The 56,702-nt window shown below is 61.2% G+C and carries 54 protein-coding genes and 1 pseudogene (2 of these 55 only partly in view); 32 read left to right on the top strand and 23 right to left on the bottom strand.

What is annotated here, in order from left to right; genetic code table 11:
* The 6 genes from ASC90_RS26110 to ASC90_RS26085 form a co-directional block, all read left to right on the top strand.
* Window positions 1-1,261, top strand: the 3' portion of a protein-coding gene (locus ASC90_RS26110) for an aldehyde dehydrogenase family protein (protein ID WP_056547166.1). 173 nt of this gene lie to the left of the window's left edge; only the last 1,261 of its 1,434 coding nucleotides appear in the window; its start codon lies beyond the left edge, outside the window; it ends in the stop codon at window positions 1,259-1,261.
* A 60-nt stretch (window positions 1,262-1,321) separates the two neighbouring features.
* Entirely contained in the window at window positions 1,322-3,061 is a 1,740-nt protein-coding gene (gene araD, locus ASC90_RS26105) for an L-arabinonate dehydratase (RefSeq protein WP_056547163.1), read from the top strand.
* A gap of 184 nt (window positions 3,062-3,245) precedes the next feature.
* Entirely contained in the window at window positions 3,246-3,719 is a 474-nt protein-coding gene (locus ASC90_RS26100; protein ID WP_056547160.1) for a VOC family protein, read from the top strand.
* A 137-nt stretch (window positions 3,720-3,856) separates the two neighbouring features.
* Window positions 3,857-4,099 carry a hypothetical protein gene (locus ASC90_RS26095; protein ID WP_056547158.1) on the top strand — a complete coding sequence of 81 codons (243 nt, stop codon included), beginning with the start codon at window positions 3,857-3,859 and terminating at the stop codon, window positions 4,097-4,099.
* 44 nt (window positions 4,100-4,143) lie between these two features.
* A complete protein-coding gene (locus tag ASC90_RS26090) occupies window positions 4,144-5,031 on the top strand; it encodes a transglutaminase family protein (protein ID WP_056547154.1) in 888 nt (295 codons plus the stop codon).
* 80 nt (window positions 5,032-5,111) lie between these two features.
* Complete coding sequence (locus ASC90_RS26085) at window positions 5,112-5,984, top strand: transglutaminase family protein (protein ID WP_056547151.1); 873 nt, start codon at window positions 5,112-5,114, stop codon at window positions 5,982-5,984.
* A gap of 44 nt (window positions 5,985-6,028) precedes the next feature.
* Here the strand turns inward: ASC90_RS26085 and ASC90_RS26080 are convergent, their stop codons facing one another.
* The 5 genes from ASC90_RS26080 to ASC90_RS26060 all read right to left on the bottom strand — a co-directional run bounded on the left by ASC90_RS26080 (window position 6,029) and on the right by ASC90_RS26060 (window position 11,941).
* Window positions 6,029-6,853, bottom strand: coding sequence for a transglutaminase family protein (locus ASC90_RS26080; protein ID WP_056547149.1), 825 nt, complete (start codon window positions 6,851-6,853; stop codon window positions 6,029-6,031).
* Between the two features lie 12 nt (window positions 6,854-6,865).
* Entirely contained in the window at window positions 6,866-7,807 is a 942-nt protein-coding gene (locus ASC90_RS26075) for an alpha-E domain-containing protein (RefSeq protein ID WP_056547146.1), read from the bottom strand.
* The gene (locus ASC90_RS26070; RefSeq protein ID WP_056547143.1) at window positions 7,807-9,216 is read right to left on the bottom strand and encodes a circularly permuted type 2 ATP-grasp protein; all 1,410 of its coding nucleotides are present in this window, start codon (window positions 9,214-9,216) and stop codon (window positions 7,807-7,809) included. Before ASC90_RS26070 ends, ASC90_RS26075 begins: the two co-directional genes overlap by 1 nt.
* 362 nt (window positions 9,217-9,578) lie before the next feature.
* Window positions 9,579-11,219, bottom strand: coding sequence for a DEAD/DEAH box helicase (locus tag ASC90_RS26065; protein WP_056547140.1), 1,641 nt, complete (start codon window positions 11,217-11,219; stop codon window positions 9,579-9,581).
* Window positions 11,220-11,557: 338 nt separating this feature from the next.
* A complete protein-coding gene (locus tag ASC90_RS26060; RefSeq protein ID WP_056547137.1) occupies window positions 11,558-11,941 on the bottom strand; it encodes a hypothetical protein in 384 nt (127 codons plus the stop codon).
* A 267-nt stretch (window positions 11,942-12,208) separates the two neighbouring features.
* Between ASC90_RS26060 and ASC90_RS26055 the strand changes: the two genes are divergently transcribed.
* Window positions 12,209-14,686, top strand: a complete 2,478-nt coding sequence (locus tag ASC90_RS26055; RefSeq protein ID WP_056547134.1) for a response regulator — start codon at window positions 12,209-12,211, stop codon at window positions 14,684-14,686.
* On the opposite strand, the gene mnmD is transcribed toward ASC90_RS26055, so the two are convergent.
* Window positions 14,676-15,392, bottom strand: coding sequence for a tRNA (5-methylaminomethyl-2-thiouridine)(34)-methyltransferase MnmD (gene mnmD, locus ASC90_RS26050; RefSeq protein ID WP_056547129.1), 717 nt, complete (start codon window positions 15,390-15,392; stop codon window positions 14,676-14,678). The two genes, ASC90_RS26055 and mnmD, sit on opposite strands and share 11 nt — an antisense overlap.
* On the opposite strand from mnmD, the gene ASC90_RS26045 reads away from it, so the two are divergent.
* The 8 genes from ASC90_RS26045 (at window position 15,391) to uraH (ending at window position 20,503) form a co-directional block, all read left to right on the top strand.
* Window positions 15,391-16,569, top strand: a complete 1,179-nt coding sequence (locus tag ASC90_RS26045; protein WP_056547126.1) for an FAD-binding oxidoreductase — start codon at window positions 15,391-15,393, stop codon at window positions 16,567-16,569. The two genes, mnmD and ASC90_RS26045, sit on opposite strands and share 2 nt — an antisense overlap.
* A gap of 112 nt (window positions 16,570-16,681) precedes the next feature.
* On the top strand, window positions 16,682-17,404 hold the full coding sequence (locus ASC90_RS26040) for a DUF1045 domain-containing protein (RefSeq protein ID WP_056547123.1): 723 nt from the start codon (window positions 16,682-16,684) through the stop codon (window positions 17,402-17,404).
* 99 nt (window positions 17,405-17,503) lie between these two features.
* Window positions 17,504-18,427: an allantoinase PuuE gene (puuE, locus tag ASC90_RS26035; protein WP_056547121.1), complete on the top strand. Its 924-nt coding sequence runs from the start codon at window positions 17,504-17,506 to the stop codon at window positions 18,425-18,427.
* Complete coding sequence (gene uraD / locus ASC90_RS26030) at window positions 18,427-18,924, top strand: 2-oxo-4-hydroxy-4-carboxy-5-ureidoimidazoline decarboxylase (RefSeq protein WP_056547118.1); 498 nt, start codon at window positions 18,427-18,429, stop codon at window positions 18,922-18,924. The genes puuE and uraD overlap by 1 nt, the downstream gene beginning before the upstream one ends.
* A gap of 70 nt (window positions 18,925-18,994) precedes the next feature.
* Window positions 18,995-19,288, top strand: a complete 294-nt coding sequence (locus tag ASC90_RS26025) for a nucleotidyltransferase family protein (RefSeq protein WP_056547112.1) — start codon at window positions 18,995-18,997, stop codon at window positions 19,286-19,288.
* Window positions 19,285-19,647 carry a HepT-like ribonuclease domain-containing protein gene (locus tag ASC90_RS26020; protein ID WP_056547109.1) on the top strand — a complete coding sequence of 121 codons (363 nt, stop codon included), beginning with the start codon at window positions 19,285-19,287 and terminating at the stop codon, window positions 19,645-19,647. Before ASC90_RS26025 ends, ASC90_RS26020 begins: the two co-directional genes overlap by 4 nt.
* 2 nt (window positions 19,648-19,649) lie before the next feature.
* Window positions 19,650-20,150, top strand: coding sequence for an ureidoglycolate lyase (locus tag ASC90_RS26015; RefSeq protein WP_056547106.1), 501 nt, complete (start codon window positions 19,650-19,652; stop codon window positions 20,148-20,150).
* The gene (uraH, locus tag ASC90_RS26010) at window positions 20,147-20,503 is read left to right on the top strand and encodes a hydroxyisourate hydrolase (RefSeq protein WP_056547103.1); all 357 of its coding nucleotides are present in this window, start codon (window positions 20,147-20,149) and stop codon (window positions 20,501-20,503) included. Before ASC90_RS26015 ends, uraH begins: the two co-directional genes overlap by 4 nt.
* Before the next feature lie 38 nt (window positions 20,504-20,541).
* Here uraH and ASC90_RS26005 read toward each other — a convergent pair whose 3' ends face one another.
* The 5 genes from ASC90_RS26005 to ASC90_RS25985 form a co-directional block, all read right to left on the bottom strand.
* Window positions 20,542-21,684, bottom strand: a complete 1,143-nt coding sequence (locus ASC90_RS26005; RefSeq protein WP_056547100.1) for an alpha-hydroxy acid oxidase — start codon at window positions 21,682-21,684, stop codon at window positions 20,542-20,544.
* A 204-nt stretch (window positions 21,685-21,888) separates the two neighbouring features.
* On the bottom strand, window positions 21,889-23,196 hold the full coding sequence (guaD, locus tag ASC90_RS26000) for a guanine deaminase (RefSeq protein WP_056547097.1): 1,308 nt from the start codon (window positions 23,194-23,196) through the stop codon (window positions 21,889-21,891).
* Between the two features lie 116 nt (window positions 23,197-23,312).
* Window positions 23,313-23,744 (bottom strand): hypothetical protein, encoded by a 432-nt coding sequence (locus tag ASC90_RS25995; protein ID WP_056547093.1) that lies wholly within the window; start codon window positions 23,742-23,744, stop codon window positions 23,313-23,315.
* Window positions 23,741-24,985 (bottom strand): urate hydroxylase PuuD, encoded by a 1,245-nt coding sequence (locus ASC90_RS25990; RefSeq protein WP_056547092.1) that lies wholly within the window; start codon window positions 24,983-24,985, stop codon window positions 23,741-23,743. Before ASC90_RS25990 ends, ASC90_RS25995 begins: the two co-directional genes overlap by 4 nt.
* 70 nt (window positions 24,986-25,055) lie before the next feature.
* A complete protein-coding gene (locus ASC90_RS25985) occupies window positions 25,056-25,568 on the bottom strand; it encodes a hypothetical protein (protein WP_056547089.1) in 513 nt (170 codons plus the stop codon).
* A gap of 181 nt (window positions 25,569-25,749) precedes the next feature.
* On the opposite strand from ASC90_RS25985, the gene ASC90_RS25980 reads away from it, so the two are divergent.
* Window positions 25,750-26,082 (top strand): hypothetical protein, encoded by a 333-nt coding sequence (locus ASC90_RS25980; protein WP_056547292.1) that lies wholly within the window; start codon window positions 25,750-25,752, stop codon window positions 26,080-26,082.
* On the opposite strand, the gene ASC90_RS25975 is transcribed toward ASC90_RS25980, so the two are convergent.
* A complete protein-coding gene (locus ASC90_RS25975) occupies window positions 26,058-26,984 on the bottom strand; it encodes a LysR substrate-binding domain-containing protein (protein ID WP_056547086.1) in 927 nt (308 codons plus the stop codon). The two genes, ASC90_RS25980 and ASC90_RS25975, sit on opposite strands and share 25 nt — an antisense overlap.
* Window positions 26,985-27,100: 116 nt before the next feature.
* Between ASC90_RS25975 and ASC90_RS29025 the strand changes: the two genes are divergently transcribed.
* Window positions 27,101-27,304: a hypothetical protein gene (locus tag ASC90_RS29025; protein ID WP_156393145.1), complete on the top strand. Its 204-nt coding sequence runs from the start codon at window positions 27,101-27,103 to the stop codon at window positions 27,302-27,304.
* Here ASC90_RS29025 and xdhC read toward each other — a convergent pair.
* From xdhC to ASC90_RS25955, 4 genes are read right to left on the bottom strand one after another with little or no spacing between them, the layout of a single operon-like run.
* Window positions 27,280-28,131, bottom strand: a complete 852-nt coding sequence (gene xdhC / locus ASC90_RS25970) for a xanthine dehydrogenase accessory protein XdhC (RefSeq protein ID WP_056547083.1) — start codon at window positions 28,129-28,131, stop codon at window positions 27,280-27,282. The two genes, ASC90_RS29025 and xdhC, sit on opposite strands and share 25 nt — an antisense overlap.
* Window positions 28,132-28,133: 2 nt before the next feature.
* A complete protein-coding gene (gene xdhB, locus ASC90_RS25965) occupies window positions 28,134-30,473 on the bottom strand; it encodes a xanthine dehydrogenase molybdopterin binding subunit (RefSeq protein WP_056547080.1) in 2,340 nt (779 codons plus the stop codon).
* The gene (xdhA, locus tag ASC90_RS25960; RefSeq protein ID WP_056547077.1) at window positions 30,474-31,940 is read right to left on the bottom strand and encodes a xanthine dehydrogenase small subunit; all 1,467 of its coding nucleotides are present in this window, start codon (window positions 31,938-31,940) and stop codon (window positions 30,474-30,476) included.
* 33 nt (window positions 31,941-31,973) lie between these two features.
* On the bottom strand, window positions 31,974-32,750 hold the full coding sequence (locus ASC90_RS25955) for a 3-hydroxybutyrate dehydrogenase (protein ID WP_056547074.1): 777 nt from the start codon (window positions 32,748-32,750) through the stop codon (window positions 31,974-31,976).
* A 170-nt stretch (window positions 32,751-32,920) separates the two neighbouring features.
* On the opposite strand from ASC90_RS25955, the gene glpK reads away from it, so the two are divergent.
* The gene (glpK, locus tag ASC90_RS25950; protein ID WP_056547071.1) at window positions 32,921-34,414 is read left to right on the top strand and encodes a glycerol kinase GlpK; all 1,494 of its coding nucleotides are present in this window, start codon (window positions 32,921-32,923) and stop codon (window positions 34,412-34,414) included.
* A 33-nt stretch (window positions 34,415-34,447) separates the two neighbouring features.
* Window positions 34,448-34,855: an OsmC family protein gene (locus tag ASC90_RS25945; RefSeq protein WP_056547068.1), complete on the top strand. Its 408-nt coding sequence runs from the start codon at window positions 34,448-34,450 to the stop codon at window positions 34,853-34,855.
* A gap of 30 nt (window positions 34,856-34,885) precedes the next feature.
* Here ASC90_RS25945 and ASC90_RS25940 read toward each other — a convergent pair whose 3' ends face one another.
* Window positions 34,886-35,848 carry a hypothetical protein gene (locus tag ASC90_RS25940; protein WP_056547065.1) on the bottom strand — a complete coding sequence of 321 codons (963 nt, stop codon included), beginning with the start codon at window positions 35,846-35,848 and terminating at the stop codon, window positions 34,886-34,888.
* A gap of 240 nt (window positions 35,849-36,088) precedes the next feature.
* Here ASC90_RS25940 and ASC90_RS25935 point away from each other — a divergent pair, with 240 nt between their 5' ends.
* Window positions 36,089-37,942, top strand: coding sequence for an ABC transporter ATP-binding protein (locus ASC90_RS25935; protein ID WP_056547063.1), 1,854 nt, complete (start codon window positions 36,089-36,091; stop codon window positions 37,940-37,942).
* Between the two features lie 85 nt (window positions 37,943-38,027).
* On the opposite strand, the gene ASC90_RS25930 is transcribed toward ASC90_RS25935, so the two are convergent.
* On the bottom strand, window positions 38,028-38,369 hold the full coding sequence (locus tag ASC90_RS25930; RefSeq protein ID WP_056547060.1) for a YciI family protein: 342 nt from the start codon (window positions 38,367-38,369) through the stop codon (window positions 38,028-38,030).
* A gap of 266 nt (window positions 38,370-38,635) precedes the next feature.
* On the opposite strand from ASC90_RS25930, the gene ASC90_RS25925 reads away from it, so the two are divergent.
* From ASC90_RS25925 to map, 4 genes are all read left to right on the top strand, one after another.
* Window positions 38,636-39,028, top strand: a complete 393-nt coding sequence (locus tag ASC90_RS25925; protein ID WP_056547057.1) for a YciI family protein — start codon at window positions 38,636-38,638, stop codon at window positions 39,026-39,028.
* Window positions 39,025-40,284 (top strand): RNA polymerase sigma factor, encoded by a 1,260-nt coding sequence (locus ASC90_RS25920; RefSeq protein ID WP_056547055.1) that lies wholly within the window; start codon window positions 39,025-39,027, stop codon window positions 40,282-40,284. The genes ASC90_RS25925 and ASC90_RS25920 overlap by 4 nt, the downstream gene beginning before the upstream one ends.
* Window positions 40,285-40,382: 98 nt before the next feature.
* The gene (locus tag ASC90_RS25915; protein ID WP_056547290.1) at window positions 40,383-41,444 is read left to right on the top strand and encodes an LLM class flavin-dependent oxidoreductase; all 1,062 of its coding nucleotides are present in this window, start codon (window positions 40,383-40,385) and stop codon (window positions 41,442-41,444) included.
* A 105-nt stretch (window positions 41,445-41,549) separates the two neighbouring features.
* Entirely contained in the window at window positions 41,550-42,308 is a 759-nt protein-coding gene (map, locus tag ASC90_RS25910; protein WP_056547052.1) for a type I methionyl aminopeptidase, read from the top strand.
* A gap of 3 nt (window positions 42,309-42,311) precedes the next feature.
* On the opposite strand, the gene ASC90_RS25905 is transcribed toward map, so the two are convergent.
* Entirely contained in the window at window positions 42,312-42,884 is a 573-nt protein-coding gene (locus ASC90_RS25905; RefSeq protein WP_056547049.1) for a PadR family transcriptional regulator, read from the bottom strand.
* A gap of 150 nt (window positions 42,885-43,034) precedes the next feature.
* On the opposite strand from ASC90_RS25905, the gene ASC90_RS25900 reads away from it, so the two are divergent.
* A complete protein-coding gene (locus tag ASC90_RS25900) occupies window positions 43,035-44,219 on the top strand; it encodes a YbfB/YjiJ family MFS transporter (protein WP_056547287.1) in 1,185 nt (394 codons plus the stop codon).
* Window positions 44,220-44,363: 144 nt separating this feature from the next.
* Window positions 44,364-45,629, top strand: coding sequence for a peptide antibiotic transporter SbmA (gene sbmA, locus ASC90_RS25895; RefSeq protein WP_056547046.1), 1,266 nt, complete (start codon window positions 44,364-44,366; stop codon window positions 45,627-45,629).
* A gap of 530 nt (window positions 45,630-46,159) precedes the next feature.
* On the opposite strand, the gene ASC90_RS25890 is transcribed toward sbmA, so the two are convergent.
* Window positions 46,160-47,155: a hypothetical protein gene (locus ASC90_RS25890; RefSeq protein ID WP_056547042.1), complete on the bottom strand. Its 996-nt coding sequence runs from the start codon at window positions 47,153-47,155 to the stop codon at window positions 46,160-46,162.
* A 117-nt stretch (window positions 47,156-47,272) separates the two neighbouring features.
* Here ASC90_RS25890 and ASC90_RS25885 point away from each other — a divergent pair, with 117 nt between their 5' ends.
* The 3 genes from ASC90_RS25885 (at window position 47,273) to der (ending at window position 50,103) form a co-directional block, all read left to right on the top strand.
* Window positions 47,273-47,857, top strand: a complete 585-nt coding sequence (locus tag ASC90_RS25885; protein ID WP_056547040.1) for an NnrU family protein — start codon at window positions 47,273-47,275, stop codon at window positions 47,855-47,857.
* Window positions 47,858-47,961: 104 nt separating this feature from the next.
* Window positions 47,962-48,645 carry a tetratricopeptide repeat protein gene (locus tag ASC90_RS25880; RefSeq protein ID WP_056547037.1) on the top strand — a complete coding sequence of 228 codons (684 nt, stop codon included), beginning with the start codon at window positions 47,962-47,964 and terminating at the stop codon, window positions 48,643-48,645.
* A 15-nt stretch (window positions 48,646-48,660) separates the two neighbouring features.
* Window positions 48,661-50,103 (top strand): ribosome biogenesis GTPase Der, encoded by a 1,443-nt coding sequence (der, locus tag ASC90_RS25875; RefSeq protein ID WP_056547033.1) that lies wholly within the window; start codon window positions 48,661-48,663, stop codon window positions 50,101-50,103.
* Between the two features lie 108 nt (window positions 50,104-50,211).
* Here the strand turns inward: der and ASC90_RS25870 are convergent, their stop codons facing one another.
* Window positions 50,212-50,445, bottom strand: a complete 234-nt coding sequence (locus ASC90_RS25870) for a hypothetical protein (RefSeq protein ID WP_056547030.1) — start codon at window positions 50,443-50,445, stop codon at window positions 50,212-50,214.
* Between the two features lie 331 nt (window positions 50,446-50,776).
* Here ASC90_RS25870 and ASC90_RS25865 point away from each other — a divergent pair, with 331 nt between their 5' ends.
* Window positions 50,777-51,997, top strand: a complete 1,221-nt coding sequence (locus tag ASC90_RS25865) for an MFS transporter (RefSeq protein ID WP_056547026.1) — start codon at window positions 50,777-50,779, stop codon at window positions 51,995-51,997.
* A gap of 63 nt (window positions 51,998-52,060) precedes the next feature.
* Here the strand turns inward: ASC90_RS25865 and ASC90_RS25860 are convergent.
* Window positions 52,061-53,161, bottom strand: a pseudogene (locus ASC90_RS25860) (glycosyltransferase family 1 protein); the annotation flags it as partial.
* 245 nt (window positions 53,162-53,406) lie between these two features.
* The gene (locus ASC90_RS25855; RefSeq protein WP_056547020.1) at window positions 53,407-54,327 is read right to left on the bottom strand and encodes a sugar kinase; all 921 of its coding nucleotides are present in this window, start codon (window positions 54,325-54,327) and stop codon (window positions 53,407-53,409) included.
* Window positions 54,328-54,525: 198 nt separating this feature from the next.
* Here ASC90_RS25855 and ASC90_RS25850 point away from each other — a divergent pair, with 198 nt between their 5' ends.
* Window positions 54,526-56,190: an alpha-glucosidase family protein gene (locus ASC90_RS25850; RefSeq protein WP_056547016.1), complete on the top strand. Its 1,665-nt coding sequence runs from the start codon at window positions 54,526-54,528 to the stop codon at window positions 56,188-56,190.
* 129 nt (window positions 56,191-56,319) lie between these two features.
* A protein-coding gene (locus ASC90_RS25845; protein WP_056547284.1) for a nucleoside deaminase crosses the window boundary here: on the top strand, window positions 56,320-56,702 show its 5' portion. Its footprint extends 91 nt past the window's final position; the window shows 383 of its 474 coding nt (coding positions 1-383); it begins with the start codon at window positions 56,320-56,322; its stop codon lies beyond the right edge, outside the window.

Genomic DNA, 56,702 nt, shown 5'->3' with positions numbered 1-56,702 from the left:
GGGCATCTGGGAGCGTCACGTTATCCTGAAGAAGACGGGCGACGAGATCATGGCCCGCAAGGACGAACTGGGTGCGCTGCTCGCGCGCGAGGAAGGCAAGACGCTTCCCGAGGCGATCGGCGAAACGATCCGTGCCTCGCAGATCTTTGAATTCTTCGCTGGCGAAGTGCTGCGTCTTGCCGGCGAAATCATCCCGTCGGTACGCCCGAACATCGGTGTCGAGATCACGCGCGACCCGCTCGGCGTCATCGGCATCATCACGCCCTGGAACTTCCCGATCGCAATTCCTGCGTGGAAGATCGCGCCGGCGCTTTGCTATGGTAACACCATCGTCTTCAAGCCGGCCGAACTGGTTCCGGGTTGCTCTTGGGCAATTGTCGACATCCTGCACCGCGCCGGTCTGCCGAAAGGTGTCTTGAACCTCGTCATGGGCAAGGGCTCGGTGGTCGGTCAGGTGATGCTCGACAGCCCGGATGTTTCCGGCATCACCTTCACCGGTTCCACCGGCACCGGCAAGCGTGTCGCTGCTGCCTCGCTCGAGCATAACCGCAAGTTCCAGCTGGAAATGGGCGGCAAGAACCCGATGGTTGTTCTCGACGACGCCGACCTCACAGTCGCCGTCGAAGCGGCGGCCAATTCCGGTTTCTTCTCGACCGGCCAGCGCTGCACGGCATCGTCGCGCCTAATCGTCACCGAAGGCATCCACGACAAGTTCGTCGCTGCACTCACCGAGAAGCTGAAGACGATTGTCGTCGACAACGCCATGAAGCCCGGCACACATGTCGGTCCGGTGGTCGACGAGCGGCAGCTGAAGACCGATACCGACTACATCGAGATCGGCAGACAAGAGGGCGCCAAGCTCGCCTTCGGCGGCGAGCTGATCACTCGCGACACCCCCGGTTTCTACCTGCAGCCGACGCTGTTTACCGAAGCCACCAACCAGATGCGCATCAGCCGCGAGGAAATCTTCGGACCCGTCGTCTCCGTCATCCGTGTCAAGGATTACGAAGAGGCGCTGGCGACGGCAAACGACACGCCGTTCGGCCTGTCGTCCGGCATCGCGACGACCAGCCTCAAGCATGCGACGCACTTCAAGCGCAATGCCGAAGCCGGGATGGTGATGGTCAACCTGCCGACGGCAGGCGTCGATTTCCACGTTCCGTTCGGCGGCCGCAAGGGCTCATCCTATGGTCCTCGCGAGCAGGGCAAGTACGCCGCTGAATTCTACACAACGGTCAAGACCAGCTACACGCTGGCGTAATGGCACGATTGGCGTTCCGGCCGCGCGAGGCGGCTCGGCGCCTACTGAAGGACAGAGATAATGTTTAAGAAAGCGGAATGGCCGCGCAAGCTTAGGTCGCAGGAATGGTACGGCGGCACCAGCCGTGACGTGATCTACCACCGTGGCTGGATGAAGAACCAGGGATACCCGCACGACCTGTTCGACGGACGCCCTGTCATCGGCATCCTCAATACATGGTCCGACATGACGCCGTGCAACGGCCATCTGCGCGAGCTCGCCGAGAAGGTGAAGGCAGGCGTATGGGAGGCCGGCGGCTTCCCGATGGAAGTGCCGGTATTCTCGGCATCGGAAAACACCTTCCGCCCGACCGCGATGATGTACCGCAATCTGGCTGCTCTCTCGATCGAAGAGACGATCCGCGGGCAGCCGATGGACGGCTGCGTGCTGCTCGTCGGCTGCGACAAGACCACGCCGTCGCTAATCATGGCGGCTGCCTCGGTCGACCTGCCGTCGATCGTCGTCACCGGCGGTCCTATGCTGAACGGCTATTTCCGCGGCGAGCGCGTCGGCTCGGGCACGCATCTGTGGAAATTCTCGGAAATGGTGAAGGCCGGCGAGATGACGCAGGCCGAATTCCTCGAAGCGGAAGCCTCGATGAGCCGTTCGTCGGGCACCTGCAACACCATGGGTACCGCGTCCACCATGGCCTCGATGGCCGAAGCTCTCGGCATGGCACTGTCCGGCAATGCCGCGATCCCGGGCGTCGATTCCCGCCGCAAAGTGATGGCGCAGCTGACCGGCCGCCGGATCGTACAGATGGTAAAAGACGACCTGAAGCCATCAGACATCATGACCAAGCAGGCCTTCGAGAACGCCATCCGCACCAATGCGGCGATCGGCGGTTCGACCAACGCCGTCATCCATCTGCTCGCCATGGCCGGCCGCGTCGGCATCGATTTGACGCTCGACGACTGGGACCGTTGCGGCCGCGACGTGCCGACCATCGTCAACCTGATGCCGTCGGGCAAGTACCTGATGGAAGAGTTCTTCTATGCCGGCGGCCTGCCGGTCGTCATCAAGCGCCTCGGCGAGTCCGGCCTTTTGCATAAGGATGCGCTGACGGTCTCCGGTGAAACCATCTGGGACGAGGTCAAGGACGTCGTCAACTGGAACGAGGACGTCATCCTGCCGGCTGAAAAGGCACTGACGCAGTCGGGCGGCATCGTCGTCGTGCGCGGCAACCTCGCGCCAAAGGGCGCGGTGCTGAAGCCGTCCGCCGCTTCGCCGCATCTGCTGACGCATCGTGGTCGCGCCGTGGTGTTCGAGGATATCGACGACTACAAGGCCAAGATCAACGACGACAGTCTCGACATCGACGAGACCTGCATCATGGTCATGAAGAACTGTGGGCCGAAGGGTTATCCTGGGATGGCCGAAGTCGGCAACATGGGTCTGCCGCCGAAGGTGCTGAAGAAGGGCATTACCGACATGGTGCGCATCTCCGACGCCCGCATGTCCGGTACCGCCTACGGTACCGTCGTGCTGCACACCTCACCGGAAGCCGCTGTCGGTGGCCCGCTTGCGGTGGTGAAGAACGGCGACATGATCGAGCTCGACGTACCGAACCGTCGCCTGCATCTCGACATTTCCGATGCTGAACTGGCGCGTCGTCTTGCCGAATGGCAGCCGAACCACGACCTGCCAACCTCGGGCTACGCCTTCCTGCACCAGCAGCACGTCGAAGGGGCCGATACCGGCGCCGACCTCGACTTCCTCAAGGGATGTCGCGGAAACGCGGTGGGCAAGGACAGCCACTAAGGGTTGGTCGTCACAAGAGTTTACGAGAGGCGGGGCGGGAGCTCCGCCTTTTTGATTCTCGGTGCCGTGGTCTGGTGAGAGCACAACTTCGGACCTTGATTGGCCATTTCGGAAGCGGGGGGCTGGAGAAAGATTGCCTGTCCCTTATCTCATCGCGAAATGGACAAGCTGGAGGAGCATGTAGATGGCCAAGAACACGATCTGCGTATGGTACGAGAAGGACGCCGAGGCGGCCGCGCGATTTTATGCCGAGACCTTTCCCGACAGTTACGTCGGTGCCGTAGTCCGTGCGCCCGGAGACTACCCGTCTGGTCAGCAGGGCGATGTTCTCGTGGTCGAGTTCACCGTTGCGGGTGTCGCCTGCATAGGACTCAACGGCGGCCCCGCGTTCAAACATAGCGAGGCCTTCTCGTTCCAGATCGCCACCGATGATCAGCAAGAGACCGATCGTTACTGGAACGCCATTGTCGGCAATGGCGGCGAGGAAAGTGCATGCGGGTGGTGCAAGGACAGGTGGGGCATCTCCTGGCAGATCACGCCGCGAGTGCTAACCGAAGCGATGGCCGTCGGCGGAGCCGAGGCCAAGCGTGCCTTCGAGGCGATGATGACGATGGGTAAGATCGACGTTGCCGCGATCGAGGCGGCGCGGCGGGGCTGAGGGACTGCGTTGCGGGGCGAGGGAAGTCCCCACCTGCGCGCAGTGCCTGACCGAAGCGCCATGACGCTCGCGTGTTCTCAGGGCACCATGTCGGAACGAAACCGCCACCCTCTTCGTTATTCCGTCAGGAGAGCGCCATGCCCGGATTTCGAAAACTGATAGTGCTGAGCGCGTTCAATCGCGATGACGATGGCGCACTCATACCGGCATTCGAGCCACGGTGCATGAAGGGTGAGGAGACAGCAGTCTACGTCGCCCAGACTCTCGTCAACGACTATGCCGGGGTAGTCGTCTGGTGCCGCGAGGGAAATGTAACCATCGGCGAGCAGGGGCCGTCGGTCATTTTATTTCAATCGGGACAAGTGCCGGAATTCGACTAGACTGGTGGTGCAGGTCAATTCGGCCCGCGACGGACGAGGGCAGAATGACCGTTTATTCCGTCAGACATATTACTCACTACACCTACAAGCGGCGGGTGACATTCGGCCAGCACCGTGTGCTGTTTCGGCCGCGCGACAGCTTCGACCAGCGCCTTCTGGATGCGACGATGACAATCGAGCCCGCGCCGGCGCAGGTCCGGTGGATTCATGACGTGTTCGGGAACTGTATCGCCTTGGTCGATATGAATGGCCCATCCGACCATCTTCGGTTCGAAACCAACATCCGTGTCGACCATACCCCGGAGGTGCCTGTCCATTTCGAGATCGACAGCGATGCGCTTACCTATCCCTTCTCCTATGACGAGGAGGAAATACCCGATCTCGCCTGCACCATCACCCGGTACTATGACGACCCGGCCGGCGAGGTTGCCCAATGGGCGCAGCAATTCGTCGGCTCAGGCGTTTCCGATCGGACCGGCCATGTGTTGATGACGCTCTGCTTCGCAATCCACCAGAGTTTCGTCTACAGCAGGCGCCTGGAGCGGGGCACGCAGACCCCCATAGAGACGCTGCGTCGGCGGCAAGGCACATGCCGCGATTTTGCCTTGCTGATGATGGAGGCGGCGCGCTCGCTCGGCTTCGCCGCGCGTTTCGTGACAGGATATGTCTATGTGCGGGACCGGGATGGCTCCAGGACGCTGGGTGGAGGTTCGACGCACGCGTGGTGCCAGCTTTATCTTCCAGGCGCCGGCTGGGTCGAATTCGACCCGACCAACGGGATTGTCGGCAATCGTGATCTGATCCGCGTGGGTGTGGCGCGCGATCCGCGCCAGGCAATCCCGCTCTGGGGCAGCTACGATGGAGAGGCCGAGGATTTCGACGACATGGTCGTGCAAGTCAATGTCACCACCGAGCCGTCGGCTTCCCGATAGCGGGTGCCGCATGGAACTCATCGGTTTCGCTGACGTTCCTGATAACCCGCCGATCGGCGTTGCGCTGCAAAGGAAGCATCATGAAGATCCACGCCGGTTTCACGATAGGTTATCAATGCGTACAACCAACGCCGATGCTGCTTGTCCTCAATATTCATCCCTCCCGACGGGGCGACCTGCTGACCGATCAGGTGCTCACCTTCAACCAGCCGATCGATGCATGGGGGTACACGGACAATTTCGGCAATGCGTGCACGCGGATAGTCGCGCCGGCGGGGCTCACGACGATTTCGACCGAATTCGATATCTATGACGCCGGTCAGCCGGATGTCGTGCCTTTGAACGCCGTGCAGCATGATATCAAGGATCTTCCCGACGAGGTCCTGGTGTTCCTTCTCGGCAGTCGCTACTGCGATACCGACCGGCTTGCTGATTTCGCCTGGAAACATTTCTCCAGCACTCAACAAGGCTGGCCCCGCGTGCAGGCCATCGCTGATTTCGTGCATGGCCATATCAGGTTCGATTACCTGAAGGCCGATCTGCTGCGAACCGCGCACGGGGGCTATACGGACAGAACCGGCGTCTGCCGCGATTTCGCGCATCTGGCGATCGCGCTGTGCCGTTGCATGAACATACCGGCCCGCTACTGCACGGGCTATCTCGGGGATATCGGAGTGCCGCGCGATCCAGCGCCGATGGATTTCAGCGCGTGGTTCGAGGTCTATCTCGGCGGGCACTGGCATACCGTGGATGCCCGCCACAATATGCCGCGCATCGGGCGCATCCTGATGGCGACGGGCCGCGACGCCACGGACGTTGCCCTGTCCACCGCTTTCGGTCCGGCGACGCTCGCTCAGTTCGATGTGGTTACCGACGAGATTGCCAATGACGTCGTGAATATGCAGGCGCAGTTCGGCTCCGGGTCCACATTTTCCCCTGTTCCGTCGCCTTGACGGATTTTTGAGCGAATTGGTCGAGATATCTCGCCTGAAAAGCCCTAATTCTGGCTCTGGCTCTGCGTCTGGCCGGTGCTTTCGACCGTGACGTTGACGGCAAGATTCTCGCCGGGCATGCCGATCCGCATGCCGGAAACCGGTGCCGCGTCGCGGTAACAAAGGCCGGAAGCCACACGCACGTAACGGTCGTCCGGGCAGACATTGTTGGCGGGGTCGAAACCCACCCAGCCGAGGCCGGGGACATGAGCCTCTCCCCAGGCGTGGGTCGCCGCCTGCTCCGCCTTGCCCTCGGTCATCAGGTATCCGGAAATATAGCGCGCCGGTATCGACAAAGCGCGTGCGGCGGTCACGAAGATATGCGCGTGGTCCTGGCACACACCACTCTTTTTTTCGAGCGCCTGCTCGGCGGTCGTGTCGGTGTTGCTGGTGCCCGGTCGATAGTCCACCGCCTCGTGGATGGCAGCCATCAGTGCATGCAGGCGCGCCAGATCGTTGTCGCCGTTGATACCCTTGCTCAATTCCCTGGTCAGCTTGCCGGGTTTCGTTCGTTGCGTGTCGCGCAGGAAAAGCCATAGCGGGCAAAAACCAGCATGAGGGCCGATGACGCCGTTGCGGTCTTCCGTTTCGACCTCGCCTTCCGCAACGATGCGTGTCACCTTTTGTTCTCCCTGGAGAGACATGAGAGTGACGTGATTGCCGAACTGATCGTCGTATTCGACCTCGGGCTTTGCACCCTCGACATGGAGCGACCAGTTCAGGATCGTTTGGCCGCCAACCGTTGGGGGCGTCAGCCGCAATCGCTGCAGCGAGAAAGCCGAGGGTTCGTCGTAGCGGTATTCCGTGACGTGGCTAATCTTCAGTTTCATGTCTGCATCCGCCTATACGTAGAACCGGTAGCCATCGGAAATCTCCTGACCAAGCTGGTTGTTGCGCGAAACGAAGTCCTCGAGGAACTCATGCAGCCCCTGATCCATGATGTCTTTGATCGCTCGCGTCTTCAACGATTGACGGATCGCCTCCGCCGTCTTGTGCGCCGGCAGCTGCTCGCCGTAGTCCTTGGCGAGGTAGCCGAGTTCGCTGTTGATCTTCTCGTAGCAATAGGCGAGCGAACGCGGCATCTGGCCGTTGAGTATCAGGAAGTCGGCAATGTTCATGGCGCGATACTCGCCGTCATAGGCCCAGCTGTAGGAGCGGTGGGCGGAGACGGAGCGCAGGATCGATTCCCATTGGACATTGTCGATAGACGTGCCGACAGCCGATACGGCCGGCAGCAGCACGTAATATTTCACGTCGAGAATGCGGCTGGTGTTGTCCGCGCGCTCGATGAAGGTACCGATGCGGGCGAAATTGTATAGTTCGTTGCGCAGCATCGAACCATGCAGGGCGCCGCGGATCAGCCCGGCGCGGTGTTTGATGACATCGATCGCCTCCGGCATTTCAGCGGGCTTCAACCGCTTCGACAACAGCGTCTTCAGCTCGATCCAGAACTCGTTGGTCGCTTCCCAGGTCTCCCGCGTCAGCGCCGTACGCACCATGCGGGCGTTGTTGCGGCCATAGTCGACACAGGACATGACGCTCGAAGGGTTGGAGCGGTCGCGCAGAAGGTAGTCGATAGCGTCGGCGCTCGTCAGCTTTCCGTGACCTTCGTCAAACGCCTCGCGAACGCCTGCACTTTGCAGTACGCCATCCCAGTTGTCATCGGCCCCGGCGCTTCTCGTCAGCGACATGCGCAGTCCGGCATCGACGAGGCGCGCGATGTTCTCGGCGCGTTCGATGTAGCGGAACATCCAGTAGAGTCCGTTTGCAGTTCTTCCGAGCATCAGTCCTCCAATACCCAGGTGTCTTTTGTGCCGCCGCCCTGGCTTGAGTTGACCACGAGCGAGCCTTGTTTCAGCGCGACGCGCGTCAGTCCTCCGGGAATGATCTGGACCTTGTCGGAAACCAGCACGTAGGGGCGGAGATCGACATGGCGGGGCGCGATACCCTTGTTGACGAGGATCGGGACGGTAGAGAGCGAGAGCGTCGGTTGGGCGATATAGTTGCTCGGCCGTGCCTTCAGCTTCTCGGCAAATTCGGCGCGCTCCTTCTTGGAGGCCGTCGGGCCGACCAGCATGCCGTAGCCGCCGGAGCCGTGGACTTCCTTGACGACCAGCTCTTCGAGGTGTTCGAGCACGTATTTCAGGCTGGACGCTTCCGAGCAACGCCAGGTCGGGACATTTTCCAGAATTGCCTTCCGGCCGGTATAGAACTCGACGATCTCGGGCATGTAGGAATAGATCGCCTTGTCGTCGCAGATACCGGTGCCCGGCGCATTGGCGATGGTGATATTGCCCGAGCGGTAGACATCCATGATCCCGGGTATGCCGAGGGCCGAATCCTGGCGGAAGGTGAGGGGATCGAGGAAGTCGTCGTCGACGCGGCGGTAGAGCACGTCGATCGCCTCGTAGCCGCGCGTCGTGCGCATCTTCACCTTGCCGTCGATGACGCGCAGGTCCGAGCCCTCGACGAGCTCGACGCCCATGGTGTCGGCGAGGAACGAATGCTCGTAATAGGCCGAGTTGTAGATACCGGGCGTCAGTACCGCGACGCGTGGCTTGCCCTTGCAGCCCGGAGGTGCCAGCGACGCCAGGCTCTGGCGCAGCAGATAGGGATAGTCCTCGACCGGCCGAACCTTGTTCTCGTGGAACAGCTCGGGGAACATATGCATCATCGTTTCCCGGTTTTCCAGCATGTAGCTGACACCGGACGGTGTGCGGGCATTGTCCTCCAGCACGTAAAACTGGTCCTCGCCGGTGCGCACGATGTCAGTGCCGACGATGTGGGTGTAGACGCCGCCCGGTGGCCGGAAGCCGATCATCTCGGGCAGAAACGTATCGTTGCGCTCGATCAGTTCGCGCGGGATCCGGCCGGCGCGGATGATTTCCTGCTTGTGGTAGATATCATCGAGAAAGGCGTTGAGGGCGATGACCCGTTGTTCGATGCCCTGGGCGAGCTTGCGCCATTCGCGGCCTGAGATGATGCGCGGGATAATATCGAAGGGGATAAGCTTTTCAGAAGAATCGGCGTGGCCGTAGACCGCGAAGGTGATGCCGGTTTTCCGGAAGATGTTCTCCGCATCGCGGGACTTGGCAATCAGATGAGCCCGGTCTTGGCTATTGTACCACTCAAAGTATTTCTCGTAAGGCGTTCGCGGACTTTCGTCCCCGGTGATCATTTCATCAAATGCCAAAGGTGTGGCTCCCCTTTTTTCTTCATTTGAATACAACGCAAATGGCAATGCAAGAACCATGCTCATTTGCGTGGCAAGATTCGTAATTACGTCTGGTTGCCAAAAACAGCCGAAAAACTGGGCATTTATCGAGATCGCGCATCACAGGCCCGGTCGCCAATCGTTTCCGCCAGCCCATAGCTTAGGCATCTGGTTTGTTTTTGGCAGCCAGGCGATTCAATTTAGAGCGTTCGTCGTTTCCACGAGTGGCATCGAACACCCGCGAAACATGACAGTCATCGACCGCTGGTTGTCAGACGGCCGCAGGCAACGAAAAACGGCGGGATTTCTCCCGCCGTCCGTTCATTGCTAAAGCGCGAAGATTATGCGCGTTCGCGACGCTGGCCACCGTTGCCGCCGCGCGACGGACCACCGCGGCGATTGCCGCCATTGCCTTCGCGACGTTCGCCACCAGCGTTCTGCTGCGGGCCGCGGTCCTCGCCATGCTTGCGGGCCGGGCGGCCGTGAGCGTTGCGGGCGCCGGCACCCGGGTGGTGACGGTTTGCGTCGCCGCCGTTGGTGTTGTTGCCATGCGGCTGCGGGCGCTGCGGCTTGCGGGCAGGGCCGCCCGCACCACGGAAGTCCGAGGTTGCGACCAGATCGTTGTCAGGGCCTGCCGTTGCCGGTGCCGCTTCGCCACGGCGCTGGCCGCGGAAATCTTCGTTGCGCGCCGACATCGGCTGGCGCTCCGGACGCGGACGACGCTCGGGACGACCGCCACCGCGGTGACCTTCGCCACGGCCTTCGCCGCCGCGACCTTCACCACCACGACCCTGGCCGCGGTTGGCACCGCCGCCATTGTTGGCGCGCTTGGGTGTTGCGTTCATGTTGGCAGGCGCTGCGCCGCTGGCAACAGCGATGTTTATGCTCATCAGGCGCTCGATGTCGCGCAGCAGGCGCGTTTCGTCAGGCGCGCAGAAGGCGATCGCGATACCGTCACGACCGGCACGGGCCGTACGGCCGATGCGGTGGACATAGGCTTCGGCAACTTCCGGCAGGTCGTAGTTGTAGACGTGGCTGACGGCCGGGATGTCGATGCCGCGAGCGGCAACGTCGGTGGCGATCAGCGTCTTGATGTCGCCGTCCTTGAATGCCTTCAGGGCGCGCTCGCGCTGGCCCTGGCTCTTGTTGCCGTGGATCGATGCAACGGAATAGCCGACATGCTCGAGGTGCTTCATCAGCTTCTCGGCGCCATGCTTGGTGCGCAGGAAGACGATGGCGCGGCCATCCGGGTTTTCGCTGAGCGACTTTTTCAGGAGGTCGGTCTTGTCGTTCTTGCCGTTGACGAAGTGAACATACTGTTCGACCTTGTCGGCGGCCTTGCCCGGAGGCGTGACTTCGACCTTGACCGGATCGGTCAGGAAGTCGGCAGCGAGATCGGCAATCGCCTTCGGCATGGTGGCCGAAAACAGCATCGTCTGACGCTTCTTCGGCACCATCTTGGAGATCTTGCGCAGGTCGTGCACGAAGCCGAGGTCGAGCATCTGGTCGGCTTCGTCGAGCACTAGGTAGCGCACGGCCGTCAGGCCGATGGCGCGACGGTTGATAAGGTCGAGCAGGCGGCCCGGCGTGGCAACGAGAATGTCGGTGCCCTTTTCAAGCTGCAGTTGCTGCTTGTTGATCGAGACCCCGCCAACGACGACGTTGATGCGCAGGTGCGACTTGCGCAGGAAGTTCTTCAGGTTCATGGCGATCTGGTTCACCAGCTCGCGGGTCGGCGCCAGGATCAGCGTACGGGTTGTACGGTTGTCGGGGCGGCGTTCTTCCGGGATCAGCTTTTCGATCAGCGGCAGGCCGAAGGCGGCCGTCTTGCCGGTGCCGGTCTGTGCGAGGCCGATGAGGTCACGGCCTGCGAGGAGAAGCGGGATTGCCTTTTCCTGGATAGGGGTCGGCGTTTCGATGCCGAGCTGGAAAAGTGTAGCGACGATCGGCTTGGAAACACCAAGCGATTCAAAATTGGTCAAGTCATAACCTTTTTAGGGCGCGCCAAAACAATATCGCCGAAACGCGGGTTTGCGATCCGGTGTTACTCTGGCGTCAAGCACCCCGCGTGAAGTGGGAACTTGTCTTGTTGGAAAAAGCTTTCCAGCGCTTCTGCCGCGTCTTGGGATGCGGTCTATACGAAATGCGCTTTGTCCTTCTTCCTGCATCCTATTTGCTGGCAGGGGCACGCTCACGCGGCGGCCGGAAGGTGAAAGCTGACCTGCATTTGGTCTAGTTCGACGGGAAAGTCAAGGGGGAGCGTCTGGGAAAGCCGCATCGGGCGCCGCCGATGAGCGGCGCCCGCGAGCCGCATCGCCTTTCAATAAGGACAGACGCTAACGCGGTAAGCCTGTCCCCATCCGTTGCGCCGCCATTCGACGTGACAGCGTCGAGCGGGTTGATAGTAGCGGTACTGGGTCCGGTAGGCAGGATAGCCGCCATAGTAGGGTCGATAGGGCCGGTACGCCCTGTCAGGATACCCGTAGCGATAACCGTAGGCATACGGGTAGCCGTATCCGTCGGGGTAGCCATAGGTGTAGGGATAAGGACGCAGGGCCTGGGTGAGCAGTACGCCGCCGACCGCACCGGCTGCGACGCCACCCCAGAAGTCATTGGCCTCCGTCGGCCCCGCCGTGACGAGCGAAGCACCCGCCAAAGCCAGCGCCATCAGTCCAGTCGTCATGCGATTGCAAACTGCTGACATGATCGCCTCCTCTCGTCGACGAAGCCTGTTTTTGAAGCTGTCAGGAGGAAGTCGCAAAAGCGGCCAACTGAACCAGTCCAGCCTCACCGGGAAATTCTACCACAGATGAAAATGGTTTGCTTGCAGACAAGTCGCCGGATGCCGCCAATCGTAAAGCCACATTTGTGCCGGGCCCATCGACCGTCGCGGTCGTATGGTTAAAGCCTTGTTAAACGGCTTGCGTCTATAGTTGAGGAAGGACAGATTTTCGGATTGCGAGGCGCGTTTTTGAAATCGAGCGGTGACCTTCTCGAGCTGGCATGTCGCCGGATCGCAGATCTGGACAGCCCGGCGTATGTCAAGAACAGCGAGCTTCGCTACGTAGCGGTCAACGACGCCTATGCGGCATTCTTCGGTAAAGAGATTTCGGACTTCATCGGCCGTCGCAGCCGGGACCTGTTCGATCTGCCGGAGGAAGAGGAGCGGGAGGACAAGGAGCGTCGCGCTCTTGTCTTTGGCAGCGAGGAAAATGCGCTGTGCTTCTGCGCCGATGGCACCGGCCACGAACGCGTCCGGATCGAGAGTTTCGCGCCGTCGGAGAACCGCGTTTACGTGCTCGGTCTTTTCGACAAGAGCCGCCTTTCCAATCGTCGTATCCGGCATTCGTACATGGATGCTTCGGCCGTTCGCGAGGGCGAGAACGAGATAGACGGGAAGTACTGCGCGCTCGAGCATCCGGGAGACCTGATGCATGACGCAACGCGTGCGATGTCGCAGGGCCTGCTGATCGTTCAGGACGGGACGATCCTGCTCGCCAGCGATCCGCTCAGCGAAATTCTGTCGATCCCGGCGGAATACCTGGCTGTCGGACGTGGATGGATCGACCTCTTTCAGTTCTGCGCCCGCCGCGGCGATTTTCACGGCGAGGATGACGGTATCCTTCAAGGGTGGCGCGACAATATCGCCGCCAAGAGGCCAATTTCGACAGCCTTTCATGTCGCCGGCGAGCGCTGGGTCAATCTGGATGCCACCATCAGCGAGCGGCAACACTGGATCGCGCTTTTCACCGACGTTACGGAGATGAAGCAGCGGGAGGCGGAACTGGAGCGCCTGCTTTCGCGTGCCGAAGCGGCGGATCAGGTGAAGTCCGAATTCCTGGCCAACATGAGCCACGAAATCCGTACGCCGATGAATGGTGTGCTCGGTATGGCCGAACTGTTGGCGAAGACCGATCTGGACACGCGCCAAAAGACTTTCGTCGACATCATCGTCAAATCCGGCAGCGCGCTGGTGACCCTCATCAACGACATCCTCGACTTCTCGAAGATCGATGCAGGTCAGATGACCTTGCGCCGCACCACCTTTGATCTGGTCGAGGCAATCGAGGACGTCGCGACGCTGATGTCCTCGTCGGCGTCGGAGAAGAACATCGAATTGCTGGTGCGTACCGCGCCGGATCTGCCCTCCGCGGTGGTGGGGGACGCGGGCCGCTTTCGGCAGATCGTCACCAATCTCGTCGGCAATGCCGTCAAGTTCACGGAGCGCGGCCACGTCGTCGTCGATCTCGGGTTCGTGTCCGGTGCGGACGGCGAGATCATGGCGAGCCTGCGGGTCGAGGACACTGGCATCGGCATTTCGCAGGACAAGCTCGAAGCGATCTTCGACAAGTTTTCTCAGATCGATTCGTCCTCCACGCGCCGCCATGAAGGCACCGGGCTCGGTCTCGCGATAACAGCAGGTCTCGTTGATCTGTTTGGCGGCTATATCGAGGTCGACAGCGATCCGGGCGCGGGTTCGGTCTTTACCGTCACCCTGCCGTTTGCCGTGGCGGCAGCGCGCCTTGCGCCGAAGCAGCTGCCAGCAAACGTGAAGGACGCGCGCATCCTGGTGATCGACGACAATGCGGTCAACCGCCAGATCCTGACCGAGCAACTGGCACTATGGGGCTTCGATGGCGCAGCGGCGGAGGACGGTCCCGCTGGGATTGCCATTCTTGAAGCCGCTCGCGAAGCGAATGTTGAAGTCGACGCCCTGGTGCTCGACTACCAGATACCCGGCATGAACGGCGCGCAGATCGCACGCAAGCTTCGAGCGGATCACCGCTTCGAACGGCTGCCGATCATATTTCTGACGTCGATGGACGTTTCCGGGACGGACAAGGAGTTTGCGGCGCTCAACGGTCAGGCTTACCTGATGAAGCCTGCCCGGGCGAAGGTTCTTCGCAATACGATTGCCGACGTGGTCAGGGCCAGCCGGATGGGGCAGCTTTCCGAAGAGGTGACCGCATGGTCGCTCCCGGAGGTGACTTCACCGTCAAGACAGGCTGCGCTGTCATTGCCTGACCGCCATTCGGCGGCGTCCATCGACGTGCTTGTCGCCGAGGACAACGAAGTCAATCAGATCGTGTTCACGCAAATCCTGCGGGAAACGGGCCTGAGCTTCCTTGTCGTCGGAAACGGTCAGGAAGCCGTGCACGCCTGGGAAAAGCATACGCCGCGCATCATCATGATGGACGTGTCGATGCCGGTGATGAACGGGCATGACGCAACGCGCGCCATTCGGAAGAGGGAAAGCGGGCAGGGACAATGCGTACCGATCATCGGGGTCACCGCACACGCGCTCGAGGCAGACCGCGATCTCTGCCTGGATTCAGGGATGGATGACTACATGTCGAAACCGATCAGCCCCGAACTGCTTGAGGCAAAGCTCAGGCTTTGGTTGGGCGACGCGAGCAGCAGTCCAGCCGTTCAGTCCGTCAGGATTTGATGCCGCAAAGCATCTCACGCTTGCCAGCGAAGCCGCCGCGGCGCTCCACGGCAAATCCGGCGGCAATCAGGTTACGCCGGACGAAACCGGCGGCGGCGTAGGTGGCGAAGCTGCCGCCAGGAATGGTTTTTTCGCAGACCAGATGCAGCAGTTCCGCCGACCACATGTCGGCGTTGCGGGACGGTGCGAAGCCATCCAGATACCAGGCGTCAAACCCTTGCCGTGCCGCGGCAACTCCCTCGAAGGCGCGGCCACAGACGACGCTGAGCGTGGTTTGGGCGTCCAATGCGAGGGAAACCGTCCCTTGCGGCGTTTCCGGCCAGGCGTCTCCCAAAGCCCGGCGCTCGGCGTCGATCTCCGGCCAGTGCGACAGGGCGCGATCGATCTCGTCGCTGCGCATGGGGTAGAGCTCGAACGACATGAAATGCAGGTGCTGGCCGTGCGAGCGCTGCAACTTCCATTGTCGCCATGTCTCGGCAAAGTTCAGGCCGGTGCCGAAGCCCAGCTCGCCGATCAGAAACGAGTTCGACCCACGCCAGCGTTGCGGCAGGCCGTTGCCTGCAAGGAAGACGTGATCGCATTCCAGTCGTCCATCGGTCTGGCAATAAAAGTGGTCGCCAAAAGCCGGTGAATAGGGCATATCGCCGTCGCGCCATTCAAGCGGCTGGTTTGCCCTGCCAATCTGATCGGGATCTGTATCTGTCATGCCAACAGCCGATAGTCCGGCCTTGCCTTCGGGTCAATCGTGCGTAGCACTGCTGATCGTCGGTGGCGGCATCATGGGCCTTTGGGCTGCGGTTCACGCGGAACGCCTGGGGATCGATACGCTGCTGGTCGACGCGGGACGGCTTGGGCAGGGTGCCAGCGGTGGACTGCTGGGCGCCTTGATGCCGCACATGCCGGACAAGTGGAATGCCAAGAAGCAGTTCCAGTTCGACGCGCTCGTCTCACTCGAAGCCGACATTTCGGTTCTGGAAGGCGAGACTGGCCTTTCGGCCGGGTACCGGCGCTCGGGGCGGCTCATTCCGTTGCCCAAGCCGCATTTGCGCGACATTGGGCTAGGACATTCTCGCGATGCCGACGTGCGCTGGATTGCCGACGAGCGGCGCTTCCAGTGGGAAGTGGTCGATGTGCCGCCGGTCACAGGTTGGCTCAATCCTGTTGCCGGCGCGAGTGGCTTCGTGCATGACACGCTTGCCGCCCGGGTCGCTCCGAGGTCGCTCATAGGCGTCCTGGCTGCATTTCTGCGGCGCGCAAGGCATGTCAGGATTTTTGAGGATGTCACCATTGGCAATCTTGATCTCCGGCGCGGTATCGCCGAGACGTCCGCCGGGAACATTGCCTTCGGCCGGTGTATCGTGGCTGCGGGACACCGTTCCTTTCCGTTGCTGGAGCGATACACGAGTGACCTGACGCAGCCGCTCGGACAGCCGGTCAAAGGGCAGGCGGCGTTGCTCAAGGCGGACGTCGACCCGTGCTACCCGACAATTTTCCGTGATGGTCTCTATGTCGTTGCGCACGAGGGTGGCCATGTCGCCGTTGGCAGCACCAGCGAGAACCGCTTCGACGATCCTTTGTCCACCGACGGCCAGCTGGACGGATTGCTCGAGGCCGCAAGGCGACTCGTTCCTGCGCTCGCGGAAGCACCGGTCATCGAACGCTGGGCCGGTCTCAGGCCGAAAGCGATTGATCGCGACCCCATGGTGGGTAGTCATCCCGCACATGAAAAGCTCATTGCATTGACCGGCGGCTTCAAGGTCAGCTTCGGACTGGCGCATCGCCTGGCGGAGGCCGCCGTTCACGAAGCTATCGGCCAGACGCCATCCTTCAGGTTGCCTGACAGCTTTCTGCTTGCCAGTCACATTCGCGTGGCTTCACGCTAGACGTGAATCGGCATTCCCTGCCTTTCGTCATTCTGTCATGCAAATCACCTATCTGCTAACGCAACAACGGAGCGGCGGAGGTGCTGCGCCGTTTGCCGAGGGAGGGAGCCGCATGCGTTACGCCATCTGTTTCACGCCTGCTGCGGGCGATGCCCTTTCGCACGTGGCCGCGAATTGGTTGGGTCGGAACGTGTTTTCCGGCGAGATGGTCGAACCTACGTCGATACGCGGGCTGAGCATACACGAGATCGCGTTCCACACGGCGGTGCCGAGACGGTACGGATTCCACGGAGTTCTCAAGGCGCCGTTTCGGCTTGCGCCGGATGTTTCCGAAGCTCAACTTTTGCGCGACATGATGCGGTTCTGCGGGACATTGGCACCGTTTCACATCCGACAGCTGGAAGTCGCACGGATGGGCGGGTTCTATAGCTTGGCGCCGTCGTTGCCCTGCGAACATGTCCATTATCTCGCGTCGGCGGTGGTGCAGGAGTTCGATCGCTTCCGTTCACCACTCAGCGAAGCGGACATCGAACGCAGCGATCCCGATGGTCTCTCTGCTGCGCAGTTCGCCAATCTGTATCGTTGGGGAAGTCCCTACGTGATGGATGAGTTTCGGTTTCACATGCCGCTGACAGGTCCGGTCAACCATGTCGATATGCCGCGGATCGAGCTGGCGCTCCGCAACGTCTTCGAACCGGTTCTCGCCGATCCGATCAGGGTGTCGAGTGTCGCGCTGATGGTCGAGGAAGGCAACGGCGGGCCGTTCAGGGTGCATTCCCTGCATCCGATGGGCAAGGTCAGCGCACGCAAGGAACGGGTGGCGGTCGCGGTCTAAGAGGTTGTGCCGTAAACGTAAAACCCTGTTTCCTACTTTCCGCCTCGACATTCCGCCCCCGGATGCTACCGTTCGCGCGACTTTCCGGAAGGTGATTTCATGGTATCCGAGACTTATCCGCGCAATCTTGTCGGCTATGGCCGCAATACCCCCGATCCGAAGTGGCCGGGCGATGCGCGCGTGGCCGTTCAGTTCGTGATCAATTACGAGGAGGGTGGCGAAAGCTCGATCCTCGATGGCGATCCGGCTGCCGAGAACCTGCTGTCGGAAATCGTGGGCGCAGCGGCCTGGCCGGGTCAACGCAATCTGAACATGGAATCGATCTACGAGTATGGCTCTCGGGCCGGCTTCTGGCGGCTATGGCGGATGTTCACCGAACTCAAGGTGCAGGCCACCGTCTACGGCGTGACGCTCGCCATGGCCCGCAACCCGGAGGCGGTTGCTGCGATGAGGGAAGCAGGCTGGGAGATCGCCAGCCACGGCTACCGCTGGCTGGAGTACAAGGATTTTCCGGAGGATCTGGAGCGCAAGCACATTCTCGAAGCGGTACGGCTGCACACGGAGCTGACCGGCGAGCGGCCCTATGGCATGTATCAGGGCAAGCCTTCCGACAACACCCTGCGGCTGGTGCAGGAAGAGGGCGGTTTCCTTTATTCTTCCGACTCTTACGCCGACGATCTTCCCTATTGGGTGAAGGGAGTGGACGAGAAGCCGTTCCTGATCGTTCCCTACACGCTTGAAACCAACGACATGCGCTTTGCGACGCCGCAAGGCTTCAATTCCGGCGACCAGTTCTTCGCCTATCTCAAGGATGCGTTCGACACGCTGTATGAGGAGGGCAAGGCAGGCAGCGCGAAGATGCTGTCGGTTGGCCTGCACTGCCGCCTCGTCGGACGTCCCGGCCGTGCAGCAGCGCTGAGGCGGTTTATGGAATATGTGTTGAAGCACGACAAGGTGTGGATCCCACGCCGCGTGGAGATTGCCGAGCACTGGCACAAGCATCACAAACCGGAAACGATCTGATGATTTCACGCGACGAATTCGTGTCCCGCTTCGGCGGTGTGTTCGAGCATTCTCCCTTCATTGCCGAGCGGACCTACGACGACGGCTTCGTCGGCGAAAAGCTGGATGTCGACCGGGTTCACACGGCACTTGTGGCGATCTTTCGATCGGCGAGCCCGGAGGAGCAGCTCGGCGTGCTGCGCGCGCACCCGGATCTTGCCGGGCGACTGGCGATTGCCGGCGAGCTGACTGAGGACAGCAAAAAGGAACAGGCGGGCGCCGGTCTCGACCGGCTGAGTATCGAGGAGCATGCACGCTTCACAGCGCTCAACACAGCCTATGTCGAAAAGTTCGGCTTTCCGTTTATCATCGCCGTGAAGGGTCTGAACAAGGACGACATTTTGGCTGCATTCGAAAAGCGGATCGACAACAGCCGCGACGAGGAATTTGCGACGGCGACGGCGCAGGTGGAGCGGATTGCATTGCTTCGGCTGACGGCGCTGCTGCCCGACCGCTGAGTGGCGTCACAGTGCCACTTTTCTCTTTTGCATCCGTGGCTTATAGTTGCGAAACAGGAGGTCGACCGCGATGAAGCCATCCGAGGTGCTGGAGAGAAACAGGCAGGCGATCCGCGAGGCGACGAAGCGCTTTAACGCGACTAACCCGCGCGTGTTCGGCTCGGTGGCGCGGGGCGAGGATCGCGTAGATAGCGACCTCGATATTCTGGTGGATGCACTGCCGGGAAGCACGTTGCTGACATTGGGTGGCCTGCAGGATGCACTGGATCAGATGATGATCGGGACGTCGATACATCTGCTTACACTCGGAGATTTTCCAGAGGCCATCCGCTGCCGTGTGCTGGAGGAAGCCAAGCCCATATGAGTCCAGAACGCATTGCCTATCTTTTGGATCGCATGGGCCAGTCCGCGTCTGACGCTCACTCCATGTTAAAGAATGTCAGCAAGGCTGATTTTCTGGACAATCTGGTTTTGCAGCGTGCGGTTGGCATGAGCTTGCTCATGGCATCGGAGATTGCGACGCAACTGCTTAAAGCGCATCCAGAGTTCATCGATGAACATCCGGAATTTCCGTGGAGTGCGATGCGCGGCATGCGAAATCGCATTGCGCATGGATATTTCGACATCGACCTAGAAAAGGTCTGGGCAACCGCCAAAGACGATATCCCGGACCTACTGGCCGCACTCAATTCTATTCGCCACTGGCATAGGGAGGGTGAATAGACGTGGCAGACTTTCTCGACATCCAGCCTCTCACCAAGGCTGCCTTCGCGCCCTTCGGCGATGTCATCGAAGCCGATCCGGCAACTATGCGGCATATCAACAACGGCACGACTGAACGGTTTCACGCGCTGGCCGCGGCAGAGGCGACGGGCGAGGGTGCGCGCGTCATCATCAACCTGTTTCGCGGCCAGCCGCGCAGCTTTCCCTACCAGATCGGGATGATGGAGCGGCACCCGTTCGGCAGCCAGAGCTTCTCGCCAATTTCGGGCGGACCGTTTCTCGTCGTCGTATCCGAGGATCAAGACGGTCGTCCGGGGCGGCCGCGGGTCTTTCTGGCGCGCGGTGACCAAGGCGTGAACTATCACCGCAATGTCTGGCATCATCCATTGATGTCGCTTGGCGCCGTCAGCGATTTCGTCGTCGTCGATCGTGACGGGCCGGGTAACAATCTGGAGGAATTCTTCTTCGAAACGCCCTTCACTATTAGAGAGCCTGCCCTATGACCGGACTGACCACCCATGTCCTAGACACCGCCTCCGGCAAGCCGGCCGAAGGTCTACGGATTGAACTTTTCCGGATCGAAGGCGACGTTCGGCACATCATCAAGACGGTGATCACCAATTCGGATGGCCGGGTCGATGGTGGCGCGATCCTTGCCGGCAAGAGCTTCAAGTCGGGCACCTACGAGCTGATGTTTCATGCCGGCGACTATCTGCGAGGCTCTGGCGTCGCACTGCCGCATCCGGCCTTCCTCGATCTGGTGCCGATCCGCTTCGGCATTGCGGACGAGGCGGCGCACTATCACGTGCCGCTGTTGATCTCGCCTTATGGCTATTCGACCTACCGCGGCAGCTGACCGATGTGTTCTGCCGCCATGGCAAGCAGCAGCAGCTTCTATTGGCGTCCGGCGATGATCGACGAGTTGACGTCGTTGATGTCGCGTTTTCCGCAAAGCGCCATGGTCACATCCAGTTCCTTGCGCAGGATGCTGAGTGCCAGGTTGACGCCGTCCTTGCCCATGGCTCCGAGGCCGTAGAGGAAGGGGCGACCGATATAGGTACCCTTGGCGCCAAGGGCGATGGCTTTCAGAATGTCCTGGCCGGAGCGGATGCCGCCGTCGAGGTGGATCTCGATCTTGTGGCCGACGGCGTCGACGATCTGCGGCAGCATGCTGATCGAGGAAGGCGCGCCGTCGAGCTGGCGGCCGCCATGATTGGAAACGATGATGGCATCGGCGCCGGTCTCCGCTGCGGATTTCGCATCCTCGACGTCGCAGATACCCTTGATGATCAACGGGCCGCCCCATTTTTCCTTGATCCAGGCGACGTTTTCCCACGAAAGCTGCGGATCGAACTGCTCGGCGGTCCAGGCGGAAAGCGACGAGAGGTCCGAGACGTTCGTGGCGTGGCCGACGATGTTGCCAAAGCTGCGGTGCTTGGTCTGCAACATCTCGAGGCACCACAGGGGACGCGTCGCCATCTGCCAGATGTGCTTTGGCGTGAACTTCGGTGGGGCGGAGAGGCCATTGCGCAAGTCCTTGTGGCGCTGGCCGAGGACCTGCAAGTCAGCGGTAAGCACCAACGCCGAGCATTTCGCAGCCTTGGCGCGGTTGATGAGGCTGAGGACAAAGTCCTTGTCCTTCATCACGTATAGCTGGAACCAGAACGGCTTCGTCGTAACTGAGGCGACATCCTCGAGCGAGCAAATGCTCATGGTCGATAGTGTAAACGGAACGCCAGCCTCTTCGGCCGCTTGCGCCGCCAGCATTTCGCCATCGGCGCGCTGCATGCCGGTCATGCCGGTGGGTGCGAGAGCGACCGGCATCGACACCTTCTGACCGATCATCGTTGTCTCGAGCGTCCGATTCGTCATGTCGACCAGCACGCGCTGGCGCAGCTTGATTTTGGCGAAATCGCTCTCGTTCGCCCGGTACGTCGATTCCGTCCACGCGCCGGAATCCGCATAGTCGAAAAACATCTTCGGGACGCGGCGCTGGGCACGGTCCTTGAGGTCGGCGATGGTGAGAGGAGTGGCCATGGACAAGACTTTCACATCTGAATAGTGCGATGGCCTTAACATGATTTCAGGGCAAGTGTTATTGGAAATTCCGATGATGCGGTGGCGAGCGAGCGAGCAATGATTGCCTCCGCGAGGCCGGGCGCCTGACGGTTGTTCGGATGCCGCCCATCCGGCTGACGGAGAAATGTCGCCGATCAGCAAGACGCTCGCAGCGATCCGCCTTCACATCGTGCTCTTGGCGGCGACGCCCGCAACATAGGTTTCGACGACCGCCCGGTCGTCGCCCATTGTCTGCAGCAGGAAGAGTTCCTCCGCCAGCGTTTTCACCACCTCCATCTTCAGCGCCATGGCAGGAGTCGCGGCGGCGTCAAGGACGACGATGTCGGCGTCCGTGCCAGTGTCCAGCGTGCCGATTCTGTCGGCCAACGAGAGGGAGAGGGCGTTGCCCAGCGTCATGTAGTAGTAGCTCTCCAGCGGGTTCAAGCGCTCGCCGAGGAGTTGCTGGATCTTGTAGGCCTCATCCATGGTGCGCAGCATGGAGTAGCTCGAGCCGCCGCCGATATCGGTGGCGACACCTATTCGAACCGGCTTGTCGCGGCTGGCCAGCGCCTTCAGCGGGAAGAGGCCCGAGCCGAGGAAAAGGTTGGAGGTCGGGCAATGCACCGCGACCGAGCCTGCCTCGCTCATCGCATCCGCCTCGCGCTCGGAGAGGTGGATGCAATGGCCAAACAATGTCCTGTCGCCCAGCAGGCCGTAGCGGGCGTAGATGTCGGTGTAGTCGATTGCTTCGGGGTAGAGTTCGCAGGTGAACCTGATCTCGTCGTGGTTCTCGGAGAGGTGGGTCTGGATGTGCAGGTCGGGAAACTCGCGGGCCAGCGCCTGGGTCGCCTCCATCTGCGCCGGCGTGGAGGTTATGGCGAAGCGGGGGGTGATGGCAACGTGGTTGCGGCCCTTGCCGTGCCAGTCCGCAATCACCTGCCGGGTTTCGTCGTAACCCATCTGTGGCGTGTCGAGCAGGCCCTGCGGTGCGTTGCGGTCCATCATCACCTTGCCGCCGACCATGCGCATGTTCCGTCTCAGGGCCTCGGCGAAGTAGGCATCGGCCGAGGTCTTGTGGACGGAGCAATAGGCGACCGCCGTCGTCGTGCCGTGGCGGACGAGTTCATCGTAGAAATGCGTGGCGATGCGTTGGGCATGTGCGCTTTCGACAAAGCGGCACTCCTCGGGGAAGGTATAGGTATTCAGCCACTCCAGGAGGTTTCCCGCATAGGAGGCGATCACCTGCATCTGTGGGAAGTGCAGGTGCATGTCGATGAAGCCGGGCATGATCAGATGCGGCCGGTGGTCGATCATGATCGTATCCGCCGGCGCACCGGCGCTAACCTCGTCAAAGGCGCCGCAGGCGACGATCAGCCCGTTGTTGAGCAGCAGCCCTCCGTCGCTTTCATAGAGATAGCTGTCGGTATCGGCCAGGCTCTGCGGAGCCCGCAGGAAAGACAGCAGCCGGCCGCGGAGGAGGGTGTATGTCATGGGCTTCCTTTGCCGATCGGATGTTGTCGTTGCATTCCGGCGCCGAATGATCGGCATCACGGCGGACCGGTGTTGCATCGCCTAAGAACGAGGTGTCCCGACCTTCAGACGACGATTTACGGCGCCGGCTGTGCGGCGATTGCCGCCGGTGACGCGGCGCAGCCGTATAACGTCTTGCTATCGAATACCAGCGTTGCCCTGAAGCCATAGTTCCGATCGGACATACCGTCTGAGCACTCCGCCTTCAAGAGCGTCAGCTTGAAGGGAGACGGCCCGCCGCCGACCGTCCAGACCGCACCGCCCTCAACCGTGACCGGTCCCGGGTTGGCGCTTTTGACGTCGTCCTTGCCCGGTCGGCTGAAGGTTACGGCGTCGGCACGGATCCTGACCGCCCAGAACGGTTCCGTCCCCAGCGCATTGAGGTCGCCGGCAAGCTCGCTTGCCATCGCCTCTGGGCCAGAATCTTGCGCCACCGCAGCGGTCGCCATATGGCCGCAGAAGGTCAGGGCGCAGACCAGGACGCGCGTCGCTCCGGGAGCCGCCTTCATTGCTGTGTTCCGTCAACGGCGCTTTCGAACCATGCAACCAGCAGCTTTCGTTCGTCAGGCGTAACGTCGGTCACGTTGCCGGGCGGCATGGCATGGCTGCGGCCCGCTTGAATATAGATCTCGCGGGCATGGGCAGCAATTTCCGCGTCGGTTTCGAGGACGACGTCGTTTGGCGGTCGCGACAATCCCTCATAGACGGGCTCGGCGGCGTGGCACATCGAACAGCGCGTCGAGACGAGTTGCTTCACCGCAGGAAAATGCGGGTCACCGGCGAATTGCTTAAACGCCGGAGCCACGGCTTCCGCCGCGGCCTCTTTCTCGCCGGTCAACACCTTCGGCACCGTCGAGAGCCACATGATCAGGATGAACAGGATGACCGTGGCGATCCACGTCCAGGTCGGGCGTCCCTTGCGGGCATGGGTGGTGTTGAACCAGTGGCGGATGGTGACGCCCATCAGGAAGACGAGCGCTGCGATCACCCAGTTGTAGGCCGTGCCGAAGGCCAATGGGTAGTGATTGGACAGCATGAAGAAGATGACGGGGAGCGTCAGGTAGTTGTTGTGCAGCGAGCGCTGCTTGGCGATGGCGCCGTATTTCGCATCCGGCGTGCGGCCGGCGATCAGGTCGGCGACGACGATCTTCTGGTTCGGGATGATGATCATGAAAACGTTTGCCGACATGATCGTCGCGGTGAAGGCGCCGAGATGCAGGAAGGCGGCGCGGCCGGTGAAGAGCTGGGTATAGCCCCAGGCCATGAACACCAGCACGGCATAAAGCACCACCATCAAGCCCCAGGTGTTCTTGCCGATCGGCGATTTGCAAAGCAGGTCGTAGACGATCCAGCCGACGGCGAGCGACGCCAGTGAAATCAGGATGGCGACCGGCGCGCTGACATCGAGTACATGGCGATCGATGAGGAAGAGATCGGCACCGCCGTAGTAGACAATGCAGAGCATCAGGAAGCCGGAGAGCCAGGTGAAATAGCTCTCGTACTTGAACCAGGTCAGGTGCTCCGGCATCTGCGCCGGCGCCACGAGATATTTCTGGATATGGTAGAAGCCGCCCCCGTGTACCTGCCATTCCTCGCCGTAGGCGCCCGGCGGAAGATGCGGACGCTTTACCAGCCCCAGATCGAGCGCGATGAAATAGAACGACGAGCCGATCCAGGCGATCGCGGTGACGACGTGGAACCAGCGGGCGGCAAAGGCCAACCATTCCCACGCTATGGCGTATTCGTACATCGAGGTCCCCTGTACTTCCTCCGATTCAGTACTGTGCAAAAAGTTGAACCCGGAGGAAAGGGGAAACACGTTATTCCGACATCTTCCCCAGGATGATGAAGGTGCGGTCGTCCCTTTGGATTTTACCGAAAACGGCTGCAGCGGCATCGACGCGGGATGCTGGTGCGAATTGCCCGGGCAGTTCCGGCAGGCGATCATCCGGCCCGATCGTCAGCCAGTCCAGCGTGGCACTGCGCCTGAAGTGCAATACTTCCACATCGCTGGCGCGCACAAGAACGAGTGCCCAGTCACCTTCACCACCTTGATACCGGATTTGCGACAGATGCGCGTTCACTCGCTCGCTCACCGCTAGGTTCTTGTCCAGCCTTTCCTGATATGGTCCGAGGCTGCACAAGGTGTCGAAATGCCTGTCGATCAGAGAGCGAGCTGGCCGCAGGTCCCCCGGCTTCAGACGGCCGAAATCGACCTGGGGCGCATAGCAGCCAGCCAGTAGAGCCAGGGCAGCTGGCGTCATTGCGACGATCTCAAGCTTGCGAACATAGATGGTCAGCCTCTCCTTACCGGCCCTCGCAACCCAGTTCAATGGATTGGCGTAGTTCTGCAGGTTGTATTTTTATTCCCCTTGCAATTACGCGAAATATTACTCATTCAAAATTTAGCAAGTATTGAAATACGAAGACTCGGTTACACTTTTCTTTGAGGCCGCCGGATGAGGTCGAACCCGCATCGCTACGGCGATGCATTCATCGACGGAGAAGATGCCGATGCGCAGCATTCTTGTGTTTTTGATGATTGCCTTTGCATCAGGTGTCCATGCCCATGACGCGCCATCGGGCTGGACCTACGAGCCCTTCTGCTGCAACGGCGACGAAGAGACCGGCGATTGCCAGATGATTCCTCCAAAGACCGTCGTGATTACACCACACGGATACCGTGTCACGTTGCTGCCTGGGGATCATCGCCTTGTCACCCACGCCCATGTCTTTGTTCTGCCGATGACCCGGGCGATGAAATCGGGTGACGGCGATTACCACCTGTGCCTCTTCCCCAATGAAGACACACCACGTTGCTTCTATGCGCCGGAGATGGGGTACTGAAGCCCGGCAGGGTCGCTTCGGTTGATCTCCTCGAGGATCCAGTTTCGGAACGCCTTTATTTTCGGGACGTTGCGGCGACCTTCGGCATACACCAGCCAGTATCCGCGGCCGTCGTTGCAGGTCATCTCGAACGGCTGAAAAAGTCGTCCCTGCGCTATCTCGTCGCCGTAGAAGGCAGGGGTGAGAATCGCGACCCCTTGGCCAGCCATTGCCGCGCTCGCTTCGAAGGTCTGTGAACCATACTGGCTGCGCGGTCGCGCCTCCAGTCCAAGATCCTGGAGACCGGCTGCTGCGAACCATTGTTGCCACCATGGGTCGGTCGCGCCAATGATGGGCAGCTTCAGCAGATCTTCCGGCCGCCGAATGCCGCCGACGCTTTCGGCAAGCTTAGGGCTCAGCATAGGCGTGAAATCGGTCTCCATCAGCCTATCGGCCAACAGGCCGCGCCAGTTGCCGGTGCCTGAGCGGATCGCGACATCGACGGATTCCCTGGTGAAGTCCACGAGCGTCTCCGACGTCGACAGCCGTACTGCAATGGCCGGATGCGCGAGCTGGAAAGAGCCAAGACGGCGCGCCAGCCAGTGCGACGCATAGGTCGCGATGGTGTTGATCAGCAATGTCGACTGGATCTCGCCTCGTCCTTCCGCCATCGCCTCGTTCAGCAGCGAAAAAGCGTCCGTCACCTTGGGCTGCATTCGCGCACCGGCGTCGGTGAGTTCGATCCGGCGCGGGCGGCGGAGGAACAGAAGTTCACCGATATTCTCTTCCAGCAGTTTTACCTGATAGCTGACTGCCGTCTGCGTCATGCCGAGTTCTTCGCCGGCCTTGGTGAAACTGCCGAGCCGGGCAACGGCCTCGAAGACGCGCAACGCATTCAGCGGAAACTGCTTCGATAGCTTCATGGATAAGTTCTCTATGGATAAGTGTTCTTGATGCATGCAGACGGTTGTTCGATTGGAATTGCAGCATTTTCCGTCGCAAACTGCAAGTCAACACATAAACTCATTGAGGTGACGTGATGGACAGCACCCATATTGAACGACTGCAACGGAGTACTGTTTCCGGCCTATCCCAATGGCTTTCGACTATGGGCCGAAGGCTGGCGTGGCGCCTTGCACGATCGGAGCGTCTGGATCTCGAAGGCATGCCCGATCGCGTCAAGCGGGATCTTGGCTTCATGGACGGGCGCGACCCGCGCTATGATGCGGAACTGCGGCGGTAGGCGGCGAGAGCGGTGAGAATCTCGGCAGCGGTCATCGCGGCGATCACTTCCGGCCGCTTGTCACGCACCGCCGAGCCGCCGATCGGCAATGTCAGCCGATCCACCCATGCCCTTTCGCCCGTCCCTTCGCGCACCAGCCAGCGTGCGAAGGTGGCTCGCTTGGTGGCTGAGCCTATCATGCCGGTGTAGGCTAGGTCGGTGCGGGCGAGCGCCTCGCGGGCGATCAGGAAATCTAGCGCATGGTCGTGAGTGAGGATCACCACGGCCGCGCCGGCGGGCATACCCTTCACCAATGCTTCCGGCATCGGGGTCAGACGGGTTGCCGTCTCCGTCGGCAGGTTCGCGAGTTCCTCCTGGCGGGTTTCAATTACCGTGACCGCAACCGGCAGAGGCGCGAGCGCGGCCGCCAGCGCGCGACCAACATGCCCCGCGCCGAATAGATACACTTCCGGCTGACTTTCGGCCTCACTGCTCCGTTTCCGCTCCAGTTCGGCGATAACCGCGGCGTTCACACGCCGAAAGCGCAACTGCGTGCGTCCGCCACAGCATTGGCCTATCTCGGGACCAAGCGGAATGTCCATCATTTCGCTGCCGCCGGAACCGTCTAGCAGCTGTCGTGCGTTCGCGATCGCCAGAAATTCGAACTGCCCGCCGCCGATCGTGCCCCACAGGGAGCGTTCGGATACGAACATGAACGTTCCGGCCTCGCGCGGGGTTGAGCCTTGCGTGCTGATGATCTCGATGAGGGTTGTGGCGGCATGCGTCGCCAGGAAGGAGCGGAAATCCCCTTTGGGAACAAAACCGGACGGGACTTCGCGCCGCGTCATGGCTAAACCGTCTTCATCCGCTCGACCGCCATCAACACGCGTTCCGGCGTCGCAGGCGCGTCGAGCTGCGGGCAAACCTTGTAGTTGGCGACGCTGGCGACGGCCATCGAGAGCGCCTCGAGCACCGAGATCGCCAGCATCAGGGGCGGTTCGCCAACGGCCTTGGAGCGGCCGATGGTGGCCTCGGCGTTTTCCGACCATTCAGCGAGGCGAACGTTGAAGATCTTCGGGCGGTCGGAGGCAAGCGGAATCTTGTAGGTCGATGGCGCGTGGGTGCGCAGCCGGCCCTTTGCATCCCACCAGAGTTCTTCCGTGGTCAGCCAACCCATACCCTGGACGAAGGCGCCCTCAACCTGGCCGATGTCGATTGCCGGGTTCAGCGAGCGGCCCACGTCGTGAAGGATGTCGGTGCGGTCGATCAGGTATTCGCCGGTCAGCGTGTCGATCGAGACCTCGGTGCAGGATGCACCGTAGGAATAATAGTAGAACGGCGTTCCACGGCCGGCGGCGCGGTCCCAATGGATTTTCGGCGTCTTGTAGAATCCTGCGGCGGAAAGCTGGACGCGTGCGAAATAGGCCTGCTTGATGAAATCCGGGAACTGCAGCTCCTTGTCGCCGATGCGTACGCGGTTCGGCAGAAAGACGACGTCAGTCGCCGGCACGTGCCACTTCTCCGCGGCGAAGGCGACGAGCCGTTCCTTGATCTGGCGGGCGGCATCGTAGGCCGCCATGCCGTTCAGGTCCGAGCCGGAGGAGGCGGCCGTTGCCGAGGTGTTCGGCACCTTGCCGGTCGTCGTGGCAGTGATTTTCACATGTTCGATATCGACCTGGAAACTGTCTGCAAGAACCTGCGCGACCTTGGTGTAGAGGCCCTGGCCCATCTCGGTGCCGCCATGGTTCAGGTGGATCGAGCCGTCGCTGTAGACGTGGACGAGGGCGCCTGCCTGGTTGAAGGCCGTCATGGTGAAGGAGATGCCGAACTTGACCGGCGTCAGGGCGATGCCCTTGCGGATGTAACGGTTGTTGCGGTTGAACTCGATGATGGCGTTGCGGCGCGCCTGGTAACCGGCGCTTTCCTCCAACTCGCCGACGATGCGCTCCAGAATGCTGTCCTCGACCTCCTGGTGATAGGGGGTGAGGGTGCGGCCGGATCCCGGCTGACCGTAGAAGTTCAGCTTGCGGACCTCGAGCGGATCCTTGCCGACGGCATAGGCGATCTCCTCGATGAAGCGTTCCGCTCCGACCATGCCCTGAGGCCCGCCAAATCCACGGAAGGCGGTGTTGGAGACGGTGTGGGTCTTCAGCGGCTTCGATGTCAGGTGAACATGTGGGTAGAAGTAACTGGAATCCGCATGAAAAAGCGCGCGGTCGGTCACCGGGCCGGAGAGGTCGGAAGAAAAGCCGCAGCGCGCCGCATAGGTGGCGTCAACGGCGTGGATGCGGCCTTCGTCGTCGAAACCGAGGTCGTAGTCGACCAGGAAGTCGTGGCGCTTGCCGGTTGCCGCCATGTCCTCGTCGCGATCGGGGCGGAACTTGATGGCGCGTTTCAGCTTCTTGGCGGCGATGGCGGCGAGCGCCGCGAACTGGTTGCCTTGCGTCTCCTTGCCACCGAAGCCGCCGCCCATGCGGCGTACGTTGACAGTCACCGCGTTCGACGGGATGTTCAACACATGCCCGACGATGTGCTGGATCTCGCTCGGGTGCTGCGTCGACGACCAGACGGTGACCTCGTCGTCCTCGCCTGGGATCGCCATGGCGATGTGGCTTTCGAGGTAGAAATGCTCCTGGCCGCCGATGCGCATCTGGCCCTTCAACCGGCGTGGTGCGTTGTCCAGCTCGGTTTTGGCTTCACCGCGCTTCAGGGTCATCGGCGTGATGACCAGCGGGCTGCCGTTTTCCAGCGCGCCGTCGATGTCGCTCCAGTGAGGCAGGTCGCGATATTCGATCTTTGCCTTGCGTGCGGCGCGGCGTGCGATGTCGCGGGTTTCGGCGATGACGGCGAAGATCGGCTGGTTGTGGAATTCGACCTTGGTTTCGGCCAGCAGCGGTTCGTCGTGGCTGCCGTTGGAACTGACGTCGTTGACGCCGGGCACGTCCTTGCCGGTGAAAACCCAGACGACGCCGGGCGTGGCCGCGACCTCGGAAAGGTCCATGCCGAGGATGTCGGCATGGGCGCGATCAGACAGGCCGAGCGCACCATGCAGCAAGTCCGCCGGCTCCGGCAGGTCATCGATGTAATCCGCCGCTCCCGTGACGTGCTTGTGTGCCGAATCGTGGCGCAGCGAACCGTGCATGGCGCCTGAGACAACGAATTGCGGATCGGGGAGAGTAGACTTGTCCATCTAGGCCACCTCCTCGAAACGCCTGAGTTCGGCGGGTGTGCCACAGGTCTCCAGATAGAAACGCGTGAGCAGGTTCTTCGCGGTCAACTGCCGGTATTCGGCGGTCGCGCGCCAGTCGCTGAGTGGCTGGTAGTCGGAATCAAAATCGGCGCGGGCTGCTTCAACGGTGGCTTCGGTCCAGGGGCGGCCTATCAGTTCGTTCTCCACGGCGCGCGCGCGCTTTGGTATCCCAGCCATGCCGCCGAAGGCGATGCGGATGTCGTTGACGTCACCTTCGCCGTCCAGCGTCAAGTAGAACGCGCCCAGGACGGCGGTTATATCCTCGTCGCGGCGCTTGGTGATCTTGTAGACCGCGTAATGCGTGTCTTCGGCCGGATAGGGTACGAAGATGCTTTCGACGAATTCGCCGGGACGACGGTCCTGCTTGCCATAATCGATGAAGAAGTCCTCGAGCCGCAGCACGCGGGTGCCGGAAGCCGAGCGCAGTCTGACGGTGGCGCCGAGCGCGATCAGCGGCGGCGGGCTGTCGCCGATCGGCGAGCCGTTGGCGATGTTGCCGCCAATCGTGCCCATGTTGCGCACCTGATCGCCGCCGATGCGGTCGATCAACCGTCCAAGTGTCGGCACCTTCTGAGCGATCGTTTCGAAGGCGTGCGTGTAGGTGACGCCGGCGCCGATGGCAAAGCCGCCTTCGCCGGCGGTGATCGCCTGCAGTTCCGAAAGGTGGTTGATGAAGACGACAGGATTCAGCGCCCGCATCTGCTTGGTTACCCAAAGGCCGACATCGGTCGATCCGGCAACAACGGTGGCGTCGGGTTCGTCCGCCAGGATCTGCGCCAACGCCTCCTCCGAGTTCGGAACGATCAACCGTTCGTCGGCGGTGGTGATCGCGATGGTTTGGTCCGGCTGCATTGCCCAGAGCCTGGCGACGATATCGGATCGGGTTCGTTGCAGCGGGTCGAACAATGCGCTCGGGCGGGTTTGGCTCACCTGTTCGGCGGCCTTGACGATTGGCTCGTAGCCCGTGCAACGACAGAGATTGCCTTGCAAGGCCTTTTCAATATCGGCCCGGCTGGGCTTCTCGTTGGAAAGCCAGAGGCCGTACATCGACATGACGAAGCCCGGCGTGCAAAAGCCGCATTGCGAGCCATGGCAATCGACCATCGCCTGCTGCACGGGATGCAGCGTTCCATCCTTGGCGGCGAGGTGCTCGACGGTGACGACATGCGTGGCCGTAAGCGAGCCCATGAACCGAATGCAAGCATTGACCGATTCATAGTGAAGCTTGCCGTCGATCAGGCGACCGACGAGGACCGTGCAGGCGCCGCAGTCTCCTTCCGCACATCCTTCCTTGGTGCCCGTCAGCCGGCGCTTCAACCGCAGGAAATCGAGAAGCGTATCGGTTGGCCGGACATCTCTCAGCGAAATGTCCTCACCATTCAGAATGAACCGGATGCTATCGTTCATGTCGTGCCTTGTTTTTATGTTTATTCAGAATGGTTATGCCGCCGTCCAGCCACCGTCAATCGAGATATGGGTACCGGTGACCTGACGGGCTTCGTCGCTTGCCAGATAGAGAGCCAGCGCGCCAATCTCTTCTGCCTTGACGAACTCATGCGTCGGCTGTGCCCTCAGGATCACCTCGGTCTTGACCTGTTCCTCGGTCATGCCGCGAGCCTTGGCCGTATCCGGTATCTGCTTCTCGACCAGTGGTGTCAGCACGTAGCCGGGGCAGATCGCATTCACCGTGACACCGAATTCGGCGAGTTCCAGCGCTGCCGTCTTCGTTAGGCCCAGTATACCATGCTTCGCCGCCACATAGGCGGATTTGAACGGCGAGGCCACCAAGCCATGCGCCGATGCGATGTTGATGATGCGGCCCTGCTTCCTTGCCTTCATCAGTGGTATCGATGCGCGCATGGTATGAAACGAGCTGGACAGATTGATGGCAATGATCTGGTCCCACTTGTCGATCGGGAAGTCCTCGATCTTTTCGACATGCTGGATGCCGGCATTGTTGACCAGAACATCCACCGAACCGAAAGTCTTGGCTGCGGTTTCGATCAGGTCGGCGATCTCGCGGGGCCTGGTCATGTCGGCCGGATGATAGATCGCCCTGGATTTGGAAACTGATTCAAGTCGTTCGGTTATCGCCTTGATTTCGTCAGGCTTTCCGAAGCCGTTGATAACGACGTTGTCGCCCTTGCCCGCAAACGCCGTCGCGATCGCAAGACCAATGCCGCTGGTGGATCCGGTGACGACGACTGTTCTGTTCATGCTTTTCCCTGCACTCCGTTCGCGAATGAGGTTATGCGCAAAGCGGCGGCGCTGGCAATTGAGCCCCGGGTAAATCTCTTGTGTCCAAACAGGCACGCAGCGCTTTCCTCACCCGACGTGCTGTCCTATTGATTTGATGCGACATTCACGATGCGCATGGGAGGACTGGCATGGGCGGATATGTTCTGGCGATCGACCAGGGGACGACATCTACGCGGGCGATCGTATTCGACGGCGAGATGAAGATCGCCGGCGCGGGACAGAAGGAATTCACCCAGATCTATCCGCGCTCCGGCTGGGTCGAGCACGATCCGGAAGAAATCTGGGATTCCGTCGTGTCCACCATCAAGATGGCAATTCGCGAAGCGAAGATCAAAGCCAGCGATATCGCGGCGCTCGGCATCACCAACCAGCGAGAGACGGTTGTCGTGTGGGAACGCGAGAGCGGGCGGCCAATCCACAATGCCATCGTCTGGCAGGACCGCCGCACGGCAAGCTATTGCGACAAGCTGAAGAAGCAGGATCTCGAAAAGACCTTCACCAAGAAGACCGGCTTGCTGCTCGATCCCTATTTCTCCGGCACCAAGCTTTCCTGGATGCTCGCCAACGTGAAGGGCGCCCGCGCGCGCGCCGCCAAGGGTGAACTGTGCTTCGGAACGATCGATACGTTCCTGATCTGGCGGCTGACCGGCGGAAAGAGCTTTGCAACGGACGCGACCAACGCCTCGCGCACGCTGATGTACAACATTGCCGATAACAGCTGGGACAAGGACCTGCTCGACATCCTGCGCGTTCCTGCTGCCATGCTGCCCGTGGTGAAGGACTGTGCCGACGATTTCGGCGTGACGGATGCCGGTATTCTCGGCGCGGCGATCCCGATCCTGGGGGTTGCCGGCGACCAGCATGCGGCGACGATCGGGCAGGCCTGCTTCGAACCGGGCATGATGAAATCGACCTATGGCACCGGCTGCTTCGCCCTGCTGAACACCGGCAGCGATATCGTCCGTTCGAAGAACCGGTTGCTGACGACCATCGCCTACCGCCTGAACGGCGAGACGACGTATGCGCTGGAGGGTTCGATATTCATCGCCGGTGCCGCGGTGCAGTGGCTGCGCGATGGCCTCGGCATCATCGACAGCGCCTCGCGCACAGGCGAACTCGCCGATCAGGCCGATCCGACGCAGGAAGTCTATCTCGTTCCCGCTTTTACGGGTCTCGGCGCGCCGCACTGGGATGCCAATGCCCGCGGGGCGATTTTCGGGCTGACGCGCAACAGCGGTCCGCGCGAATTTGCCCGCGCGGCACTGGAGGCTGTCTGCTACCAGTCCCGCGACCTGCTCGACGCCATGCACAAGGATTGGAAGGGCGCGGTGGATAGCACCGTCCTGCGCGTCGATGGCGGCATGGTCGCCTCCGATTGGACGATGCAGCGGCTTGCCGACATTCTCGACGCGCCCGTCGACCGGCCGGTGATCCTGGAGACCACGGCGCTCGGCGCGGCATGGCTTGCGGGGAGCAAAGCAGGGGTGTGGCCGGATCGCGCGAGCTTTGCAAAGCAGTGGAAGCGCGACCGCCGCTTCGAGCCTGATATGGACGAGAAGATCCGTGCGGCGAAGCTCAAGGGCTGGAAGAATGCGGTGAAGCGGACGCTGAGTGAGGCCTAGCGCTTCTCTTAAGGAAAACACGAGGACCACGCCATGGTTGCCATGACGGTTGAGTTGCGGAATGTCGAAGGCACGCAGGCGTCGATGGGCTGGGCGGGCGGGCATACCATCGTTGTCGACCGCCCGGAGGGAAAGGCGGGAGGGCAGGGGCTTGGCTTCAACGGCGGCCAGCTTCTGGCTCTCTCGCTTGGCGGCTGCTTCTGCAACGATCTGCGCTACACGGCCGAAGAGATGGGAATTGTACTCGGCAAGATCGCTGTATGCGTGACAGTCGAACTCGGAGGCAGTCCCTTGCTCGCCACATCGATGATTATGAGGGTGACGTGCGCCAAGGCAGATGGATCAGGCGCGCTCGACGTGATCGAGCGGGCCAAAGCGAGTTGCATGGTCAGCAACTCGTTGCGACGCGGTATTCCTGTGACCATCGAGCATGCCGGCTAGCCGCATTGCCCATGCCGGCTGGCACCTGCATTATTTCTTCAGCCAGGGTGTCGCGGTGCTCCAGAAGATCGCGTCGGCTCCGAGATAATCATCGGCGAAGGCCGTGAATTCCGCCCTGGTGAACGGCTTCTTCGTTTTCGGGTTCTTGTAGGTCAGGGTCGGCTCCTGCACCGCGAGGCCAACGAAGGCGAGCTTGCCCTTGTATTTGTTGAAAAAGGGGTAGGAGTTTTTCATCTGGCCCTTGCGATAAGGCACGATGTCGGGGCCGCCGAGGCCTATATTGTTCTTCGCCGCGAAGTCGAAGAGCCGTCCCATGTAGTTGTGGTCGTTCTCCCATTCGCAGGGCCAGAAATTGACGTATTGCACGACCTTGCTCTTGGAGAAGGCCTTGCGGGCGAAGGCGAGGTTCTCCATCTCGCCTTCGAAATAGGCGTCGCAGGTATAGCCTTCCGGTACGTGCTTCGGGTCGAGATCGATTGCCGTTTCCGGAAGGTTGACGCCGTAGACCTCGCCGTCGAACTTCCCGGCAAGCGCCTTGAGCAGGGCCTGGTAGCGTTCGCGCACCGCCGGCTTCCATTGCTGTGCCACCCAGCCGGAGCCTACGGGCTTGTTTTCACCGGGATTGTCGAACTGAGGGCTGATGCCGCCGCCATATTGCGGATCGGCCATGAGGTAGTCGGGAACGTTCCTCGCCTGTGGATCGAAGAAACGGTCCTGGATCTGAATGAAAAGCTTCTTGTTCAGGCTCTTGACGATGGCGAGGTCCGCTTCGATGGCGGAGAAGTCGTACTGTCCCTTGCCGGTCTCCAGCTTCCGCCAGTTGTAGACGATCTGGACGCCTGCGATATCGGGGCGGCCAACGAGCTTGCTCGCCGCTTCGAGATCGCCGGAGCTTGTATAGATGAAGTTTTGCGGGGCGGATGCGGCGAGGGCGGTATCGCAGGCGCCGATCAGCAGGGCGCAGGCGGCAATCAGGCTGAGATGCGTCTTCATTATTGTCCCGAGTTGTTTTCCGAGATGCGGCGTGCCGATGACCATCGGCTGGCCAAGCAATCTGCGGCAAAGCAGGCAGCATGATGGCGTTGCGGATGGCACTGCGGGGCTGTTGCTTGACGTACCCGCGCCTCGGTAGCAATTCGCGAGATTGTCCAGTTGAGATTGCAGCTCGAAGATGATCCTATCGCGCTGCGTGTAGCTGAGTCCCGCCTCCTTCCCTCTGGACCTGAGCGAGCCATGTCTATTTCAGATGCGATATACCGCCCCTTCGAAACACTGATCCGGCCACTCGACATTCCCTACCGACCACTGCCCACAAAGGGCCCGGTATCGGTTCTCCTGCATTTCGTATCGATGTTTCGCGGCGTGCTGATTGTCCTGGCGCTCTCCTCGATGGCGATCGAGGCCATCAATCTGACGATCGTCTGGGGGCTTTCGGTCATTGTCGACGGCGTGACGACGCAAGGCGCGCACGCCTTCCTGCTAGCAGATTGGCCACTGCTCGCTTTCCTCGGCCTGCTGATTTTTCCCGTCATGCCGGTTGCCTCGTTCCTCACGAACACCCTCACGTCGCATACGCTCAATGTCGGCATGCCGGCCGCCATCCAGTGGCAGGGCCACAAGGCGGTGGAGCGGCAGGACCTGGCTTTCTTTCATGATCTTTTTGCCGGACAGGTCGCCTCGCGCCTGTCGCAGGTGGCGTCCGCCGTCCAGCAGCAGATCATCGCGGCATTTCAATCCATCCCGCGCTTCATTCTGCAGATGGTTGGCTCCCTGGTACTGATGAGCGCGTTGTCCTGGCAACTCGCTTTGCCGGTCCTGATCTGGATCGCGCTCAATGTCGTGCTGGCGGTGAAGCTCGCACCGACCTTTGCCGAACGGTCGCGCCGTACCGCCAAGCAGAGAAGCCTCGTCGCAGGCGCCATCAATGACCTCTACAGCAACATGCAGATGATCAAGCAGTTCGCTGCCGAGGACAGCGAGGCCGGCGCTATCCGCGGCATCCTGCAGAAGGCAGTCAGGACGCAGCATAGCGAGCAGCGCATCTACCGGACCTCGGAGCTGATCGTTGTTGTGCTCAACATGGTGCTCTGGCTGGCCATACTTACGATCGGATTCTCCGGGCTCCTCAAGGGCTTTCTTACGGTCGGGGATTTCGTCGCGGCGGTCTACATCCTTCACCGGCTGTCGGGGCAGACTTTCACATTCTTGCAGATGGGCCAGCAGATCTTCCAGGCGATAGGCACCATCAAGGATGCCATGCCGGTGATGACGACGCCGCCCACAATCATCGACCGGCCTGGCGCGGATGAACTGATCGTCAGCCGTGGGCAGATTCGCTTCGAAAATGTCCGCTTCGCCTACAAGACCGGCAAGTCGGTGATCGACGAGCTGTCGTTGACGGTCCAGCCCGGCGAGAAGGTTGGTCTGGTCGGGCTATCGGGAGCCGGCAAGACCACGCTGATCAGCTTGCTGCTGCGCTTCTACGATATTCGCGACGGCGGAATCCTGATCGACGGGCGGGACATCCGCACGGTCACGCAGGCGAGCCTTCGCCGCAGCGTCGGGGTCATTACGCAGGATGTCGCACTGCTGCACCGTTCCGTCGGCGACAATATCCGTTACGGCAGGCCCGATGCGACGCAGGACGACATCGAACAGGCGGCGAAGACGGCACGGGCCGATGCCTTCATCGCCGATCTTGCAGATGCCGAAGGCCGCAAAGGCTATGGCGCTTTCGTCGGTGACCGGGGCATCAAGCTCTCCGGCGGCCAGCGCCAGCGTGTCGCCATCGCGCGCGTATTGTTGAAGGACGCGCCAATCCTTGTGCTCGATGAGGCGACCGCCGCGCTGGACAGCGAATCCGAGGCCGCTATTCAGGAAAAACTGAACGTCGTGATGAACGGAAAGACGGTCATTGCCATCGCGCACCGGCTCTCAACGATTGCGAGGATGGATCGGATTGTCGTGCTGGACCGGGGGCGCATCGTGGAAGAAGGCACACCGGATGAACTGGTGGAACGGGATGGCCTATTTGCCCGGCTGTGGAAACGTCAGATCGGCGGCTTTATTCCGGAGGAAATCGATTAGGCTAGGTATGACCAGCCGTTGACCAATAGGGCACAGTCGGGTCGAGGCCCCCATCTGTCTCGCTTGCATACGTGGAAGTCGTCCGTCAGTGGAACGGCCGCACCTCGACCGGCGCCCTACAAGCGACCACGGCTTTGCGTCCCCACGCCAGTGCCTCGTCCATGTCGGCGGCTTCCAGCACCCAGAAGCCGCCTACATGCTCCTTTGTCTCGAGGTATGGCCCATCGGTGACGAGCGTCTCACCATCGGATCCACCCCGAATCGAGATCGCCCTGCTTGCCGGGTGCAGGCCGCCAACGAAAATCCGGACACCGGCAGCTTTCATCTCGTCATTGAGTGCGTCGATATCGCGGGACATCGCCTCGTCCTCCGCGATGGAAGGGTCGTAGTCGTCGGCGTGGTGAATGGCGACCAGATATTGCGTCATGAATCCTCCTGCAACCGTCTTCAGCCGGGCCTGTCGCCCTGCCTTCATTATATGACGAACAGCCGGACGGTAATTCGACAAGCGTCGATCAAATTCTGTCGACACCCCTCGCGTTGCCGTTCATCGCGACAGGTTCTCCCTACGAACCGGGCAGAGGCAATACTTGCCAGCCAGCAGGGTACATCTCCTTCATTACGTTTCAATTTTTTGCTGCGCGCTGTCGGCAGCCGGGTTACTCCTTCGTCATTCAGGAAGAGGAACAAGACATGCTTTATGCAATCCTATGCTACGCCAATGAAGAGACGGTTTTCTCCTGGACAAGGGAGGAGGAAGACGCCGTGATGGCGAAGCTTCGTGCGGTGCAGGCGCCACTGGCCGAACGCGGCAAGCTCGGGCCGGTGGGCCGGCTGATGCCGACGACGGCAGCGACGACCGTGCGCAAGGGAAAGGAGGAGCCGCTGGTGCTCGACGGTCCTTTTGCGGAAACCAAGGAAGCGCTTCTCGGCTTCTATGTGGTCGATTTCGATACGCTGGAGGAAGCAGTCGCCTTCTCCAAGGAACTGTCTGCGGTTAATCCTGGCTCGACGTCCTATGAGATCCGGCCGTTCTACGTCTTCCATGGACCGGACAGGTTCGACGGCAATGGCGGGGCGACATGACGGATATTGCCTGGATCGACGTAACGCTTTCCTCGGCCCGCCCGAAGGCGCTTGGCGCGCTGCTCCGCTATTTTCGCGATCTCGATATCGCCGAAGAGGCCTTCCAGGAGGCCTGCCTGCGCGCCATCCGCACATGGCCGGACAAGGGGCCGCCGCGCGATCCGACGGCATGGCTCATCTTCGTCGGCCGCAACAGCGGCATCGATGTCGTACGCAAGCGCTCGAAGACCCAGGCACTTCCGGACGAGGACCTGATCTCCGATACGGGCGATGCCGAGGCCGATATCGCCGAGCGGCTCGACGTTTCCAACTATCGCGACGATATTCTGCGGCTGTTGTTCATTTGCTGCCATCCGGACCTGCCGGCGACGCAGCAGATCGCCCTGGCGCTGCGTATCGTCTCCGGACTTTCGGTGCAGCAGATCGCCCGCGCTTTTCTGGTCGGCGAGAGCGCCATGGAGCAGCGCATCACCCGCGCCAAGGCGCGTGTCGCCAAGGCCGGCATGCCGTTCGAGACGCCCGATGCGCGGGAACGGGCGGAGCGGCTCTCGATCGTCGGCACGATGATCTATCTCGTCTTCAACGAAGGCTACAGCCAGGCGGATCCGAAGCATGATGCCTGCGCTTTTAGCGACGAGGCGATCCGCCTGGGCCGTCTGCTGCTGCGCATCTTCCCGTCTGAACCGGAGCTCATGGGACTGCTGGCGCTGATGCTGCTGCAGATTTCCAGGCGCGAGGCGCGCTTCAATGGCGAGAACGATATCGTGCTGCTGGCGGATCAGGATCGGTCGCGCTGGAACCGGGAACTCATCAACGAGGCGCTGGCGTTGCTCGACAAGGCGATCCGCCATCGCCAGCCCGGGCCGTACCAGTTTCAGGCGGCAATCGCGGCGCTGCATTCGCGCGCCAAGCGGGCCGAGGACACCGACTGGGAGGAGATCGAACTGCTCTATCGCGCATTGGAGCGCATCCAGCCGTCGCCTGTCATCACGCTCAACAGGGCGGTTGCGGTCGCGAAGCTTAGGGGGCCGGAGGAGGCACTGAATCTCGTCGAGACGCTCGGCGAGAGGCTGGACGACTATTTCTATTATCATGGCCTGCGCGGGGGTCTGCTGAAGCAGCTCGGACGCGCCCGCGAGGCCCACGAGGCTTTCGATCGGGCGATTGCCCTTGCCCATTCGGCGACCGAGGCGGCTCATATCCGTTTGCAGATCGACAGCCTGCAAAACCTGCCCGAGATGCCTGCCGCAAAATAGCAGCATCGAGAATCTCGATCGATGCGTTCCAGAATTTGTATTTGCGCCCGGTCTGCTCCATCCTTATCACCAGCCATGAATTCAACGGGATGCAAGCCATGGAACTGGGCCTTTATACCTTTGCCGACGTCAACCCCAATCCGAGCCGGAGCAAGGGCGCCGAAGGCGCGGAGCGGCTGAGGCATCTGATCGAGGAGATTGAGCTAGCCGACCAGGTCGGGCTTGATGTCTTTGGTCTCGGGGAGCATCACCGTCCGGATTACGCCGCGTCTGCTCCGGCAGTCGCCCTGGCAGCGGCGGCAGTGAAGACGAGGAATATCCGGTTGACCAGCGCCGTGACGGTGCTCAGTTCCGACGATCCCGTCCGGGTGTTCCAGCAGTTCGCGACGCTGGATCTTCTCTCCGACGGTCGAGCCGAAATCATGGCCGGGCGGGGTTCCTTCATCGAGTCGTTTCCACTGTTCGGCTACAAGCTTGAAGACTACGACCAGCTCTTCGAGGAAAAGCTTGATCTGCTGATGGCGCTGCGCGATGGCGAGACGGTGACATGGTCGGGCGAGATGCGGGCTCCGATCAACGAACGCGGCGTCTATCCACGTCCGCTGCAGGATCCGTTGCCCCTGTGGATTGCCGTCGGGGGCACGCCGCAGTCGGTGGCGCGTGCCGGTGCCATGGGGCTGCCGGTGGCGCTCGCAATCATCGGCGGAGAGCCGCGCCGTTTTGCGCCGCTGTTCGATCTCTACCGCGAGGCGGCGCGACGGGCGGGGCAGGAGGCGTCGAAGCTGAAGACCAGCATCAATGTGCACGGCTTCATCGCCGATACGACGGATGCGGCTGCCGATCAGTTCTATGGTCCGCAGGCGGAAGTAATGAACCGCATCGGGCGCGAGCGCGGATGGGGGCCGACGAGCCGGGCGCATTTCGACATGTCGCGCGGTCCGAGCGGCGCGCTCTTCGTCGGCGATCCGGAACTGGTTGCGGAAAAGATCATTGCCCATCACCAGCTTTTCAAGAACGATCGCTTCCTGTTGCAGATGGCGATCGGGCTGATGCCTCACGACCAGATCATGCGTGGCATCGAACTCTACGGTACGAAAGTGGCGCCGATCGTCAGAAAAGCATTGACTGAAAGCGGCGGAGGGGCGAAAGCCACCGCCTAAAGCAAGAGCATGATGCCTTAAAGGATAAGTTGGAATTCCATCGACGTCATGCTCTCATTTTCAATGAGAGCCGGCCCACCGGCCGCGGAGGCCGCGAGCGGATTCATGATCATCGAAAGCGAAGACGAACTCCTCAAGCTGAAGGAAATCGGCCGCATCTGCGCCAATGCCCTGCAGGTGATGGCATCCGCGCTTGAGCCGGGGATCACGACGCTCGAACTCGATGAAATCGGCCGGAAGGTGCTGGATGATGCGGGGGCGCGCTCGGCGCCGGAGTTCTGCTACCAGTTTCCGGGTGCCACCTGCATCAGCGTCAACGAGGAAATTGCCCATGGCATTCCTGGCCCGCGGGTGATCCGTCCCGGCGACCTCGTCAATATCGATGTCTCGGCGGAGAAGGACGGATTCTTTTCCGACACCGGTGCGTCGTTCACGGTTCCACCCTTCAAGCCGAAGCTTGAGAAGCTCTGCCGCGATGGCAAGAGGGCGCTCTGGGTAGGGCTCAACCAGGTGAAGGCGGGCGAACCGCTTGCCAAGATCGGGCAGGCTGTCGGTGCCTTCGCGGTCAAGAACCGCTATACGCTTGTGGCCAATCTCGCCAGCCACGGCGTCGGCCGCTCTCTGCACGAGGAGCCGGCCGAACTGTCGACCTGGCCGGACCCGTCCGAGAAGCGGATGATGACCGAAGGTCTCGTCTTCACCGTCGAACCGTTTCTTTCTCTCGGCGCGACCTGGGCGGAAGGCGGTGATGATGCCTGGACGCTTTATGCCGATCCGCAGGCTCCGACCGTGCAATATGAACACACGGTCGTTGCCACGCGCAATGGTCCACTGATCCTGACGCTCGCGGACGGGGTCGCCTGATTGTTACTCGCCAGAGCGGTTGCCGCCGCTGAGGATGTCAGCCGCTGCCCGCTCCAGAATGCCGGCGATGCGCCTGGCCTCGTCCTTCGACCAGGGATAGCGCAGCCGCAGGGCTGATTTCAGCAACATGCGGGCTGCGGCGACTTCGCTCTTGTCTTCCGGAAAGACGTCGTCCTCGCGCTCGCCGCCGCGACTCTCGGGATCGAATATGCGGCGAACATGCGCCATCTTCGCGCCGATTTTTTCGAGCTTTCCAAGCGTCATTTCGATCATGGACCTGTTTTCCTCCACGAGTTTGCGACCACTTTCGGTAATGCGATAGAGCTTCTTGGTGCCCTCGCTTTCAACGTCGGCAAGGCCGGTTTCCTCGAGATATGTCAGTGCCGGATAGATGACGCCGGGGCTCGGCACGTAGAAGCCGCCCGACCGCTCTTCCAACAGCTTGATCATCTCGTAGCCGTGGCGCGGCTGTTCGGCCAATAGCGCCAGGATCACCAGCTGCAAGTCGCCGGCCGCGAACTTCCGACCCATGCGGAAACCGCCACCGCCCATCATTCCACCTTTGAAACCTCTCATAGGTCACTCCTTTGATATATCGTTCACTATGTCGTAAAACATATATCGTAAGATATTAGAATTCAAGGCGGCGATGAAGATTTCCTGAATTGATCGATCGATCAGAAAATCTTGATTGTCGGCGTGATTGTGCAGCGCGATAAGCGAAGCATGTTGGTACGCAATGAGACCCTCCCCACAGACCTGTTCCGCACCGCCCTGGCTGGCGCTATCGCCATGGCCGCGGCCATGGGTTTCGGGCGGTTCTCCTACACGCCGATCCTTCCAGGCATGATGAGCGCCGTGCCGCTGTCTGCCGCCGACGCCGGGTTTATCGCTTCGGCGAACTTCGTCGGCTATCTCGCCGGGGCCGTGCTTGCCGCCTATGGCTGGGCCACCGGACGAGAGCGCAAGGTTGCACTTCTGGCGCTCTCGGCCACCGCCCTGCTGCTTGCCGCGATGGCCATGACGAATTCGGTCATGGTGTTTGCCATCATCCGCTTCCTTGCCGGCGGCGCCAGTGCCTTTGCGATGATCTTCACGTCGTCGATCGTGCTCAGCCACGGTGCAATGGCCGGCAACGACCACGTGCAGGCGGCGCACTTCGGCGGCCCGGGGGCGGGTATCGCGTTGTCTTCGGTAATGATCATGCTGATCGGCCTGGGGTATCACGGCAGCCCCGAAGCATGGCGTGCCGACTGGATCGGTGGAGCGGTCTATGCCGCGATCAGCCTCGTCGCCGTGTGGTACCTTCTGCCCGCAGGCCCGGTCACCGCGGCGCAGACAGGCGAGGAACCGGCGATTGCCTGGAACCGGCCGATGCTTCTGTTGACCGGGTCCTACGGGCTGTTCGGCTTCGGCTACGTCATCACCGCAACCTTCCTGGTGACGATCGCGCGCATGGATGCCGCCGGTCGAACGGTCGAATTCCTGTGCTGGTTCATTGCCGGTCTCACGGCGTCGGGTGCGCTCTTCCTCTGGAAGCCTTTCGTGCGACCGCTGGGGCTGGGCGGGGTCTACATTGCCGCGCTGCTGGTCGAGGCGGCCGGCGTGCTCGCCACGGTGCTCCTGCCGCGCTCGATCGCGCCGCTCATCGGTGGCGCCCTGTTCGGCGTGACATTCCTCGCGATTACCGCCTACGGGCTGCAGATCGGTCGCACGCTTGCGCCGGCAAGCCCGCGCAGGGCATTCGCGACGATGACGGCCGCCTTCGGCGTTGGCCAGATCGTCGGCCCGATCGTTGCCGGCTGGATGGCCGAGTGGACCGGGAGCTTCACCGCGCCGACCTGTGTTGCGGCGTTGGCTCTCGTGGTCTGCGCTCTCGTCGTCATGCCAGTGGTCAGGAAACCCTCCTAAGTGGTTACAATTGCGTAATTAATCGGTTACAATTGCGTAACAATCGGCTGAGCCCATTGTTACATTCGGTGAACTATCTTACTTTCCCGGGCAATCGGTCTACAGAGACTCCGAAGCCTCCAGTCCAGGAAAGCACCGTCCCCCGTGTTCCTATCCTATTTCCCGAAACCGAAACTCTTCTTCACGTCAGCCGTGGTCTGGGCGCTTCTTGCCGTTCTGCTGTGGTATTTCGGAGGCTCCAGCCTGGGTTCTGTCATCGGTTTGCCGCCGCTGCCGCAAGGGCAGGATGCACCTATCGGCGCGTCGGTGTTCTGGTCGTCGCCGTTCCTGTGGTTCTACATCTACTACGTGGTCTTCGTTGCGCTGTTCGCAGGCTTCTGGTTCACCTACAGCCCACACCGCTGGCAGATGTGGTCGGTGCTCGGATCCGCACTGATCATCTTCAATACCTATTTCTCGGTGCAGGTCAGCGTTGCAATCAATGCCTGGTACGGACCGTTCTATGACCTGATCCAGCAGGCGCTGGCAAAGACGGCGCCGGTGACGGCTGCCCAGCTGTACCTCGGCATGCTTGGCTTTGCCGGCATCGCCTTCATCGCCATTACGGTGGGCGTGCTGAACCTGTTCTTCGTCAGCCATTGGATCTTCCGCTGGCGCACGGCAATGAACGAATACTACATGACTCATTGGCCGAAGCTGCGCCACATCGAAGGCGCCTCGCAGCGTGTTCAGGAAGACACGATGCGCTTTTCGTCCACAGTGGAAAGCCTCGGTGTCAGTCTCGTCAGCTCGGTCATGACGCTGATTGCCTTTCTGCCGGTGCTGTTCAAGATCGGCGCCAACATCACGGAGCTGCCGATCATCGGCAACATCCCGCACGCGCTCGTCTGGGCGGCGATCTTCTGGTCGATCTTCGGCACGGTTTTCCTGGGGTTCGTCGGCATCAAGCTGCCGGGACTGGAATTCCGCAACCAGCGTGTCGAGGCGTCCTATCGTAAGGAACTCGTCTACGGCGAAGACCATGCGGACCGCGCCACGCCACCGACGGTGGCCGAGCTGTTCGCCAATGTGCGGCGCAACTACTTCCGCCTCTATTTCCACTACATGTACTTCAACGTCGCCCGCATCTTCTACCTGCAAGCGGACAACCTGTTCAGCCTGATCGTGCTCGTCCCCTCGATCGTCGCCGGCAAACTGACGCTCGGCCTGCTGACGCAGATCAACAACGTCTTCGATCAGGTGCGCGGATCGTTCCAGTATCTCGTCAACTCATGGACGACGATCGTCGAGTTGCTTTCGATCTACAAGCGCCTTCGCACGTTCGAATCCGCGATCGACGGCGAGCCGCTGCCCGATATCGATCAGCGCTACCTGGAGCGCGACGGTGGCATCATCCACGCCGACGGCTAGCAAGCTGGTTCGGTTTTTAGATAACAGAACGCCGCGTATCGACAGAGATGCGCGGCGTTTTCGTTTGGGCACAGCGACGCGGCGTGCGGAGCGATTGGCTCCGCAACAGCGACTTCGTAAAAGAGGGAAGGGCAGGCAGTCTGTCTGGAGGTGGTTTTGTCAGGCTATCTGCCTGCCCGATTGCTTCGGTTTCCGGCTTACCCGACCCGGCAGGAGCGTCTCCCGGATCGATCTCGCCGGTGGATCGTCGGCTCTGACAGCTTGTGATCCACCCTCGCAACCATCATCGCACGCCGGATTTCGACCCGTGGAGGTTCCGGTTCGCGACTCGGCTCCCTGTGCGATGACGTCCAGAGTATGATCGCGGCTCTGCGGGCGTGGATGAAAATGTCGAAGAGTGAGGACTAGGCCATTGGGAAGGCTGGGAGATATTGTTTTCAAAGGCGATGAGCGTCCCCGCTTGGTGCAGGGTGGGGTGACACGTGCGCCGCTCGGCTTTCGCAAAAGATGCTAGCGCAGGCTACGCCTGATCACAGCCCCGACGCCTGCGTCTGCTGCAGTTTACCGCGCGCCTTGATGACGGGGATCGCTTCCGAATAGCTGACGCAGGCGACGTCCTGACGATGGCAGACATCGCTTACCAGCCGGTCGAGGGCGCGCCAGTAGGCGCCGCCGTTCATCTCGACGAAGTGGAAGCCGAGCTGCAGCGGGATGCGGCTGCCGGCGTACTGCTTGTCGAAGGCTTCCTTGAAGGCGACGTAGGCGCGGTCCTCGAACTCCCTGGTGTCGGCCCTGTCTTCCTCGCCCTTGGAATGGCGGACGAAGAGGTTGTAGTCCATCCCGATAACAGGCTTTTCGCGCGGGCCTTCGGGGATCAGCGGCAGGCCGAAGCGGATGATGCCATTTTCCTCGACCGGCATGGCCGGTCCCTTCGTCACGAGACTAGCATCATAAGTGAAGCCGGCTTTCTTCTCCGCCGAGATCATGTCGGAGCCAGCGGTGGCCGAGAGATAGGGTGCGCGAAAGCCATGAATGCCATGGTCGACCAGATCCTGCCAGCCTTCGGGCTCCGCGAGGTCGACACCCTTCCATGCATTTCTCAGCGTGGAGTGAAACGTCGCGTATTCCCGCGACCAGTCCGCCTCGCTCCACTGGCGTCCGTCGAAGTGTCCGCAGGCATGGCTCGAGATGTCGTGGCCTTCGAGATGGGCATGCCAGATGTTGCCGAGGCGATCGCGAATCTCGTCGTCGCTCTGGGCGAAGCCGACATTGGATCTGCCCGGTTTCTGGTGCGGCGCCTGGTATGCCTTCTTGGCGGTCTGGCTCATCAGGAAGGTGCAGGAAAGGAAATAGGTGAAGTGTGCGCCATTCTTCGCGGCCATCTCCCGGCTCTTTTGCCACAGCGCGTTGTCATGCGCGCCGTCGAAGGAAATCATCACCAGCTGCTTCGGCCGGTCGGAAGCCGTGGCCGAAGCAGGTATCAGAAGTGAAACGGCGAGGGAGGCCTGGAAAAAGGAACGAAACATGGGCACCGCGACAATTTGTTTGCGGCTTTCCTGTTACAGAATTGCGGCAAAGCTGCGGTGGCGCTGGTGTTTTTGCGTGCCTGCCGTTAAGTCAGGTAACGCACAGGAGGCGCATCCATGACATTGCTTATCGTCGGCATCATCCTTTTCCTAGGGCTTCATCTGTTGCGGGTCGTCGCACCGGTCCTTCGCCGGTCCATGATCGCGAGCCTCGGGGAGAACGGCTGGAAGATCGGCTACTCCATAGCGAGCATCCTGACGCTGATCCTGTTGATCTACGGTTTCGGTCAGGCGCGGCTGGTCACCGGCGTGCTTTACAATCCGCCGGTCTGGATGGCCCACATCGCGATCACGTTGATGCTGATCGCTATGATCTGTCTTGTCGCCTCGCTTTTGCCGGCGGGGCATATCGCGGTCAAGACCAAGCATCCGATGGTGCTGTCGGTGAAGATCTGGGCGCTTTCGCACCTGCTTGCCAATGGCGAAACCTCGTCGGTCCTGCTGTTCGGTGCCTTTTTGGGCTGGGGCGTCATCCTGCGGATTTCGCTGAAACGCCGTCAACGGGCAGGTGAAGTCACGCTGCGGCCGTTCGTTTCGGCGAAGTACGATCTCTATGCCGTGATCCTCGGCGCGGTCGCCTGGGCGCTGATCACTTTCAAGCTGCACGAACTCCTGATCGGCGTTTCCCCGTTGGTCATGTAACGAATCTTTCACATCCCCCTTACAACGGCCGCAAAATGGGGTAGAAGGCCCCACAATGTGCGTGCAACCCGCATGATCAGGCATATCCGTGGCTGGAGACGAGAATGGCATTCAACGACGACAGCTTCATTCGTGAAGTCAATGAGGAACTGCGTTCCGACCAGATGAAGGGCGCGTGGCGCCGGTTCGGGCGCTACCTGATTGCGCTCGCCGTTCTGGTCGTGCTCGGCACCGTCGGCTACAAGGTTTTCGAATACTGGGACGACAACCAGTCCTCCGGCACGGGCGATCAGTTCATCGCCGCCATGAAGCTTGCCGACGCGAACAAGAGCGACGAGGCGCTTGCGGCGCTCGACAAGCTGGAGAAGGATGGCCACGGAGCCTATCCGATCCTTGCTCGCATGCGCGCCGCCAGCGTGCTGGCGCAGAAGGGCGATACGGCTGGTGCCGTGGCCGCCTTCGACGTGATCGGCAAGGATGCCGCCGCTCCGCAGGCCATTCGCGATGCCGCCAAGATGCGCGCCGGCTGGCTGCTTATCGAAAACGGCACCTATGAGCAGGTCTCGGCACAGGTCGAGGAAATGGCCGTTCCCACCAACGCCTTCCGTCACTCCGCCCGCGAAGCGCTCGGCCTTGCCGCCTACAAGGCCGGCAACATGGCGCAGGCGCGCCAGTGGTACCAGGCGATCGCCGACGATGCGCAAAGCCCGCGCAATGTTGCCAATCGCGCCCAGATGATGCTTGATATCATTACCGCATCCGGCAAGGCGCCCGCCGCACAGGGCTGAGTTTAAGGAATTTTCATGAGCTTTACGGTCGCGATCGTCGGTCGCCCGAATGTCGGCAAGTCGACGCTTTTCAACCGGTTGGTTGGGAAGAAGTTGGCGCTGGTCGATGATACGCCCGGCGTCACCCGCGACCGCCGTCCCGGCGACGCGCGGCTCATGGGTCTCCACTTCACCATCATCGATACAGCCGGCCTCGAAAAGGCGGACGCGGAAAGCCTGCAGGGCCGCATGCGCGCCCAGACGGAAGCGGCGATCGACGAAGCGGATATTTCGCTGTTCGTGGTCGATGCCAAGTTTGGCCTGACGCCCGTCGACAAGGAACTGGCGGAGATGCTTCGCCGCCGCGGCAAGCCGGTGGTGCTGGTCGCCAACAAGTCGGAAGCCAAGGGCTCCGACAGCGGTTTCTACGATGCCTACACGATCGGCCTAGGCGAGCCGGTGCCGATCTCCGCCGAACACGGGCAGGGCATGCTTGACCTGCGCGATGCCATCGTTGCCGCGATCGGTGAAGAGCGCGCCTACCCGAAGGAAAAGGAAGACATCGCCATCACCAATGTCGATCTTCCGCAGGAGATGGAAGAGGACGAGGATTACGAGCCCGAATACGACGACACCAAGCCGCTGCGCGTGGCGATCATCGGTCGCCCGAATGCCGGCAAGTCGACGCTGATCAATCGTTTCCTCGGTGAAGACCGTCTGCTGACGGGTCCGGAAGCGGGTATCACCCGCGACAGCATCTCTGTTGAATGGGACTGGCGCGGCCGCACCATCAAGATGTTCGACACCGCCGGCATGCGCCGCAAGGCGCGCGTGACGGAAAAGCTGGAGAAGCTTTCCGTTGCCGACTCGCTGCGCTCGATCCGCTTTGCCGAAACCGTGGTCATCGTCTTCGATGCGACCATCCCGTTCGAAAAGCAGGACCTGCAGCTGGCCGACCTGGTGATCCGCGAAGGCCGCGCCGCCGTGCTCGCCTTCAACAAGTGGGACCTGATCGAGGACCAGCAGGCGGTGCTTGCGGATCTTCGCGAAAAGACCGAGAGACTGCTGCCGCAGGCGCGTGGCATCCGCGCCGTGCCGATCTCCGGCCAGACCGGTCGCGGTCTCGACAAGCTGATGCAGGCGATCATCGACACCGACATGGTGTGGAACAAGCGCATCTCGACGTCAAAGCTCAACCGCTGGCTCGATTCGGTGACGACGCAGCATCCGCCACCGGCCGTCTCCGGCCGCCGCTTGAAGCTCAAGTACATGACGCAGGTCAAGGCGCGCCCGCCGGCCTTCATGATCTCCTGCACGCGCTCCGATTCGCTGCCGGAATCCTATACGCGCTACCTGATCAACAGCCTGCGCACGGATTTCAACCTACCGAGCGTGCCGATCCGCATCCTCTATCGCGAGAAGGAAAATCCTTACGAGTCGAAGAGCGGTGGACGCAGGCGCCCGAACAACGATCGTTGAATGAGAATGGGGTGCCGCCTGCGGGCGGTGCTTGCCGCTGGTTGCCGGGATGAGAGGTTTTCCTCTGCCGGATCCGCCAGCGTTGCAAGTCTCTCGGTCAGCCTGGCGTCAACCGCCAAAATAATAAATCGGCTCGCGCGTCAATTCTCCGTTGCCGATGTGGCCGTAGACGTCGTTTCCAAGCATCCAGTAAGTAATAGACTGCGTTTCCATGGAGAATATGTAATCTCCGGAGACCCAATGCTGCGCCTTGTTGCCTGAAATAGGATACAGGTGTTCGCCGGCCTGATACATGACCGCCTTGTGCGATCTGTAATCGTATAGATAACGTTCGCCGGCCATTTCACCTTCCGATTCTACTAGAATCAGAATCTCATGGCGGCGCCGTTATGTCTAATAGTACTATTTTAATATATCTTAATTCCGTTCGTTTCTGGTGAGGGACAGCTAGCTGGTATCGGCTGACGGTGATGTGGTCCATCCGGCAAACAGAAAAGCCAAAGCGAGTGCGTCCGCGAAGCCAACGGGTCCTTCCGTAAAGGGGCCACGGCACAAAAAGTGCAGCGGCAATGTCGAAAAGGTCCGTGGCCGAACGTCTTAGGATTGTAGCGCTGTTGACGGCCAGTCTCCGGCGCTCGCATGATCGATTGTCGGCACGGGAGGTTACGTGGCCATGAGCATGTCCTATCGTTGGGTCATTGTCGGTGTGGGTGCATTGATGACGTGTGTTGCGCTTGGCGCAATGTTCTCGCTGGCAATCTTCCAGGAGCCCATTGCGACGGCGACCGGCTGGTCGCATGTCGGCATTGCCAGCGCAATGACCCTCAATTTCATCGTCATGGGTATCGGCGGGTTCGTTTGGGGGGCCGCAAGCGACCGTTTCGGCCCGCGTATTGTCGTCCTGATCGGCTCGGTGCTTCTCGGGCTTGCACTTGTGTTGGCAAGCCGTGCCGAGACGCTTCTGCAGTTTCAGCTGACCTATGGCATCCTTGTCGGTCTGGCGGCCAGCACGTTTTTCGCGCCGATGATTGCGGCAACCACCGCCTGGTTCGATGAGAACCGCGGTCTTGCCGTGTCGCTCGTCTCCGCCGGCATGGGCGTCGCGCCGATGACGATCTCGCCGTTTGCCCGCTGGCTGATAACAGCTTACGACTGGCGCCCTGCCATGCTGATCATCGGTATCGGGGCATGGGTCCTGCTGGTGCCAGCGGCCCTGCTCGTGCGACGGCGGCCCGCCGAGACGGTTGGCGATGCGGCGGCAGACAGCCCGACGCAGAATGCGCCAACGCCCTTGTCGCAAGTGTTTCGCTCGCCGCAGTTCATCGTGTTGGGCTTGACCTTCTTTGCGTGCTGCGCGGCGCATTCAGGCCCGATCTTCCATATGGTGAACTATGCAACGATCTGCGGTGTCGCGCCGATGGCGGCGGTCAGCATCTATAGCGTCGAGGGACTGGCAGGGCTTGGCGGCCGGCTTTTCTATGGCGCGCTTTCGGACCGGATTGGCGTGAAACCGGTCCTGGTCGGTGGCCTGCTGGTGCAGGCGTTGGCACTCGCCAGCTATCTTTTCGTCAGCCAACTCGGCGAGTTCTATGCGTTGGCAGTGATTTTCGGGAGCGCCTATGGCGGTGTCATGCCGCTCTACGCGGTGCTGGCGAGAGAGTACTTCGGACCCCGCATCATCGGTACGGTGTTCGGCGCTGCCACGATGCTTTCCAGCATTGGGATGGCGTTCGGTCCGCTGATCGGCGGCTGGATCTTCGATACCTTCGCCAACTACTCCTGGCTTTTCATCGGCTCGGCGATGGTCGGTCTTGGTGCAGCGGCGATTGCACTCGCATTTCCGGCCCTGCCTCGCGAAGCGAATCGGCCGGTGCTCGGTGCATCCCCGACATAAGCTTTTATCGCAATGGCGACCGGACCGGCGTCAATCATCTCGCCGGTCCGGATGCTACTCAAGCTATGCCGCTGTCTCCGCGTCGCCGAGCTTCTTGCTCTTCGGCAGCGACTTTGCGGCAAAATTCCAGGCCTTTTTCCATTTCGGCGTAATGACGCCGTTGGCGGCGCGAATGTTCGTGATGAACTGCTGTGTCGCCGCTTCCCAGGAATATTGAACGGCAAGCTCGCGCGCTTTGTCGCGCGAGCAGGAAAGGGCATCCAGGCAAGCGGCGCGCAGGTCCGCGTTCAGTGCGCCGACCTCGCTGTCCTCGCCGATGATGTCGAGCGGACCCGTAACGGGATAGGCCGCAACGGGGACGCCCGAGGCAAGCGCCTCCAGAATGGTGTTGCCGAAGGTATCGGTCAGGGATGGGAACACAAAGACATCCGCCTGGGCGTAGATTTTTGCCAATTCCTCGCCGAACTTCAGACCGGTGAAGAGGACGTTCGGATAGCGTTTTTCGAGCTCGGCGCGGGCCGGTCCGTCGCCGACGACAACCATCGAGCCAGGCAGGTCGAGGTCCAGGAAAGCCGGCAGGTTCTTCTCCAATGCGACACGGCCGACGGTCATGAAGATCGGACGCGGCCGATCGAAGGGGGTGTCGTCAAGCGGCATCGGGTGAAACTGGTTGGCGTCGATGCCGCGGCTCCAGGGCATCAGGTTGCGGATACCTTTTTGGGAGAGTTCCTGGGCGAGGCTCGGCGTGGCAACCATGCATCCGGCGCCTGAGTTGTGGAACCACCTCACGAAGGCATAGAGCCAGTGCCTCGGGATGGGCAGTCGGGCGGCGACATACTCGGGGAAGCGGGTGTGATAGCTGGTCGAGAACGGCATGCGGTTCTTCAGGCACCAGCGCCGCGCCCTCAACCCCAAAGGGCCCTCGGTGGCGATGTGTACATAGGATGGCCTGTGTTTCTCGATTTCCGCGGCGACACTGCCGTAGCTCGCGATCGACAGACGGATTTCCGGATAGGTGGGGCACGGGATGTTCCTGAAGCCTTGCGGCGTCACCATCGCGACCTCGATCCCCATCCTTGCAAGTTCTCGGTTGGTGTTTTCGATCGAGCGCACGACGCCGTTTACCTGCGGATGCCAGGCATCGCTGACGATCACCAGCCGCTCGTGTTTGCCTGGCGGCAATGCGGCGGCATTCTCATCGTCGGGAATGTTCGGCAGACGTGGCAGCATGACCCGACTTCCATCCGCGCCGTTATCCGGAAAAAGGCGGCGCATAGCTCCGGGCGGGTGCCGGACGATCGATTCCCGCTGTCCTTTAGTCTGCGGGGCAACGATGACGGGAATATTACACTGCCTTCAGGCGTGACGGGACAACACCCGCCACGCGGCAATGACTGCGGCTTCGGAGGTTATGGCCTTTCCAAACCGAGCTTTTCCCTGGCGATCAACGCACCGTGCTCGCTGACAACGCGGGCGGCTACCCTTGCCGCGAAGCGCGCTGCCGAAGGGGCATCTGCGGTCTCCAGGTAGCGGGCGAGGAACGCGCCGTTGAAACTGTCGCCGGCGCTGGTGGTATCGATAACCTGGAGCACTTTTTCGGCCGGGACAAAGGTTTCGATACCGTCGAAGTTCAGGGTTGCACCTTCAGCGCCGTTCTTCACCAGGACGTGTGCCGCGCCGAGCGCACGATAGCGGTCGATGGTAGCTTCGATGGTAGAGTCGCCGAAATGCGCGGTTTCGTCATCGAAGCTCGGCATGACGAGGGTCGATGCGCGTGCTCCCTCGCTGATCGTCGCGTGCATCTCGTCGTAGCTAGACCAGAGACGCGGCCGGATGTTGGGATCGAAGACCACCAGCTTGCCGGCGGCCTTTGCGCGGCGGACTTCGGCAAGCAGCGTATCGGCGTGGTCGCGCGACAGAATAGCAAGCGTGATGCCGGAGAAATAGACCACGTCACTGAGCTCGATTGCCTCGCGCAGAAAATCCGGGTCGGCCGCGAGCTGGCGGGCCGCGGAACTGTCCCGCCAATAGCTGAACGATCGTTCGCCATTCTTGAGGCTGATCATGTAAAGGCCGGGAGCCTTGCCCTTGATGCGGCGGATCAGGCTGGTGCCGATGCCGGCATCCCTGAAAAAGGCGATCATCTCATCGGACATCGCATCGTCGCCCAGCGCGGTGCAATAGTCGACGGACCACTCCGACGATAGGCAGCACCGGGCATACCAGGCGGTATTCAGCGTATCGCCGGCAAAGCCTTTGCGCAAAAGGCCCGCACCGGCCTGCGAGAGCTCCACCATGCATTCACCGATTGACAGAAAACGTCCGCTCAAACCCTTGCCTCCTCTGATTTTCCGCGTTTCGCTGATACGCGCAGAGAGGAGCGGTGACAAGCGCATACGTCGCGGGGAACGGCGAGCTTGATTGTCCCAGGCCTGCGATCTGCCGGGCAAAAAGCGCCAGCGCGGTTGTCTTTTGCGATGTGCGCTTTAGTCTGACTGCGATTCAAATCGCGCGGGGAACTACAACAGATGGGATTGCAGGTGAGCGGGAATGCGGATTGGTGGCGCGGCGCCGTTATCTATCAGGTCTACCCACGGTCGTTTCAGGACACCAACGGTGACGGGCTCGGCGATCTCAGGGGGATCACCCGCAGGCTGCCGCATATCGCCAGTCTTGGCGTGGATGCAATCTGGCTGTCACCCTTCTTCAAGTCGCCGATGGCCGACATGGGCTACGACGTTTCGGACTATTGCGACGTCGACCCGATCTTCGGGACGCTTGCCGATTTCGACGAGATGATGGCGGCGGCCCACGCGCTTGGCATCAAGGTGGTCATCGACCAGGTTATTTCGCACACGGCGGATGCCCACCCCTGGTTCGTCGAGAGCCGTTCAAGCCGAACCAATCCCAAGGCCGACTGGTACGTCTGGGCGGACCCTAAGCCCGATGGCACGGCGCCGAACAACTGGCTGTCGATTTTCGGCGGGCCGGGTTGGGAATGGGACGGCGTGCGCCGGCAATACTACCAACACAATTTCCTGACCTCGCAGCCGGACCTCAATTTTCACAGCAAGGAAGTTCAGGACGCGCTGCTGGCGACGGTGAAATTCTGGCTGGACCGCGGCGTCGACGGTTTCCGGCTCGATACCGTGAACTATTATTTCTGCGACAAGCTGCTGCGCGACAACCCCCCGCACGAACCGGATACCAGCGATGGCGGGCTCGATGCGCCCGATTCCAACCCGTATGGCATGCAGAACCACCTCTACGACAAGACCCAGCCAGAAAACATCGGCTTCCTCAGGCGCTTCCGTGCGCTGCTCGACCGGTACGAGGGGCGTACCACCGTTGGCGAAGTAGGGGATGGGGCACGTTCGTTGAAGACTGTCGCTGCTTACACCAGCAACGGCGACAAGCTGCACATGTGCTATACCTTCGACCTGCTCGGGCCGGAATTCACCGCAGCGCATATCCGCAATTGCGTCGATGCCTTCCAGAAAGCCGTTGTGGATGGATGGGTGTGCTGGGCTTTCTCCAACCACGACGTCAACCGCCACGTGAGCCGTTTCGCCAAGACGGTGGAGGAGAGGCCAATCATCGCCAAGCTGGCGATCTCGGTGCTTGCAGCATTGCGTGGATCGATCTGCCTCTACCAAGGCGAGGAACTGGGCTTGCCGGAGGCCGAGCTTGCCTTCGAGGATCTGCGCGATCCCTACGGCATCCGTTTCTGGCCGGCCTTCAAGGGACGCGACGGGTGCCGCACGCCGATGCCATGGGAGGCTGCAAAGGCGCATGCGGGTTTTACGACAGCGGAGAAATCCTGGCTGCCGGTGCCCTACGAGCAGGCCGCCCTTTCCGTTGATACGCAGGAAAACGACCAGCATTCGGTGCTCAACCATTACCGGGAGACTCTCGCCTTCCGCAAACATCACCCGTCGCTGCATGACGGCACGATGGAGTTCATCGAAACCAATCAGGATCTGCTGGCGTTCACGCGAACGAAGGACAGCGAGACGTTACTTTTCGTATTCAACCTGACGCGACAGCCGGCGATGTTCCGATTGCCGGTCGGCATGGTGATCGGCGAGCGGCTGGCGATGCCGGGGGCAGGCGGGACGGCAGCAGCGGGTTCAGTCAAGGTCGGGGCACTGGATGGCTTTTGTGCTCGCATCGACGTCTCGCCCGGCCCATGACGCTTTGATCCGAGCCAGAAGATGCGGTAGCGGCGATATGGATCGCCGGCCTGTCCTATTTGCAGCCCCTTGGAAATCGCTCCGATTCAAGGCAAAATCATCTCGCGCCAGCATTTCAGGGGGACGCTGATGGAAAACCACGAGCCGTTTTTACGGGAAGCGATTGCGCTCTCGAAATCCGCGATGGAACACGGCGACGAACCGTTTGGCTCGGTTCTGGTGAAGGAAGGTGAAGTAATCCTGCGCGCCGAAAACAGCGTCTACACCGGCCACGATATGACGAACCATGCCGAGATGAACCTGATCAGACTGGCAGCGCGGCAATACGACACTGCCTCTCTGGCTGACTGCACGCTCTACACCAGCACGGAGCCGTGCGCGATGTGCTCCGGGGCGATCTACTGGTCGGGCATCGGGCGAATGGTGTTTGCGTGCTCGGAAGTGCGGCTTGGCGAGATCGCAGGGATCGGATTGAACGTGCCGAGCCGGGCTGTGCTGCAAACCGGCGCGCG

The sequence above is a fragment of the Rhizobium sp. Root1220 genome (genome assembly GCF_001426265.1).
GTDB lineage: Bacteria > Pseudomonadota > Alphaproteobacteria > Rhizobiales > Rhizobiaceae > Rhizobium.
Note: the sequence above shows the minus strand (reverse complement) of the source record. Positions and strands in the feature narration are given on the sequence as shown.

Coding starts and splice junctions, on each gene's coding strand:
- ASC90_RS26085 (WP_056547151.1), top strand. CDS start 5,112: ATGAAGATCCACGCCGGTTTCACGATAGGTTATCAATGCGTACAACCA.
- ASC90_RS26045 (WP_056547126.1), top strand. CDS start 15,391: ATGCCAACAGCCGATAGTCCGGCCTTGCCTTCGGGTCAATCGTGCGTA.
- ASC90_RS25945 (WP_056547068.1), top strand. CDS start 34,448: ATGGTTGCCATGACGGTTGAGTTGCGGAATGTCGAAGGCACGCAGGCG.
- ASC90_RS25955 (WP_056547074.1), bottom strand. CDS start 32,750: ATGAACAGAACAGTCGTCGTCACCGGATCCACCAGCGGCATTGGTCTT.
- ASC90_RS26100 (WP_056547160.1), top strand. CDS start 3,246: ATGGCCAAGAACACGATCTGCGTATGGTACGAGAAGGACGCCGAGGCG.
- ASC90_RS25980 (WP_056547292.1), top strand. CDS start 25,750: ATGCGCAGCATTCTTGTGTTTTTGATGATTGCCTTTGCATCAGGTGTC.
- xdhC (WP_056547083.1), bottom strand. CDS start 28,131: ATGACGCGGCGCGAAGTCCCGTCCGGTTTTGTTCCCAAAGGGGATTTC.
- ASC90_RS25850 (WP_056547016.1), top strand. CDS start 54,526: ATGGGATTGCAGGTGAGCGGGAATGCGGATTGGTGGCGCGGCGCCGTT.
- ASC90_RS26075 (WP_056547146.1), bottom strand. CDS start 7,807: ATGCTCGGAAGAACTGCAAACGGACTCTACTGGATGTTCCGCTACATC.
- ASC90_RS26080 (WP_056547149.1), bottom strand. CDS start 6,853: ATGAAACTGAAGATTAGCCACGTCACGGAATACCGCTACGACGAACCC.
- ASC90_RS25870 (WP_056547030.1), bottom strand. CDS start 50,445: ATGGCCGGCGAACGTTATCTATACGATTACAGATCGCACAAGGCGGTC.
- ASC90_RS25890 (WP_056547042.1), bottom strand. CDS start 47,155: ATGTTTCGTTCCTTTTTCCAGGCCTCCCTCGCCGTTTCACTTCTGATA.
- uraD (WP_056547118.1), top strand. CDS start 18,427: ATGATTTCACGCGACGAATTCGTGTCCCGCTTCGGCGGTGTGTTCGAG.
- ASC90_RS25900 (WP_056547287.1), top strand. CDS start 43,035: ATGTTGGTACGCAATGAGACCCTCCCCACAGACCTGTTCCGCACCGCC.
- ASC90_RS25915 (WP_056547290.1), top strand. CDS start 40,383: ATGGAACTGGGCCTTTATACCTTTGCCGACGTCAACCCCAATCCGAGC.
- ASC90_RS25920 (WP_056547055.1), top strand. CDS start 39,025: ATGACGGATATTGCCTGGATCGACGTAACGCTTTCCTCGGCCCGCCCG.
- ASC90_RS25995 (WP_056547093.1), bottom strand. CDS start 23,744: ATGAAGGCGGCTCCCGGAGCGACGCGCGTCCTGGTCTGCGCCCTGACC.
- xdhB (WP_056547080.1), bottom strand. CDS start 30,473: ATGGACAAGTCTACTCTCCCCGATCCGCAATTCGTTGTCTCAGGCGCC.
- ASC90_RS26095 (WP_056547158.1), top strand. CDS start 3,857: ATGCCCGGATTTCGAAAACTGATAGTGCTGAGCGCGTTCAATCGCGAT.
- ASC90_RS29025 (WP_156393145.1), top strand. CDS start 27,101: ATGGACAGCACCCATATTGAACGACTGCAACGGAGTACTGTTTCCGGC.
- map (WP_056547052.1), top strand. CDS start 41,550: ATGATCATCGAAAGCGAAGACGAACTCCTCAAGCTGAAGGAAATCGGC.
- ASC90_RS25935 (WP_056547063.1), top strand. CDS start 36,089: ATGTCTATTTCAGATGCGATATACCGCCCCTTCGAAACACTGATCCGG.
- ASC90_RS26005 (WP_056547100.1), bottom strand. CDS start 21,684: ATGGCCACTCCTCTCACCATCGCCGACCTCAAGGACCGTGCCCAGCGC.
- ASC90_RS26090 (WP_056547154.1), top strand. CDS start 4,144: ATGACCGTTTATTCCGTCAGACATATTACTCACTACACCTACAAGCGG.
- araD (WP_056547163.1), top strand. CDS start 1,322: ATGTTTAAGAAAGCGGAATGGCCGCGCAAGCTTAGGTCGCAGGAATGG.
- ASC90_RS25865 (WP_056547026.1), top strand. CDS start 50,777: ATGAGCATGTCCTATCGTTGGGTCATTGTCGGTGTGGGTGCATTGATG.
- glpK (WP_056547071.1), top strand. CDS start 32,921: ATGGGCGGATATGTTCTGGCGATCGACCAGGGGACGACATCTACGCGG.
- puuE (WP_056547121.1), top strand. CDS start 17,504: ATGGTATCCGAGACTTATCCGCGCAATCTTGTCGGCTATGGCCGCAAT.
- ASC90_RS25885 (WP_056547040.1), top strand. CDS start 47,273: ATGACATTGCTTATCGTCGGCATCATCCTTTTCCTAGGGCTTCATCTG.
- guaD (WP_056547097.1), bottom strand. CDS start 23,196: ATGACATACACCCTCCTCCGCGGCCGGCTGCTGTCTTTCCTGCGGGCT.
- ASC90_RS25905 (WP_056547049.1), bottom strand. CDS start 42,884: ATGAGAGGTTTCAAAGGTGGAATGATGGGCGGTGGCGGTTTCCGCATG.
- ASC90_RS25940 (WP_056547065.1), bottom strand. CDS start 35,848: ATGAAGACGCATCTCAGCCTGATTGCCGCCTGCGCCCTGCTGATCGGC.
- ASC90_RS25975 (WP_056547086.1), bottom strand. CDS start 26,984: ATGAAGCTATCGAAGCAGTTTCCGCTGAATGCGTTGCGCGTCTTCGAG.
- ASC90_RS26025 (WP_056547112.1), top strand. CDS start 18,995: ATGAAGCCATCCGAGGTGCTGGAGAGAAACAGGCAGGCGATCCGCGAG.
- ASC90_RS26020 (WP_056547109.1), top strand. CDS start 19,285: ATGAGTCCAGAACGCATTGCCTATCTTTTGGATCGCATGGGCCAGTCC.
- ASC90_RS25990 (WP_056547092.1), bottom strand. CDS start 24,985: ATGTACGAATACGCCATAGCGTGGGAATGGTTGGCCTTTGCCGCCCGC.
- ASC90_RS25930 (WP_056547060.1), bottom strand. CDS start 38,369: ATGACGCAATATCTGGTCGCCATTCACCACGCCGACGACTACGACCCT.
- ASC90_RS26060 (WP_056547137.1), bottom strand. CDS start 11,941: ATGTCAGCAGTTTGCAATCGCATGACGACTGGACTGATGGCGCTGGCT.
- ASC90_RS26040 (WP_056547123.1), top strand. CDS start 16,682: ATGCGTTACGCCATCTGTTTCACGCCTGCTGCGGGCGATGCCCTTTCG.
- mnmD (WP_056547129.1), bottom strand. CDS start 15,392: ATGACAGATACAGATCCCGATCAGATTGGCAGGGCAAACCAGCCGCTT.
- ASC90_RS25925 (WP_056547057.1), top strand. CDS start 38,636: ATGCTTTATGCAATCCTATGCTACGCCAATGAAGAGACGGTTTTCTCC.
- der (WP_056547033.1), top strand. CDS start 48,661: ATGAGCTTTACGGTCGCGATCGTCGGTCGCCCGAATGTCGGCAAGTCG.
- xdhA (WP_056547077.1), bottom strand. CDS start 31,940: ATGAACGATAGCATCCGGTTCATTCTGAATGGTGAGGACATTTCGCTG.
- ASC90_RS25880 (WP_056547037.1), top strand. CDS start 47,962: ATGGCATTCAACGACGACAGCTTCATTCGTGAAGTCAATGAGGAACTG.
- uraH (WP_056547103.1), top strand. CDS start 20,147: ATGACCGGACTGACCACCCATGTCCTAGACACCGCCTCCGGCAAGCCG.